Genomic DNA, 52864 nt, shown 5'->3' on the forward strand with positions numbered 1-52864 from the left:
CTCGTCGTCGGCGGGCGGCGGCGCGGGCACCCGCAGCGCGACCGTCTCCTCACCGGTGCGGGGCGCGAGGGCCGCGGCGCCGCCGTCGGCCTGCCGCCGCAGCCAGTCCTCCCAGGACTCCTGGGGGGACGGCTCCGCCGCCGGACCGGCTGCGGAACCCTGCCCGGGCGCGTCCACCCACAGCGGCCCGGAGGAGCCCCGTCCGGCGCCGTTCGGGGGCGTACCGGTGTCACCGCCCGGTCCGGGCCCGCCGACGGGCGAGGCGGGCGTGTACGGCCCTCCCCGGGCGTGTGCGCGACGGGGAGGGTGCGCCCGCGGTTCCTCGCCGGCGGCGTAGCCGTCCCCGTGGGCGCTCCCGACGGGCCCCCCGGTGGGCCCCTCCGGCGGCCGGGCGTGTGCCGGTGGGCGCGGACGGGGCTCCGGCTGCGGCAGCGGGTCGTTGAGCGGGTCGTCCATCCGTTCCACGGCCGCCGCGAACTCCCCCTCGTCGTACGGGCCCGGCGGCTTCCCGCCGCCGTACGTCCCCGAGGAGCTGTCCTGTTCGGGGCGGAGCGCGGTCACGCGCCGACCTTGCCGACCACCGGCGCGAGACCCACCGACCGTTCCACCGCGCCCGTGTCCCCGCAGTCCCGCAGCCAGTTGGCCAGCATCAGATGACCCCATTCGGTGAGCACGGACTCGGGGTGGAACTGCACGCCCTCGACCGGCAGGTCCCGGTGGCGCAGCCCCATCGCGATGCCGGCGGCCGGGTCGCCGCCGCCGGTCCGGGCGGTCACCTTCAGCTCGTCCGGCACCGTGCCCGGCTCCAGGGCGAGGGAGTGGTAGCGGGTGGCGGTGAACGGCGACGGCAGGCCCTGGAAGACGCCTTCGCCCTCGTGCGTGACCAGCGAGGTCTTGCCGTGCAGCAGCTCGGGCGCCCGGCCGACGACACCGCCGAACGCCACCGCCATCGACTGCATGCCCAGACAGACACCGAAGACCGGTACGCCGGTGTCCGCGCAGTGCCGCACCATGTCCACGCACACCCCCGCCTGCTCGGGCGTGCCGGGGCCGGGGGAGAGCAGCACGCCGTCGAAGCCGTCCTGGGCGTGGTCGAGAGCGACCTCGTCGTTGCGCACCACTTCGCACTCGGCACCGAGCTGGTAGAGGTACTGGACGAGGTTGAAGACGAAGCTGTCGTAGTTGTCCACGACCAGGATGCGTGCGCTCATCGCCCGGCGCCTCCCTCGTCGACCGTCACGTCGCCGAACGGCAGCAGCGGTTCCGCCCACGGGAAGACGTACTGGAACAGCACGAAGACGGTCGCCAGTACGAGTACGAGCGAGATTCCCGCCCGGACCCACGTGTTGCCCGGCAGATGCCGCCAGATCCAGCCGTACATGCTGACCCTTTCCGATCGGTGCACCGACCAGAGTAAGGGGAACGGCTGTTGCGGGTGGGCCGGCCGGTGAATGCGTCCGTGCCGCGGGCCCGGCCGGGCAGCCGTCGCCCGGCCGTGCGGCCGCTGGTCACTCCTCGGCGGGGCGGGCGTGCTGGAGGTCGATCGTGCCCGTGTAGCCGGGCAGTGTCGCCTTCTCGCGCTGCTCGACCTGCCAGCCGAGGCCGTAGGCGTCCACGTAGCGGAGGTAGTTCTGGATGGCCGGTGAGTCGTTCAGCGCCTGCTGGAGGGCGGCCCGGTCGCCGACGGCGGTGACCGTGTAGGGCGGGGAGTAGACCCGGCCCTGGAGGATCAGCGTGTTGCCGACGCAGCGGACGGCGCTGGTGGAGATCAGCCGCTGGTCCATGACCTCGATGCCCTTCGCCCCGCCCCGCCAGAGCGCGTTCACGACGGCCTGGAGGTCCTGCTGGTGGATGACGAGGTCGTTGGGCTGCGGGTCGGGCACGCCGGGGATGCGGGCGGTGGCGCCCGCCGGGGCGTCGGTGAGGGTGACGGTCAGGGCCGGGCCGCTGAGCCGCTGGGTGCCGGCGGTCTTCTCCAGCGAGGCCAGCTCGCGGTCCTCGGCGTCGGTGCTGCCGTCGTCCCGCTGGGCGAGACGGTCGACGTCGTCGCGGATCTCGGCGTTCGTGTCGTCCAGCCGGGCGTTCTCGCGGCTGCGCTCCTGGATCAGGTCGGACAGCTCCAGCATGGAGTCGTCGGTGCGCAGGTTCGTACCCTGGGCCGTGTTGAAACTCGTCCAGAAGATCAGGCCGGCCAGTGCGAAGATCGCGGCTGTGAGCAGCCGTACCGGGCGCCATCGGCGCCGCGGGGCGGTACCGTCTCGGGGCTCACCGGTGGGATCCGCAGGATTGCTCAACGTACCCTTATCTCCTTCGAAGCCGCGGAAGCACTACGCTAACGGACGCGCCCGGGGGAGTCAGCGGTCCCCGCCGCTCCCGACCGGCCCAGACCAGAACCCTGCGCGGCCACGCAGCGCATCGACAGGAGAGTCCCTCGTGCCGAAGTCACGTATCCGCAAGAAGGCCGACTTCACCCCGCCTCCGGCGAAGCAGACCAACATCAAACTGAAGAGCGGCCGCAGTTGGGTCGCCCCGCTGATGCTGGCCATGTTCCTGATCGGGCTGGCCTGGATCGTCGTCTTCTACGTGACGACGGCCGACCTGCCGATCGCGGCCCTGGGCAACTGGAACATCGTCGTCGGCTTCGGCTTCATCGCCGCGGGCTTCGTCGTCTCCACCCAGTGGAAATAGGGTTGTCCACATGGTTGTCCACAGCAGGGGAAAAGATACTAAGAGCTGTGGATAACTTCCCGGAGGGTGCCGCCGATAGGACAGCCATCCTGTCCTACTATCTGCCGGGACCTCGGTAACGTCGCAGGTCACAGCAGATAGAACACGCGTTCCCACAGCGGCGGGCACAGTATGCACAAGATCCTGCACCCGCTGTGGACAACTCGGTCCGGGGTCCTGCCCCGCGACCCGCCGGGGCCCTTCAGCCGGTGAGCTGAAGGGTCCGTACCCACACCACCGCCACGATCGCCAGCAGCACCGCGGCGCAGGTCAGCCGCTGCACCAGCAGGCGGCGGTCACGGGGCGCGTGCACCAGCCCGTACGCCACCACGGCCCCCACCACCAGGCCCCCGATGTGTGCCTGCCAGGCGATGTCGGCCCAGGTGAAGGTGAAGACCAGGTTCAGCACGAGCAGCAGGACCACCGGCCGCATGTCCTGGTTCATCCGCCGCAGCAGCACGGCCGTGGCGCCCAGCAGGCCGAAGATCGCACCGGAGGCGCCGAGCGACGGCTGGTTCGGGGCCGCGAGCAGATAGGACAGGGCGCTGCCGCCCAGCGCGGACAGCAGATAGAGCGCGAGGAACCGCACCCGGCCGAGGGCGGCCTCCAGGGGCGGCCCGAGCCACCACAGCCCCAGCATGTTGAAGGCGATGTGCAGCGGGTCCTGGTGCAGGAAGGCCGCCGTCAGCAGCCGGTACCACTCGCCCTCCGCGACGCCCATGATCTCGAACAGGCCGTACCGCGCGTGCCCGACCAGGACCAGCTGGTCGGTGAGGGCGTCGCCGAGCCCCAGCACCACGAGCCAGACCGCCACATTGACGCCCAGCAGGATCTTGGTGATCAGCCGGGGGTCGGCCGCGTGCACGCCGCCGGCCAGGGTACGCGGCCGGCTCGCCGCCGCGGCGTGCCCCGTACCGGAGCCGCCGCGCACACAGTCCGGGCACTGGAACCCGACCGAGGCGCTGATCATGCAGTCCGGGCAGATCGGCCGCTCGCAGCGGACGCAGCTTATGCCGGTCTCCCGGTCGGGGTGCCGGTAGCAGCCGGGCGGACCGCCCGCCGCCGCGGGCGTCTCCGGGCTTCCTGGCGCCTGGTCCATCGGTTCCCTCGTCCTTCGTACCGGCAGACGTACCTGTCGGGGCGAGCCGCGAACGGGCCCGGCGGACCCACTGGTCCGACGGGCCCGGCGGCCCTCCGAGAAGCCGCGCCCCGCTCGTCCTGCGGACGGGCGGGGCGGACCGTTCCCGCGGTTCAGCCCTCGCGGGTCTCCACGACGACCGACTCGATCACGACGTCCTGCACCGGACGGTCGGTGCGCGGGTTGGTCGGCACGGCCGCGATGTTGTCGATGACCTTCTGTCCGGCCGGGTCGACGACCTCACCGAAGATGGTGTGCTTGTTGGTCAGCCACGCGGTGGGCGACACCGTGAGGAAGAACTGCGAGCCGTTGGTGCCCGGCCCGGCGTTGGCCATCGCCAGCAGGTACGGCCGGTCGAAGGCGAGGTCCGGGTGGAACTCGTCCCCGAACTCGTACCCCGGGCCGCCGGTTCCGTTGCCCAGCGGGTCACCGCCCTGGATCATGAAGCCGCTGATCACGCGGTGGAACACCGTGCCGTCGTACAGCCGGTCCGTGGTCTTCTTGCCGGTCTCCGGGTGGGTCCATTCCCGAGCGCCCTGGGCGAGCTCGACGAAGTTCTTGACCGTCTTCGGGGCGTGATTCGGCAGCAGCCGGATGTCGATGTCCCCGTGGTTGGTCTTCAGGGTGGCGTAGAGCTGCTCGGCCACGATCTGCCTTCCGTAAGTTTCACTGTCGCCCCCGATCCTCCCACGGAGGGCCGTATCGAGACGAGTAGCCACCGAACCCGCGCGAACAGCGGCGGTTCGTGGCATTGTCGGCAGAAGCGTCGAAACGGTCCCGCCCGGCCCCGGCCGCCGCCCCGCACCACTGCCCGTGACCCGGATGCCTTCCGGCGCATGCCGGACATGGCTCAGGAGGGCATGATCTCTATTCGGGTGGAAAGGCGAACTACATCCTGCCTGGGGGAGCACCCCGGACCCCCGTGTACCACCACCGAGGAGGAGGATCCCGTGACCCGCATCGACAGCGTGCGCGCCGCGAGCGACACCGCGAGGGAAAGCGTGCTGCACGCCGCGGAGGTGGTGGCGCCGTACGTCGGCACGGCCAGGCACCAGGCCGCCCACTACACGCACGAGGCCCGTGCCCGGCTCGCGCCCAAGGTGTCGCACGCCACCGAGCAGGCACTGAGCACCGCGCGCGAACAGTACGACTCACGGCTCCAGCCCCGGCTCGAGTCGGCCCGCGGCGCCCTGCCCCCGAAGGTGGACCTCGCCGCCCAGAAGGCGGCGCTCCGGACCCGCCGGGCCGCCCGGCAGGCCGCCGGCTACACCGTCCCCCGGGTCGAGCAGGCGGTCGCCGAGGCCCGCGCCGCCGCGCAGCCCGCGCGCGAGGAGGCCGCGGTGCGCAGTGCCGCCGCGCTGGCCGCGCTGCGCGGGGAGGTCACGCCCGCGGAGATCCGGAAGCTGGCGAAGAAGCGGCAGCGGCGGGCCCGCAACGGCCGGGTCGCCAAGCGGCTGCTGGTGCTGGGCCTGCTCGCGGGCGGCGCCGTGGCCGCGTGGAAGTGGTGGGACAAGCAGGCCAACCCGGACTGGCTGGTCGAGCCCCCGGCCGCGACGGAGCTGGGCGACCGCTCGCCGCTCGCGTCCACGGACGACGTACTCGACCCCGAGGTGCGCGCCAAGCAGGACGAGGCCGAGGCCGGCTCGGGCGCCACCGAGGCCGGGGAAGCCACGGAACGCGACGAACGGCGCTGAGCGGCGGGCCGTCACCGGCCCGCCTCCCGGAGCTGACGGCACGCCCGGAGCACCGGACACCTCGGAGCACCGGACACCTCGGGGCACCGGCCCGAACCGGTCGGCGGCGTCGTCGTCACCGGCCCGGCCACCCACGCCGGGGCCCGCGACGGCAGCCCGTCCCGGCAGCACATCCCGGCAGCGCGTCCCGGAGCGGGCTGCCGGGGAGCGGTGACAGCAGCAGCGAGCGGCGGGNCCCGCCGCTCGCTGCTGTCCGGGTGGAGCTGTGCAGTCCGTGTGGAGCCTAGGGGAGTCGAACCCCTGACATCTGCCATGCAAAGACAGCGCTCTACCAACTGAGCTAAGGCCCCGGGAAGGGAACACGTGTGCCCGCGCGGGCGGACCGGCGTTCACCGCAGACCAGAGTAGCGGGTCCGCGGGTGGATCTCACAAAAGGAGAGGGGCTGCCGATCCCCGGTCACGCTCCGTAGGATGGCGCGCGAGGTTCGCAGCAGCGAAGGGGAGCGCCATGGACGCAGCACAGCAGGAAGCCACCGCCAGAGCCCGCGAGATGCAGCGGAGCTGGTACGGCGAGCCGCTGGGAGCGCTGTTCCGGCGGCTGATCGACGACCTCGGCCTCAACCAGGCGCGGCTCGCGGCCGTGCTCGGGCTTTCCGCCCCGATGCTGTCGCAGCTGATGAGCGGCCAGCGGGCCAAGATCGGCAATCCTGCGGTGGTGCAGCGCGTACAGGCGCTCCAGGAACTGGCCGCCCAGGTCGCGGACGGCAGCGTCAGCGCCGCCGAGGCCGCCGGCCGCATGGAGGAGATCAAGAAGTCCTCCGGCGGCTCGGTGCTCGCCAACACCGGCTCCCAGACCACGACGAGTTCGGGTGCCCCGACCGTGCGCCGCGTGGTGCGGGAGATCCAGTCGCTGCTGCGCTCCGTAGCCGCCGCCGGAGACATCATCGAGGCCGCCGACGCCCTCGCGCCCACCCAGCCGGAACTGGCAGAGTTCCTGCGGGTGTACGGCGCCGGACGCACCGCCGAGGCGGTCGCGCACTACGAGTCGCACCAGAACTGACGGACGGACCGGCCAGCGGGACGAGCGGGGATGACGGGGCGCGATGGGTGAGGTATTCGCCGGCAGATACGAACTGATCGACCCGATCGGCCGGGGCGGTGTCGGCGCCGTGTGGCGGTCCTGGGACCACCGGCGGCGGCGGTACGTCGCGGCGAAGGTGCTCCAGCAGAGCGACGCCCACACCCTGCTGCGGTTCGTCCGGGAACAGGCGACACGGATCGACCACCCGCATGTGCTGGCCCCCGCCAGCTGGGCGGCCGACGACGACAAGGTCCTGTTCACCATGGACCTGGTGGCCGGCGGCTCGCTCGCCCATCTCATCGGCGACTACGGTCCGTTGCCGCCCCGCTTCGTCTGCACCCTCCTCGACCAGCTGCTGTCCGGCCTCACGGCGGTGCACGCCGAGGGGGTGGTGCACCGCGACATCAAGCCCGCGAACATCCTGCTGGAGGCCACCGGCACGGCGCGGCCGCATCTGCGGGTGTCGGACTTCGGCATCTCCATGCGCAAGGGCGAGCCCCGGCTCACCGAGACCGACTACGTCGTCGGCACCCCCGGGTATTTCGCGCCCGAGCAGATGCTCGGCGCCGAACCGGACTTCCCCGCCGATCTGTTCGCCGCCGGGCTGGTGGCTCTCTATCTGCTGACCGGGACCAAGCCCGACGCCCAGGCGCTCGTCGCGCGGTACGCCGAGCACGGCGTACCGAACGCCCCGCAGGGCGTGCCGGAGTCGCTGTGGGAGGTCCTGGCGTGCCTGCTCCAGCCGGACCCGGACGCCCGGTTCCGTACGGCCACCGGGGCGCGCAAGGCGCTCACGGCGGCCGTGGAGCTGCTGCCGGACGGCGCGGAGCCGGAGGAGGCCGTCGAGGTCTTCGACCAGTTGGGCCCGCTGCCCGTCGGCTTCGGGCCGGACGGGCCGGTACGGGAGCGGGCGGCGGAGGGCGGCGGTCCGGTGACCGGAGCCGCGCACGCGCCTGCTGCGGACACCGGTGCCCACGCGGCCGACGCGGGCACCGGCGGTGCGCACACCGGTGCGGCACCGGCTGCCGCGAGCCCGCCCGCGTCCGTGTCGGAGACCGGCAGCTTCCAGCTCGCGCCGCCCGTCCGGCGGTCCGGTCCGCCGGACACCGGGACACAGCAGCCGCCCTGGACACAGCCGCCGCCCGGAGCACAGCCGGGCCCCGGGGCGCACCCGGGTGCCGGGGCACGGCCGGGTGCCGGGGCACGGCCGGGTGCCGGAGCACGGCCGGGTGCCGGGCCGGAGCAGCACGCGGGGCACGGCGCCGCGCCGCCCGGGCCTCCGCCGTTGCCCGCAGCCCCGGCCTTTCCGGATCCCGGCGGGATCGCCCAGGCGCCCACCACGGGCGTACGGCGGGACTACGCGGCCACGGCGCCCTACACCGTCCCCCAGCCGCACACACCGCCGCTCACGGCTTCTCCGGCACCGGCCGCCCCGGCGCGACGGCGACCGGGACCGCCCCCGGCGGTGGCGGTCCCGGTGCTGCTGCTCGCGCTGGTGTGCTTCGCCGTCGGCATCTGGGCGCTGACCGCGAGCTGACTCACCGGCCCGGCGGCTGCCCGTAAGCGCCCGGCTGCCCGTAACCGCCCTGCGGAGCCGCCCGGTCGCCCAGCTGACCCGGGACGTCCCCGCCGCCGTGGCCACCGCCGTCCTCCTGCTGGTGGCCGGGCCGGTGTCCGTGCTGCTCCGGCACCTCCGGCTGCCCCGGAATTCCGGCGGCGGGAGCGGCGCCGACGGGAGCGGCGCCGGCCGCGATGGTTCCGGCCGCGGCGGTGACCGGCAGCGCTGCCGCCCGCCTGCGCGCGGCCAGCGTCCAGCCGCCGAGTCCCAGCAGCAGCACCGTGCCCGCGCCGATGCCCGCGAAGCCGACGAACTCGAGCGTGCCGTTCCGGTCGGCGTCCGCCGGGGTCCGCCCGTTGGCCGCCTGCTCCCGGTCGTCCTCGTCCACGGCGAATCCGGCCGCCGCCGCGTCACCGTCGTACGCCGGGCCCTGCTGCGCCTCGCCCTTGACCGCCACCCGCAGCGTGAGGTCCACCGGGCCCTTCGTGTGCTCGGCGACCTCGGGGCTGAGGCTGACCGACACGTAGTACCAGCCCGCGAAGCGCATCTGCTCGCCCTCGCCGCCGGAGAACCGGTTGGCGTAGTCGGCGGGCGGGGTGAAGAACTGAAGCGCCGTCTGCTTGCCGGTCCACGGGGTGCCGTCGGAGCCGACCTGGGCGCGGACGGTGTTGTGCAGACGGAGCATCAGTCCCGTACCGACGTACGGGTTGCCGCTCGTCACCTCGGCGTTGGCGAGTTCCGCGGCGACCGCGAGCTGCTGCCCCCAGTCGACGGGCACGCGGTAGAACCGCGTCTCCCCGGGCCGGATCGTGTCCCGCCAGTTGCCGTCACCGGTGGCCGGCGCGTCGTTGAAGCCGGTGCCGCCCGCGACCTTCTTCGGGTCACCGGTCGGCGGGGCGGGCGGCTCGGTGTTCCAGCTTTCCTCGTCGGGCGCGGTGGTCGGGCCGTCGCTGACGCCGGGCTCCTCCACGAAGGAGAGCTCCAGCGGCCAGTCGACGGGGGTGGAGGTCTTGGCGTCGGTGCGTGTCACCTTGACGAGGTACGACCCGGCCGACTGGCAGTCCCCGTCCGGCTCGATGTTCCGGGACGCGGCGTCGGCGAACGGCCGCGGGAACTCCCCGGATCCGGCGCCGCTCTCCTGGCTGTCGCACTCGGTGCCGTCGGGGCTCTGCAGGGACACCTTGATGCCGTCCCCGTACGCGAGTTCGGCGCCGTGCGGGACGGCGGCGACCGCGGAGACATGGGCGTTGCTCCGGGCGTCCAGCGTCACCCGGTAGTACAGCCCCTCGTTGGGTCCGATGGTGTCGCTGTGGACCCGGCCCGCCCGCAGCTCGGGACCGTCCGCGCTGCTGGCCGTGCCGGAGACAGCCTGCGCGTCCTCGGCCGTCCGGTACGCGGGCGGCTCCGGCGCGTCCTCGGCCGCAGCCGTGCCCGGCAGCGCTGCCACCGCGCACAGGGCCGCGGCCGCGCACAGGGCCGCCGGCGCAGCCGTGGCGCCTCTGTTCGTGTGCCGCTTCACCAGGAGTCCCCCCTCGTCGACTGCGCTGCTCCGCGCCTCCTCCGGGACCGGAGGAGGAACACCGCGAGCCCGGCCGCCAGCAGTATGCCCGTACCTCCGGCGGCGGCCGCGAGCAGCGGCCCGGAGAGCCCACCGCCGTCCCCGTCCCGCTGCCCGTCCCCGGCGGCGGTACCGGCCGCCGCACCGGTGCCGCTGTCCGCGGCCCGCGCCGGCGGGGCGCCGTGCTCCGGTCCGGCCTTCTCCGTACCGAGGACCGCGACTCGCAGCACCACGCCGATCTGCGGGTTCTCCGCGAATCCGGCGGCCTCGGCGCCGAGCGTCACCGCGATGTAGAAGTCGCCCTTGTCGTGCACCGGTACGACGTCGGGGTCGCTCTCGTACCGGTTGGTCCAGGCCACGGGGACGGTGCCCATCTGCAGAGCCCTGGGCTTGCCGTCGTAGACGGTGGTCCGGCTGAACTCCCCGGTGCCGGTGCCCACGGGGTGCCGGGCCGGGGTGTAGACCTGGGTGGCGCCGTAGGAGATGCCGGAGGTGCTGCCGCCCTCCACCGTCGGCTCGTTGGCGAACTCGACGTCGTAGCGCAGCTGCTGGCCCCAGCCGACCGGAACCTTGTACCAGAGCGTCTGCGAGGGCAGCACCGTGTCACGCCAGACACCCGTGCCGAGCTTCCGCGCGTCGTTGAAGCCGGTGCCTCCGGCGACCTTCCGCGGGGTGCCGCCCGGCAGAGCGGCCGCGTCCTTGCCGCCGGCGCCGTACTCGGGCTCGGACTGGGCCGGGGTGGTGCCCCGCTTCAGCGGTTGTTTCACGTGGAACGTCAGCTCCACCGGCCAGCGGGAGGAGTCCGAGCCCTTCTTCGTCCCGCGCTCGACGGCGAGCCAGTACCGCCCCGCGGTGTGGCAGTCGGTGCCGCTGTCCTCGTCCGGGATGCGGCTGACGCCGGAGGTGATCGGGGTCGCACCCTCGTCCTGCCCGAACATCTCGGTGCTGGACTCGCAGACCCTGCCGCCGTCCTCCCCCGCGTGCAGCTCGGTGCGCAGGGTGTCCGCCACCTCGACGGGCGCGCCCGGCTGCGGCACGGCGGTGGCGGAGAAGTCCGCGGTGGAGACACCGTCCAACTCGACCGCGTAGTACCGCTTCTCGTTGGGGCCGAGGGTGTCCAGGTACTGCCCCGGTTCCAGCACGGGGGCGCCCTCGCGGCCCGGCGTGCCGTCGGCCTGCTTCCCCTGGAAGCGGTAGCCGTCCACCGACAGCTGCCCGGCCCGCTGGAGCTGCCGGGCCAGCGCCTCGGCGTCCGGCGCGTCGTAGTAACGGCCGTTGCCCGCGCCCGCGATGCACTCCAGCTGTTCACGGGCCTTGCCCTCGACCTGGAAACCGATGGCGTCGATCCGCAGGCCGACGCCCTCCCCGCCGAGCTGCCCTGCGACCTCACAGGGATCGGGGCTGCCGCAGTTGTCCTCACCGTCGGACACCAGCAGGATCGTCCGGCGGCCGGCGGGGCCGCCGGCGGGCTCCGGCAGGTCCTCGGCGGCCTTGCGCAGGGACAGCCCGATCGGGGTGTCGCCCCTCGGCTCCACCCCGGCCACGGCCTCTTTCAGCCCGGCCCGGTCCAGGGGCTCGACGGGGCGCGCCAGCCGGGTGTCGTCACAGCCCTGCGCGCGGTCGGCGCCGTACACCCGCAGTCCCGTGGGATAGCCGTCGGGCAGGGCGTCCACGACCGTGCCGACGGCCTCGCGGGCGGCTTCGATACGGGTGCCGCCGGAGCCGGTTTCACCGGCCATCGACCCGGAGGAGTCCAGCACCATGATCAGGCTGCTGGACCGTGCCGCGTCCTCCTCGGCCCCGGGGCTCTTCGCGGTCCCCGTGACTTCTGCGTCTCCCGCGACCCTCCCGGTCCCCGCGACCCCCTCGGCCCGCGGCACCGCGGCTGCCTGCGAGGCCGCGGCGACGACGAGCAGAGCCCCCGCGATCACCGCCCCCGCCACCCGGCGCTGACGTCGTGCCATGGTGCGTTCCCCCCTCGACCCCTGAACTCCGCTTTGCTCTTGCAAGGTATTCGTTTGCCGGAGCAACCTCAAGCGTCACGGTGTCACGGTCCCGCAACAGCACAGGGCCCCGGCCGCATCAGCGGCCGGGGCCCTCCAAGTCTGTTTGTCGGCTCAGACACCCGAACCCGAGGGTACGGAGTCGGTGGCCTCCGTCCACAGATCCTGCTCGGCGCGATCCGCCTGGATCTGGCGGTACACGAGGAGCCCGCCGATGGCGGCCAGTGCGACCAGGAGAAGCTTCTTCACCGCGCTACCTCGTCTTTCTTGACGTAAGGGGCCTCTGCCGACCGACTATACACACCGGCCGATACCAATCGGTGACCTGTGCCCGGGCCCAAGGGCCCGCCGCGCGATTCCCCCGCCGGCAAGGACGGAAGGGCGCGAAAACACGTCGGCCCGGGCGGAGAATCTCCGTCCGGGCCGATGTCGCCGGTGGGGCTAACAGGACTTGAACCTGTGGCCTCTTCCTTATCAGGGAAGCGCTCTAACCGTCTGAGCTATAGCCCCGCGCGCTGCACCGAAAGATTAGCGCACTCCAGGCCAGGGCCAAAATCGGTTCCCCCTGTCCGGGAGGGGTCCCGGGGCCGCCCTACTCGTCCTCGGCCAGCGTCAGCTCGACGCCGCCGACGAAGCCGGCCGACAGGTTGTAGATGAAGGCGCCCAGTGTCGCCAGCGCGGTGGCCAGCACCACGTCGATCACCGCGATGATCGACGTGAACATCAGCACCCGGGGCAGCGACAGGAACGACTCCAGATCGAAGCCGCCACCGCCGCCCTCCTCCGAGCCCGTCGCCTGGCCGATGGTCTCGCCGACCGTGCTGAACACACCCATCGCGTCCATCACCAGCCACAGCACCGCCACCGCGATGATCGTGCAGACGCCCAGCGCGATCGACAGCAGGAAGCCGACCTTCATGACCGACCACGGATCGGCCTTGGCCACCCGCAGCCGCGCCTTCCGGGTCCTCGGCGCCGTACGCGCCCCCGCCCCGGTCCGCGGCTTGCGCACCGCCTGCGCCGGCGGCGACGGATACGCCTGCGGCGGATGGTACGGCTGCTGCTGGGCGGGTTGCGGCTGCGGCTGCGCAGCCTGCTGCTGCGGGGGCTGCGGATAGGGCTGACGCGTGTCCGTCACGGCGGTGGTACCCCCAGGTTCCGTGCCTCCCGGGCGAGAGGCGTCCTGCGGCCCGCCGCTGTCGGCGGCCGCGCCACGGGCACCGCCCGTCACGGTGCCGGCTCCCGGGGGAACGTACCCCCCGGATCCCTGGCCGCCCGCTGCGGCGCCCGTGGCTCCAGTCACGACTTACTCCTCATGGCTTTCCGCCGGGGAATCCCCGGCCGCCTCGGGCTGCGCCGCCTCGACCGCGTCGGCGATCTCCTCGACCTCCTCGGCAGCACGGCCCGCCTCGGCGTTCCTGGCGATACCGACCACGGCATCACGCTTGCCCAGGTTGATCAGCTGGACGCCCATGGTGTCACGACCGGTCTCCCGGACCTCGCTGACCCGTGTCCGGATCACACCGCCGCCGAGCGTGATGGCGAGGATCTCGTCGCTCTCCTCGACCACCAGGGCGCCGACCAGCGACCCGCGGTCCTCCACGATCTTGGCGGCCTTGATGCCCAGCCCGCCACGGCCCTGGACGCGGTACTCGTCGACGTCGGTCCGCTTCGCGTACCCGCCGTCGGTTGCGGTGAACACGAACGTACCCGCCCTGACGACATTCATCGAGAGCAGTTCGTCGCCTTCCCGGAAGCTCATGCCCTTCACACCGGAGGTCGCCCGGCCCATCGGACGCAGCGCCTCGTCCGTGGCGGTGAAGCGGATCGACTGCGCCTTCCGGCTCACCAGCAGCAGGTCGTCCTCGGACGAGACCAGCTCGGCGCCGATCAGCTCGTCCTCGCGGCCGTCGTCCATCTCCCGCAGGTTGATGGCGATGACGCCGCCCGAACGCGGCGAGTCGTAGTCCTTCAGCGGGGTCTTCTTCACCAGGCCGGACTTGGTGGCCAGCACCAGGTACGGCACCGCCTCGTAGTCCCGGATCGCCAGGATCTGCGCGATCTGCTCGTCCGGCTGGAAGGCCAGCAGGTTCGCCACATGCTGCCCGCGCGCGTCCCTCCCGGCGTCCGGCAGTTCATACGCCTTTGCCCGGTAGACCCGGCCCTTGTTGGTGAAGAAGAGCAGCCAGTGGTGCGTCGTCGTGACGAAGAAGTGGTCGACGATGTCGTCCTGCTTCAGCTTGGTGCCGCGGACGCCCTTGCCGCCCCGCTTCTGCGACCGGTAGTCCTCGGTCTTGGTGCGCTTCACATAGCCGCCACCGGTGATGGTGACGACGATGTCCTCCTCGGCGATCAGGTCCTCGATGGACATGTCGCCCTCGAAGGGCACCAGCTTGCTGCGCCGGTCGTCGCCGTACTTCTCGACGAGCGCCGTCAGCTCCTCGCTGACGATGCCGCGCTGGCGGACCGGCGACGCGAGGATCTCGTTGTACGTGTTGATCTTCGCCTGGAGGTCGTCGTGCTCCGACGTGATCTTCTGCCGCTCCAGGGCCGCCAGCCGGCGCAGCTGCATCTCCAGGATCGCGTTCGCCTGGATGTCGTCGATGTCGAGCAGGCCCCGCAGGCCCTCGCGCGCCGTGTCGACCGTGTCGCTGCGCCGGATGAGCGCGATGACCTCGTCGATCGCGTCCAGCGCCTTGAGCAGGCCGCGCAGGATGTGCGCCCGCTCCTCGGCCTTGCGCAGCCGGTACTTGGTGCGCCGGACGATCACTTCGATCTGGTGCGTGACCCAGTGCCGGATGAAGGCGTCCAGGGACAGCGTGCGCGGCACCCCGTCGACCAGGGCGAGCATGTTGGCGCCGAAGTTCGTCTGCAGGTCGGTGTGCTTGTAGAGGTTGTTCAGCACGACCTTGGCGACCGCGTCCCGCTTCAGCACCACGACCAGTCGCTGGCCGGTGCGCGAGGAGGTCTCGTCGCGGACGTCCGCGATGCCGCCGACCTTGCCGTCCTTGACCAGGTCGGCGATCTTCTGCGCGAGGTTGTCCGGGTTCACCTGGTACGGCAGCTCGGTGACGACCAGGCACTGCCGGCCCTGGATCTCCTCGACCTCGACCACCGCGCGCATCGTGATCGAGCCGCGGCCGGTGCGGTACGCCTCCTCGATGCCGCTGCGCCCGACGACCAGCGCACCGGTCGGGAAGTCCGGGCCCTTGATCCGCTCGACGAGGGCGTCCAGCAGCTCCTCGTTCGAGGCCTCCGGGTGCTCCAGCGCCCACTGGGCACCGGCGGCCACCTCGCGGAGGTTGTGCGGCGGGATGTTGGTGGCCATGCCGACCGCGATCCCCGCCGAGCCGTTGACCAGCAGGTTCGGGAAGCGGGACGGCAGAACCGTCGGCTCCAGGTTGCGGCCGTCGTAGTTGTCCTGGAAGTCGACGGTCTCCTCGTCGATGTCCCGGAGCATCTCCATCGACAGCGGCGCCATCTTGCACTCGGTGTACCGCATGGCCGCGGCCGGGTCGTTGCCCGGGGAACCGAAGTTGCCGTTGCTGTCGACCAGCGGCATCCGCATCGACCAGTGCTGCGCGAGGCGGACCAGCGCGTCGTAGATCGAGGAGTCGCCGTGCGGGTGGTACGTACCCATGACGTCGCCGACGACGCGGGCGCACTTGTAGAAGCCCTTCTCGGGGCGGTAGCCGCCGTCGTACATCGCGTAGAGCACGCGCCGGTGCACGGGCTTCAGTCCGTCACGGACGTCCGGCAGCGCACGCGAGACGATGACGGACATCGCGTAGTCGAGATAGCTGCGCTGCATCTCCGTCTCGAGCCCCACCGGCTCGACCCGCATGCCCACGCCCTCGATGGCGACGGGCTCACCCTCGGGGGTGACGGGAACGGGGATCGCGGGGCCCTCGGGAGGGTTGGGGGTCTCGTCGGCCATTACTGGTCCAAGTCCTTTCGAAGTGCGGCGCGCTGCCGCCTTTCGGTGTCGAGGCGAAGCGGGGCGGGGGACGGGCGGCCGGGTTCACGGCCCCGGCCGGCCCCGGCCCGCGTCAGATGTCGAGGAACCTGACGTCCTTCGCGTTGCGCTGGATGAACGAGCGCCGCGCCTCGACGTCCTCACCCATCAGCACCGAGAACAGGTCGTCGGCCTGGGCCGCGTCGTCCAGCGTGACCTGGCCGAGCACCCGGTGGTCGATGTCCATCGTGGTGACCCGCAGCTCCTCGGCGTTCATCTCGCCGAGGCCCTTGAAACGCTGGACCGAGTCGTCCTTGATCCGCTTGCCCTGCTGCCGGCCGAGTTCGATCAGCGCGTCGCGCTCGCGGTCCGAGTAGGCGTACTCGAAGTCGTCCCGGCCCCACTTGATCTTGTAGAGCGGCGGGCGGGACAGATAGACGTGGCCGGCCTCGACCAGCGGCCGCATGAAGCGGAACAGGAACGTCAGCAGCAGGGTGTTGATGTGCTGGCCGTCGACGTCGGCGTCCGCCATCAGAATGATCTTGTGATAGCGGAGCTTCTCGATGTCGAAGTCCTCGTGCACCCCGGTGCCGAAGGCCGAGATCAGCGCCTGCACCTCCTGGTTCTGGAGGATCTTGTCGACGCGGGCCTTCTCGACGTTCAGGATCTTGCCGCGGATCGGGAGGATCGCCTGGTACTGCGGGTCGCGGCCGGACTTGGCCGAGCCGCCGGCGGAGTCGCCCTCGACGATGAAGATCTCGCACTTGACCGGGTCGTTCGACTGGCAGTCGCTGAGCTTGCCCGGCAGCGAGGCGCTCTCCATCAGACCCTTGCGGCGGGTCAGGTCGCGCGCCTTGCGGGCGGCGACCCGCGCCGTGGCGGCGGCGATGCCCTTGCGGATGATGTCCGCGGCCTCGTTCGGATTGCGGTCGAGCCAGTCCGTGAGGTGCTCGTGGACGATCTTCTGGACGAAGGTCTTCGCCTCGGTGTTGCCCAGCTTCGTCTTCGTCTGGCCCTCGAACTGGGGCTCGCCCAGCTTCACCGACAGGATCGCCGTCAGACCCTCGCGGATGTCCTCACCCGTGAGGTTGTCGTCCTTCTCGCGGAGCAGCCGCTTGTCGCGCGCGTAGCGGTTGATCAGACCGGTCAGCGCCGCGCGGAAGCCCTCCTCGTGGGTGCCGCCCTCGTGGGTGTGGATGGTGTTGGCGAAGCTGTAGACGCCCTCGCTGTACTGCGAGTTCCACTGCATCGCGATCTCCACCGAGAGCAGCCGCTCCTTGTCCTCGGCCTCGATGCCGATGACCGTGGGGTGGATCAGCTCTCCCTTGCGGGAGTTGAGGTACTTCACGAAGTCGACGATGCCGCCCTCGTAGTAGTACCGCACGGAGAGCGGCTTGCCCTCCTCGTCGACGTGGTCCGCGCGCTCGTCCGTCAGCGAGATGGTCAGTCCCTTGTTGAGGAACGCCATCTCCTGGAAGCGCCGCGCGAGCGTCTCGAAGGAGTAGTCGGTGGTCTCGAAGATGTCCGGGTCCGCCCAGAACGTCACGGACGTCCCGCTGGTCTCCACCGCCTCGTTCTTCGCGAGGGGAGCGGTCGGCACACCGAGCTTGTAGTCCTGCGTCCAGCGGTGGCCCTCGGTCCGGACCTCGACCGCGACCCGGGTCGACAGCGCGTTGACCACCGAGACACCCACACCGTGCAGACCACCGGAGACGGCGTACCCGCCGCCGCCGAACTTGCCGCCCGCGTGCAGCACGGTCATCACGACCTCGACGGCCGGCTTGTTCTCCGACGGCACGATGCCCACGGGGATGCCGCGGCCGTTGTCGACGACGCGCACGCCACCGTCGGGCAGGATCGTGACGTCGATGGTGTCCGCATGCCCGGCCATGGCCTCGTCGACGGAGTTGTCGACCACTTCCTGGACCAAGTGGTGCAGGCCCCGCTCACCGGTGGACCCGATGTACATGCCGGGCCGCTTGCGCACCGCGTCCAGGCCTTCGAGGACGGTGATCGCGCTCGCGTCGTACGACGTCTCCACGGGGGGACCGTCGCCGGTACCGGCGGCTGCCTCCTGGGCGGCGCTCTCGGCGGTGACAGCCTCCTCCTCGGGAGTGGCAGCGGTGTTGGTCTCGTTGGGGTTGCCGGAATCGGCCACGAAGCGCCCTTTCTGGCACAGCACAAGCCGTCTCCTAGGCACACAGGAGCGGCTGCGTCGTTCGACATGTTCCGCGAGTCGGCGGGATTGCCACCAGTCTACCGGTAGCGCGGACATGAATGGGGGTTTGCGGGTGCCTGGTTCCGTGTGTGCCGCCCTGTCCTGGCGGTCGCCGACTCCCCATATGCGGGCCAGGGCTCCAAGAGGCTCACAGCGGCACTCAGCGCTTCGGGCTGTCAACCCCCGACCACGCTGCGGGACGCCTCATCCGGCACACCCGCCACAGCGCTCGGCCGACCGGCCCGGCGGTCCGCGAAAAGTCAGCCGTACGTGTCTCCCGGGCCCCGGCTTCCGGGCGCCCGCAGCGGTCCGTACCGGGGCTGCGGGCCGCCCGGCCCCAGCACCTTGATCAGCTTTACGGTCCCCTGGCCCAGCTCCGCGTTCAGCCGCGCGACGAGCTGGGGCGCGAGCAGCCGCAGCTGGGTCGCCCACGTCGTGGAGTCACAGCGCACGGTGAGCACCCGTGCCTCCTCGTCGTACTTCTGCGGCTCGCAGTGCTGCGCCACCTCGGGTCCGACCAGCTGCGGCCAGTTGCCCATCACCCCGCCCACGGCCGCGGGCGCCTCCCAGCCGCGCTCGCTGATCAGCCTGTTGATCGCCGCCGACAGCGGCAGCGGGTCCCGGCCGTCCGCCCGCGCCCCGGAGCGCAGCCCGCCGCGGCGCGCCTGCTTCTTCTGCTGGGCCGCCGCCCCGCGCGCCCGGGCCTGCTCCTTGGCGGCGCGCAGCGCGACCCGGGCCAGGTCCACGCCCGCCGGATCCGCGTCCGGACCGGCCGCCGGGGGCCCGCCGGGGACGCCGGAACCGCCCGGACCGCCCGTGCTCCCGGGCCGCTCCCCGGGGCCCGCCGGGCCTCCCGCGGCCGTCACGGCCCGGCCCGTTCCACTTCGCCCTCGGAAACCGCGTAACGGGCCCCGCTCAGCGGCTCCGGCACATCGGCGTCGACGGCCGCCGTCACCAGCACCTGCTCCGCCGGGGCGACCAGCTCCGCCAGCCGGTCCCGGCGCCGGGTGTCCAACTCGGCAAAGACGTCGTCCAGCACCAGCACCGGCTCGGGGCCCTCGCCGCGCAGCACGTCGTACGAGGCCAGCCGCAGCGCCAGCGCGTACGACCACGACTCGCCGTGGCTCGCGTACCCCTTCGCGGGCAGCCGGCCGAGCCTGAGCACCAGGTCGTCCCGGTGCGGGCCGACCAGCGTCACCCCCCGCTCGATCTCCTGCTTCCGCGACTCCGTCAGCGCCCCCAGCAGGGCGTCCCGCAGTTCCTCGCGCGTGCCCGGGCCCTGCGCCCCCTCGCCCGCCGCCGGTCCCGCGGCCGAGCCGCGGTACTCCAGCGAGACGGGGCCGCCGCCGGGCGCCAGCTGCTCGTACGCCTTGTCGGCGAGCGGCTGGAGCGTCGCGACGAGGTCCAGGCGCTGGGCGAGCAGCTCGGCTCCGGCGCGGGCCAGATGCTGGTCCCAGACGTCGAGGGTGGACAGATCCGCGCCCCGCCCGCCGTGCCGGCGGGCCATCGCGGCGCTCTTCAGCAGGGTGTTCCGCTGCTTGAGCACCCGGTCGTAGTCGGACCGCACGCCCGCCATCCGCGGCGCCCGGGCGGTGATCAGCTCGTCGAGGAAGCGGCGCCGCTCCCCGGGGTCGCCCTTGACCAGGGCGAGGTCCTCGGGCGCGAACAGCACGGTGCGCACGATGCCGAGCACGTCCCGCGGCTTGACCTGCGAGGAACGGTTGATCCGGGCACGGTTCGCCCTGCCCGGATTGAGTTCCAGCTCCACCAGCTGACGGCGCTCGCCCTCCACGACGGCGGCCCGGACGACAGCCCGCTCCGCCCCCATCCGCACCAGCGGGGCGTCGGAGGAGACCCGGTGGCTGCCGAGGGTCGCGAGATAGCCGACGGCCTCGACCAGGTTCGTCTTGCCCTGGCCGTTGGGGCCGACGAAGGCGGTGACGCCCGGGTCGAGGGAGACCTCGACCCGGGCGTACGACCGGAAGTCGGCGAGCGACAGATGCGCTACGTGCATCGGATACCCGTCAGCCGCCCACCGGCGGGGTGACGTCCGCGCCCGGCGCGTCCGCGCCCTTCTCGCCGCCCGCGGCGGCGGTGACGGCGTGACCGCCGAACTGGTTGCGCAGCGCCGCGATCATCTTCATCGACGGCGAGTCCTCCTGGCGGGAGGAGAAGCGGGCGAACAGCGAAGCCGTGATCGCCGGGAGCGGGACGGCGTGGTCGATGGCCGCCTCGACGGTCCAGCGGCCCTCGCCGGAGTCCTGGGCGTAACCCCGCAGGGCCGCCAGGTGCTCGTCGTCGTCCAGCGCGCGGACGGCCAGGTCCAGCAGCCAGGAGCGGATGACCGTGCCCTCCTGCCAGCTGCGGAAGACCTCGCGGACGTCGGTGACGGAACCGGCCGCCTCCAGCAGCTCCCAGCCCTCGGCGAAGGCCTGCATCATGGCGTACTCGATGCCGTTGTGGACCATCTTGGCGAAGTGGCCGGCGCCGACCGTGCCGGCGTGCACCGCGCCGAACTCGCCCTCCGGCTTGAGGGCGTCGAAGACCGGCTGCACCTTGGCGACGTCCTCGGCGGAACCGCCGTACATGATGGCGTAGCCGTTCTCCAGGCCCCAGACGCCGCCGGAGACGCCGCAGTCGACGAAGCCGATGCCCTTGGCTGCGAGTTCCTCGGCGTGCTTCTCGTCGTCCGTCCAGCGGGAGTTGCCGCCGTCGACCACGACGTCGCCCGGCGACAGCAGCTCGCCGAGGGCGTCGACGGTGGACTGGGTGGCGTCGCCGGCCGGGACCATGACCCAGACGACCCGCGGCCCCTTGAGCCCGGCCACCAGCTCTTCCAGGCTGTGGACGTCGGCGAGGTCCGGGTTGCGGTCGTATCCGATGACGGTGTGGCCCGCGCGGCGGATGCGCTCGCGCATGTTGCCGCCCATCTTGCCGAGGCCGATGAGACCCAGCTCCATCAGTGACCCTCTTCGATGTAGTCGTTGCGTGTGAACCCGGGCTCGAGCCTACGCCCGGGTCCCTTCGCTCACCTGTGGGGCTGAGCTGCACGGTTGAGCCCGTGGACGGGCCCGCCCGCGCCCGCGGACGGGGCCCGCCGGGTGCTGGACGGGCAGGCTCAGCCGCTCAGCCGCACCGGCATGATCAGGTACTTGTACGCGTCGTCCGCCTCCGCGTCCACGGCGGGCCTGCCGCTGAGCAGGGCCGGCTTCGTGGAGGTCGTGAAGGAGAGCTGGGCGACCGGGGAGTCGATGGCGCTCAGGCCTTCGAGCAGGAAGCCCGGGTTGAAGGCGATCGAGATGTCGTCGCCGTCGAGCTGGGAGTCGACCCTTTCCACAGCCTGTGCGTCGTCGCTCGACCCGGCTTCCAGAATCAGCACGCCCTGCTCGAAGCTGAGCCGGACCGGGGTGTTCCGCTCGGCCACCAGCGCCACGCGCTTGACCGCGTCGACGAACGGGGCGGTCTCGATCACCGCGACGGAGTTGAACTCGGTCGGGAACAGCGTGCGGTACTTCGGCAGGTCGCCCTCGAGCAGCCGGGTCGTCGTCCGGCGCCCGGCGCCCTCGAAGCCGATCAGGCCCTCGCCCTGCCCGGAGCCGGCCAGCGCGATGCTCACCGTGTCACCGCTGGTCAGCGACTTGGCGGTGTCGAGAAGGGTCTTGGCGGGCACCAGGGCGACCGCGGACAGGTCCGGCGTCTCCGGCTTCCACAGGAACTCGCGGACGGCGAAGCGGTAGCGGTCGGTCGCGGCCAGCGTGACCGTGTCGCCCTCGATCTCGATGCGCACACCGGTGAGCACCGGGAGGGTGTCGTCACGTCCGGCGGCGATCGCGACCTGGGAGGCCGCGGCGGCGAAGACCTCGCCGGGGACGGTGCCGGTGGCGCTCGGCATCTCCGGCAGCGCCGGATACTCCTCCACAGGCAGGGTGTGGAGGGTGAACCGCGAGGAACCGCAGACCACGGTGACGCGCACACCCTCTGTGGAAATCTCCACGGGGCGGTTCGGCAGGGCCCGGCAGATGTCGGCCAGCAGCCGGCCGGAGACCAGGACGGTGCCGTCCTCCTCGACGTCGGCCTCGACCGACACCCGGGCCGAGACCTCGTAGTCGAAGCCGGAGAGGCTCAGGGAGCCGTCCTCGGCCTTCAGCAGCAGGCCCGCGAGGACGGGCACCGGCGGACGGGCCGGGAGACTGCGAGCTGCCCAGGCCACCGCCTCCGCGAGTACATCGCGCTCCACCCGGATCTTCACCGTAAGCCGCCTCCTGCTGTTGCTGGCTCGCCCTGCTGGCCTTCGTCGTCGGCTGGTTTGCCGGAGACCAGTCTGACGCACGACACCGACAGTCCGTGCGCGTCGGGGTCAAGTCGGGGAGACGGGGGCGGGACGGCCCGAGGCCGAGTTGTGCACAGGACCCACTTCGAAACGATTTCCTCGCTCTGACTGAGTGGTCGTAGTAGTAGGGCCTGTGGATTGCGTGGATAACCCCGTTTACGCAGCTCAGAGTGCGTTTTTTGTCCACCGTGCCTGTGGGCGGGAGCGGTGGACAACCGGCCTGTTCTGTGGACGGGGGAAAGTTCTGCACACGCCGTGCACAGGGGAGGCCGTGTTCTCCCCAGGGCCATCCCCAGCTTTACCCAGGTTCTGCACAGCCCAATCCGGGAACTTGATGTGACGCGGTTCACACTCCCTGGTGAACGGGGGTGTCGCGTTGCCGAACAGTGGACAAGGGTGTGGAAACCCTGTGCACAACCCGGCGCGGCCTGTGGGCGGGCGGTGGACAACATCCCGGGGCCCGGCCGGCCCGCTTCGTCCTCCACAGTCTGTGGAGTCCGGAAAGCCACAATTCCACAGGCGGCTGACCTCCCACAACGGTCCGGCGAAGGTGCTGCTTGTGGACGCTTTCGGGACAACTTCGCGGTCCCCAGGGTGTGGACGCGGGATCGGCGCCCGAACTGTGGAGAACCCGGCCTCGGGAGCCCTTAATCGAACAAGCGGCGACACGCCGGCGACGCACCGGGGGCCGCCGGGAGGCCACGGATCGCCCGCAGACGGGCCGCGGACCGTCCGCGGATGGCCCGCAGACCGCCCGGGAACCGCCCGCAGACCGCCCGGGAACCGTCCCTAGACCGCCCGTGGACCGCTCGCGGATTGCCGGTGGAGTGCTTTGGAGCCTCCGTGGAAGCGCCCGCGGAGCGGCGTGGGAGGCGCCGGAAGAGCCCGGAAGAGCCCGGAAGAGCCCGGGAGGTGCCGGTAAAGGCGCCGGGACGTGCCGGGGAAGGCCGCCGGGGAAGGCCGGAGCAGCCGGAGAAGATCGGGGGATGGCCCGGGAAAGGCCCGGGGGAAACCAGGGGGAAGACGCGGAAGAGCGCCCGCGGGGACACCGGGCGGGCCTTCGGGAGAACCGTGGCCGAGCACGCGAAGAGGCGCCCCGGGGTGTCGGTAGCCCTGGAACGCCCCTCGGGAGCGTGACCACACCCCCGCCCGGCCGCCGCGGCCGGGCGGTACGCGGGTCAGCTGTTCTTGATGCGGTTCGTCAGCTCGGTGACCTGGTTGTAGATGGACCGGCGCTCGGCCATCAGGGCGCGGATCTTGCGGTCCGCGTGCATCACCGTCGTGTGGTCGCGGCCGCCGAACTGGGCGCCGATCTTCGGCAGCGACAGATCCGTCAGCTCCCGGCACAGATACATGGCGATCTGCCGCGCCGTCACCAGCACGCGGCTGCGGGAGGACCCGCACAGGTCGTCCACCGTGAGACCGAAGTAGGCGGCCGTCTCGGCCATGATGGCGGTCGCCGTGATCTCCGGGGCCGCGTCCTCGCCGCCGGGAATCAGGTCCTTCAGCACGATCTCCGTCAGCCCGAGGTCGACCGGCTGCCGGTTGAGGCTCGCGAAGGCCGTGACCCGGATCAGCGCGCCCTCCAGCTCGCGGATGTTGCGGGAGATCCGGGACGCGATGAACTCCAGCACCTCCGGCGGGGCGTTCAGCTGCTCCTGCACGGCCTTCTTGCGGAGAATCGCGATACGGGTCTCCAGCTCCGGCGGCTGGACGTCCGTGATCAGGCCCCACTCGAACCGGTTGCGCAGCCGGTCCTCCAGCGTCACCAGCTGCTTGGGCGGCCGGTCCGAGGACAGCACGATCTGCTTGTTCGCGTTGTGCAGCGTGTTGAAGGTGTGGAAGAACTCCTCCTGCGTCGACTCCTTGCTCGCCAGGAACTGGATGTCGTCGACCAGCAGGATGTCCATGTCGCGGTAACGCTTGCGGAACGCGTCAGCCTTGCCGTCGCGGATGGAGTTGATGAACTCGTTGGTGAACTCCTCCGAGCTGACATAGCGCACCCGGGTCCCCGGGTAGAGGCTGCGGGCGTAGTGCCCGATCGCGTGCAGCAGGTGCGTCTTGCCGAGCCCGGACTCGCCGTAGATGAACAGCGGGTTGTACGCCTTGGCCGGGGCCTCCGCGACCGCGACCGCGGCGGCGTGCGCGAAGCGGTTGGAGGCACCGATGACGAAGGTGTCGAAGAGGTACTTCGGGTTCAGCCGGGCGGTCGGCTCCCCGGGGCCGGGGGCCGGGGCGGGCTGGGCGGCGAGCGGACCGGGGGCGCCGCTGGGCGCGGGGAGGTCACCCGGGCCGCCGGGCCCGCGGTGCCGGCCGGCGGGCGACTGCTCGGGGAGGTCGCGGTGCTGCGGGGCGTACGGAGACCGGTCGGGCGAGCCCGGACCGCGGTAGTCGCCCTGCGGCGACGGGCGCTGGGGTTCGTGCTGCTGCTCGTGCTGCGGAGCCTCGTACCTCTTCGGGTCCTCGTAGCGCTGCTGGTCCTCGTAGCGGGGGGCCGGCTCGTCGTAGCGGGAGCCTTCCTCGTAGCGCGGGGCGCGCTGCTGGTCGTCGTACGACTGCGGGCGGCCCTGCTGCTCGGGGTGCTGGCCGCCGTAGGGGTCGCGGTCCGGGAAGCCGCCGAGGCGCGGCTGCTGCCAGCCGTATTCGTCGCGGGGGCGCGGCCAGGCACCGGGCTCGGAGCGGTTGCGCTGGTAGCCGGGGTAGGCGGGGCGCGCCGTGGGCAGGCCGTCGGCCGGCGGGCCGTAGTTGTCGTAGCCGTTGTCGTAGCCGTCGTAGGAGTCGCGCTGCTGCTCGGGCTGCTGCGGCTCCTCATACCGGTGCGGCTGCTGCTGGGCGGGCTGCGCCGGGACCTGCGGCTGCTGGGCCGGGGACTGCTGGGGCTGCTGGGACTGCTGGGGCTGCGGGGCCGGGGGGTGCGGGGTCTCGGCGGCGCTGACGGTCACGGCGAGCCGGACCGGCTGCTGGCACTCACGGCTCAGCGCGTCGCTGATCAGGGGCGACAGCCGGCCTTCGAGCACGCCCTTGGCGTATTCGTTCGGGACCGCGAGCACGGCGGTGCCGGCGACGAGAACGAGCGGCTGGCAGTCCCGGAGCCAGCGGCGGTCCTTGGCCTCGATCTCCTGGCCGCCGTCACCGAGGAGCTGATCGAGAACGCGTGGCCACACTGCGGCAAGATCGGCAGGTACGTCAGCCACAGGGCACGCTCTCTCACTCGCTTGGGGTGCGCCGGCATGTCCCACGAATGTGTGGTTCTCGGGACGGGCGGGAAGGATTCGGAGTTCCGCCACGGTAGTCAGCCCGACGTGCGGGGTTCAAGTCGTTGTCCACAGGGTGTGTACAAATGGGCGGTGCGGCATGGCCAGGCCGTTCGGTGGACGGACGGACGGTCCCCGGACGTCCGGCGTCCGGCCGGTTTGACCGGATGGCGTAGCCGCGCGTACCGTGACCAGGTCGAGTTGTCGATGGCTGCTGCCGCCTGCCTCCGAAGGGCGAAGATCGCTTAAGTGCCGATCAGCGGTGCACTCGGGCGTATGCGAGCTACTCGTGGGCGCACGGTGACAGCCAGACGACGCCAACACCCGAGTCTTCCTGGAGCCCCCGAGTGAGCAAGCGCACCTTCCAGCCGAACAACCGCCGCCGCGCGAAGACCCACGGATTCCGGCTGCGGATGCGGACGCGCGCCGGCCGCGCGATCCTGGCCACCCGTCGTGGCAAGGGTCGCGCCCGCCTGTCGGCCTGAGCAGCCAGACCTCAAGGTCCATGACGTGCTGCCTACCGAGAATCGGCTGAGGCGGCGCGAGGACTTCGCGACCGCGGTACGCCGAGGACGCAGGGCCGGCCGGCCACTCCTCGTCGTCCACCTTCGCAGCGGTTCAACCGACCCGCACGCGCCCGGGGAATGCGTTCCTCCGGCGCGTGCGGGTTTCGTCGTGAGCAAAGCCGTCGGCAACGCCGTCACCAGGAACCTGGTCAAGCGCCGGCTGCGGCACCTCATGCGCGACCGGCTGTCCGGGCTGACCCCCGGTAGCCTGGTGGTGGTGAGGGCGTTGCCCGGAGCGGGTGAGGCGGGTCACGACGAGCTGACCGGTGACCTCGACGCCGCGCTGCGCCGCCTGCTGGGGGGAGCTGCCCATGGCCGTGCCAAGGGGAAGGCGCCGCGATGAAGTATCCGCTGCTCCTGCTGATCAAGGTGTACCAGTGGACCATCAGCCCGATGCTGGGCCCTGTGTGCCGGTACTACCCCTCCTGCTCGCACTACGGCTACGGGGCGATCGACCGGCACGGTGCGATCAAGGGGACGGCCCTCACAGCCTGGCGCATCCTGCGATGCAATCCCTGGTCTCCGGGCGGTGTCGACCACGTACCGCCACGCAAACGCCCGCGGTGGCACGAGCAGCTGCGTTCAGCGTGGCGCAGCAGCAAGGGCGGGACCACCGCCGCTGACGTGCCGTCCCCGGGGGAACACCCCGGACCCCCGAGCCCGGCCGCAGAGGCCCCGCCCCACGCTCAAGGAGCCTGATTAGTGGACACGATTGCCAGTCTCTTCAGCTTTATCACCACACCCGTCTCCTGGATCATCGTCCAGTTCCACCGGCTGTACGGCACGCTGTTCGGCGAGGACAGCGGCTGGGCCTGGGGCCTGTCGATCGTGTCCCTGGTGGTGCTGATCCGGATCTGTCTGATCCCGCTGTTCGTCAAGCAGATCAAGGCCACCCGGAACATGCAGGCGCTCCAGCCGAAGATGAAGGCGATCCAGGAGCGCTACAAGAACGACAAGCAGCGTCAGTCCGAAGAGATGATGAAGCTGTACAAGGAGACGGGTACCAACCCGCTCGCCTCGTGCCTTCCCATCCTGGCGCAGTCACCGTTCTTCTTCGCGCTCTATCACGTGCTGAGCAAGATCGCCTCGGGTGACACCATCGGCGTGCTCGACCAGGGCCTGGTGAACAGCGCCCGTGAGGCGCACGTATTCGGCGCCCCGATCGCCTCGAAGTTCATGGACAGCGCCGAAGCCGTCCAGTCCCTCGGTGCCCAGCTCGTCGATGTACGGGTCGTCACGGTCATCATGATCATCCTGATGTCCGGGTCGCAGTTCTACACCCAGCGCCAGCTGATGACGAAGAACGTCGACCTGACGGTCAAGACGCCGTTCATGCAGCAGCAGAAGATGCTGATGTACGTCTTCCCGATCATGTTCGCCGTCTTCGGCATCAACTTCCCCGTCGGTGTCCTCGTCTACTGGCTGACCACCAACCTGTGGACCATGGGCCAGCAGATGTACGTGATCCAGCGGAACCCCACCCCCGGCAGCCTCGCGTACAAGCAGCGCCAGGAGAAGCTGCGGGCCAAGGGCAAGCTCCAGGAGGACCCGGCCGAGGCCGAGGCCCGGAAGGCGGTCGAGGAGGCGCGCGCCCACCGGCAGCAGCCGAAGCGGCAGCCGAAGTCCAAGCGCCAGGCGGCCCCGCAGACCAAGCCCGCCGGCGCCAGGGCGACGGAGTCCGGTGACCGGGCCGACGGCAAGCCGTCGCTGGAGAAGAAGCCCCAGCAGGGCGGCGCCAAGTCCCAGCAGCCCGGGTCCAAGCAGTCCGGCGGCTCCACCGCCCGTGGCAAGTCCGGGCAGCGCAAGGGCCAGCAGCGACCCAAGCACCCGACCAAGAAGTGAGGAGCCATCCAGTGACGGACGGCGCAACCATCGCCACCGAGGGTTCCGACACCCTGACCCGCCTCGAGCAGGAGGGTGAGATCGCGGCCGACTACCTCGAGGGCCTGCTCGACATCGCGGATCTCGACGGCGACATCGACATGGACGTCGAGGCCGACCGGGCAGCGGTGTCGATCATCAGCGACTCCACCAGCCGCGACCTGCAGAAGCTGGTCGGCCGGGACGGGGAGGTGCTGGAGGCGCTGCAGGAGCTGACGCGCCTCGCGGTGCACCGTGAGACCGGTGACCGCAGCCGTCTGATGCTGGACATCGCCGGCTTCCGGGCGCGCAAGCGGGAGGAGCTGGCCGAGCTCGGTGCGAAGGCGGCCGAGGAGGCCAAGGGCAGCGGCGAGCCGGTGAAGCTGAAGCCCATGACGCCCTTCGAGCGCAAGGTTGTCCACGACGCGGTCGCGGCGGCGGGGCTGCGCAGCGAGTCCGAGGGCGAGGAGCCCCAGCGCTGCGTCGTGGTCATTCCGGTCTGAGGACCCGACCGGCCCAGGATGTGTCACCCGGCCCCGCCTGTTCGCAGGCGGGGCCGTACTTTGTCAGCCTGCTAGTCGGCGCCCCACCGGGGCGCCGAGTGTTCCGGGGTGCGGTCCCCGGAACCCGAGGAAGGACGGTCCCGTGACGGAGGAAGCACAGCTCCCCCCGGCCCCACAGGCAGCACAGGCGGTGTTCGGTGAGCGTTTTCCGGAGGTCGTCCGGTACGCGGAGCTGCTCGCGGACGCGGGTGTGAAGCGTGGCCTCATCGGGCCGCGCGAGGTGCCGCGGCTGTGGGAGCGCCACCTGCTGAACTGCGCCGTGCTCTCCGAGGCCGTGGCCGAGGGGGTGACTGTGTGCGACGTCGGTTCGGGTGCCGGGCTGCCCGGCATCCCGCTGGCGCTCGTTCGCCCGGACCTGCGGATCACGCTGCTCGAACCGCTGCTGCGGCGCACGACGTTTCTCCAGGAGGTCGTCGAACTGCTGGGGCTGGACCATGTGACGGTCGTCCGGGGGCGCGCGGAAGAGGTGCTGGGCAGTCTGCCTCCGGTGCATGTGGTCACTGCCCGGGCGGTCGCCCCGCTCGACCGTCTCGCGGGATGGGGGGTGCCGCTGCTGCGGCCGTACGGTGAGATGCTGGCCCTCAAGGGAGACACGGCCGAGGAGGAGCTTCGGGGAGCCCGGGCCGCGCTCAGCAAGCTGGGTGTGGTGGCGACCTCCGTGCTCCAGGTCGGCGAGGGGGTGGTCGATCCGCCGTCCACGCTGGTCAGGGTGGAGGTCGGGGAGAGTCCCGGCGGGGTGCGCTTTGCGGCCAAACGGGCGAAGGCCGCCCGGGCGGGTAGGCCGTCCAGGGGAACGCGGCGCCGGCGCTGAGCAAGGCTGTACTCCATAAAAACCGGCAAAACTACACATTCCGGAGTGTCGCGACGTGAGGAGGCGGATGTCGATGCATCGTGTTTCACGTGAAACGTCGCTCCTTGCTGCATGGAATCATCAGTCGCGGGCGTGCGGCTGCCGCGCCCCGTCACCGTGACCCGTTGTCCACAGGGGGGACTTCCGAGGCGGATTCATCCACAGGTGAGTCGCCCTCGCTGGTTCATGACCCCGGAAGCATGGCAGGCTCTGTTCATTGCGAGCCTGAAGTCGAGGAGAGTGAATCCTTGCGGTCCGACGCCAACTTCGCGGGGCCGATGACCGATCCGGTCCCCGGCCCCCGTACCGCTGAGCACGCTCAGGGGGTGACTGCCCCCGGAGTACCCGCCCACGAGGACGGTGTTTCACGTGAAACGCCGCCACCCATGCTCGACGCCGCCGACACCGGTGACACTCCGATCGGACGGGCCGCACAGGTCGCGGTCGAGGCGCTGGGGCAGGGCGGTGAACGCCTGCCCCGGCCGGAACAGACCCGTGTGATGGTGGTGGCCAACCAGAAGGGCGGGGTCGGCAAGACGACCACCACGGTCAATCTGGCCGCCTCCCTCGCGCTGCACGGCGCCCGGGTTCTCGTCGTGGATTTGGACCCCCAGGGCAACGCCTCCACGGCGCTGGGCATCGACCACCACTCCGATGTGCCGTCGATCTACGACGTGCTGGTGGAGAGCAAGCCGCTGTCCGAGGTCGTACAGCCGGTCCCGGATGTCGAGGGGCTGTTCTGCGCACCCGCGACGATCGACCTTGCCGGTGCGGAGATCGAACTGGTCTCGCTGGTGGCCCGGGAGAGCCGGCTGGAGCGCGCCATCTCGGCGTACGAGCAGCCGCTCGACTACATCCTGATCGACTGCCCGCCCTCGCTGGGGCTGTTGACGGTCAACGCGCTGGTCGCCGGAGCCGAGGTGCTGATCCCCATCCAGTGCGAGTACTACGCGCTGGAAGGACTGGGGCAGCTGTTGCGCAATGTCGACCTGGTGCGCGGCCACCTCAACCCGGATCTCCATGTCTCCACGATCCTGCTGACCATGTACGACGGTCGCACCCGGCTCGCCTCCCAGGTCGCGGACGAGGTCCGCAGCCACTTCGGGAACGAGGTCCTGCGCACCAGCATCCCCCGCTCCGTGCGCATCTCCGAGGCACCGAGCTACGGCCAGACGGTGCTGACCTACGACCCGGGATCCAGCGGTTCCCTCTCGTACCTCGAAGCGGCCCGGGAGATCGCCCTGCGCGGGGCCGGCGTGTACTACGACGGTCAGAACGCCCACGCCATGGGAGAGAATGCTCAGCAGAACGAGCTCGGCATGCCGGAGGGGACGCAGTGAGTGAACGACGTAGAGGACTGGGCCGCGGTCTGGGGGCGCTGATTCCCGCGGCTCCGCAGAGCACGGACCAGCAGGCCCCGTCCGTGGTTCCCGGAGCCGCCTCCCCGACCGCGGTGCCGGTTCTCACCCCGGACCGAGGTGTCGCCGCGGCCAAGGTCACCGCGCTGCCGCAGTCCCCTGTTTCCCGTGAAACCGAGATGGAGGATCTGGGACAGGGACACCCGGAGGAGACGCCGGCACCGGAGGCCACGGAGCCGGCGGGGGCGCATTTCGCCGAACTGCCGCTGGACACCATCACCCCGAACCCGCGTCAGCCCCGTGAGGTCTTCGACGAGGACGCGCTGGCGGAGCTGGTCACCTCCATCCAGGAAGTGGGCCTGCTCCAGCCCGTCGTGGTACGCCAGCTCGCGCCCGAGCGCTATGAGCTCATCATGGGCGAGCGCCGTTGGAGGGCGTGCCGGGAAGCCGGGCTGGACCGGATTCCCGCGATCGTCCGCGCCACCGACGACGAGAAGCTGCTGCTGGACGCGCTCCTGGAGAACCTGCACCGGGCTCAGCTGAACCCGTTGGAAGAGGCGGCGGCGTACGACCAGCTCCTCAAGGACTTCGCCTGCACGCACGACCAGCTGGCGGACCGCATCGGGCGCTCGCGCCCGCAGGTCTCCAACACCCTGCGTCTGCTCAAGTTGTCCACCCCGGTGCAGCGCCGGGTTGCCGCCGGGGTGCTGTCCGCGGGGCATGCGCGGGCCCTGCTGTCCGTCGAGGACTCAGAGGAGCAGGACCGGCTCGCCCACCGGATCGTGGCCGAGGGGCTGTCCGTGCGTGCCGTCGAGGAGATCGTGACCTTGATGGGTTCCCGGCCAGCAGGTCCGGCGAAGAGCAAGGGGCCCCGGGCGGGGAACCGGGTGTCGCCCGCCCTCACCGGCCTTGCCTCGCGGCTCTCGGATCGCTTCGAGACCCGGGTGAAGGTCGACCTGGGCCAGAAGAAGGGGAAGATCGTCGTCGAGTTCGCCTCGATAGAGGATCTGGACCGGATTCTGGAAAGCATGGCACCGGGCGAGGGGCGGGTCTTTGAATCCGACCCCGAGGGCCAGGAGGGCGCCTCCGGCGAGGAGTGAGGCCGGACGACCCGAGGGCGGGCCGCGCGACCGGACGAGATGTCACCGGCGCGCGGCCCGCCCTTTGTCCTGCAGCGGTTTCCGAGATGTGCCCGACTGGATACGATGCGATCACGACGGAAGTGAGGAACAGCTTCATGGGGCGTCGGCTCGTACCACTCACGCTGGACAATCTCCCGGACATCCCCAAGCGCTGCCGCTCCTGTGTCTTCTGGGAGCTCGACCCGGTGAGCGGTGACGCCGCGGTCAAGGCCGGCCGGCCGGAGCTGGAGAAGGAAGCCTGGATCTCGGCGGTCCTGCTGGAGTGGGGTTCCTGCGGCCGGGTGGTGTACGTCGACGAGGTGCCGGTCGGATTCGTGCTGTACGCGCCGCCCGCCTATGTCCCCCGGGCCACGGCATTTCCCACGAGCCCCGTCTCCCCCGACGCCGTGCAGCTGATGACGGCCTGGATCATTCCCGGTTACCAGGGCCAGGGGCTCGGCAGGGTGATGGTGCAGACCGTCGCCAAGGATCTGCTGCGGCGCGGGTTCAAGGCCATCGAGGCGTTCGGTGACGCGCGGTGGACCGAGCCGTCCTGTGTGCTTCCTGCGGACCATCTGCTGGCGGTCGGGTTCAAGACCGTACGGCCGCACCCGCGTTTTCCGCGGCTGCGGCTGGAGTTGAGGACGACGCTCTCCTGGAAGGAGGATGTCGAGATGGCGCTGGACCGGCTGCTCGGTGCCGTACAGAAGGAGCCCGCGCTCCGGCCGTTGTGAAACACCGCAGGGCCCACCCCCGGGGGTGGGCCCTGCGGTGTCGCGGTGTTCCACGCAAGATGTTTCACGTGGAACGGTGGCACGTCGGCCACCGGCGGCGGGTCAGCCGAGGAAGTCCTCCAGGTCGCGCACGATCGCGGCCTTGGGCTTGGCGCCGACGATGGTCTTGGCGACCTCGCCGCCCTGGTAGACGTTCAGCGTCGGGATCGACATGACGCCGTACTTGGCGGCGGTGGCCGGGTTCTCGTCGATGTTCAGCTTGACGACCTGGATCTTGTCGCCGTGCTCCGCGGCGATCGCCTCGAGGGACGGGGCGATCTGGCGGCACGGTCCGCACCAGGCGGCCCAGAAGTCGACCAGGACGGGCTTGTCGCTCTTGAGGACGTCCTCGTCGAACGTCGCGTCGGTCACGTGCTTGAGGTCGCCGGCCATGGCGTTCTCCTTGGGTTGCTCTGTCGGTGAGGGAGAGGACTGGGTGGATCAGACCGCGGCGGCTGCGGTCTTCTCCGGCTCCGGGGTGTGCTCCTCGGAGGTGTCGGTGAGGGCGGCGAGGTAGCGCTCGGCGTCCAGGGCCGCGGAGCAGCCGGTACCGGCGGCGGTGATCGCCTGGCGGTAGGTGTGGTCCACCACGTCTCCGGCGGCGAAGACGCCGGGGAGGTTGGTGCGGGTGGAGGGGGACTCCACCTTGAGGTAGCCCTCGTCGTCCAGGTCGAGCTGCTCGGTGAACAGCTCGGTGCGCGGGTCGTGGCCGACCGCGATGAACAGACCGGTCACGGGCAGCTCGCGGGTCTCGCCGGTCTTGGTGGAGCGCAGCGTGAGCCCGGAGAGCTTCTGCTCCCCGTGGATCTCGGCGACCTCGCTGTCGTACGCGAATGTGATCTTCGGGTCGGCGAAGGCGCGCTCCTGCATGGCCTTGGAGGCCCGCAGGGTGTCGCGGCGGTGCACGATCGTGACGGACTTGGCGAACCGGGAGAGGAAGGTCGCTTCCTCCATCGCGGTGTCGCCGCCACCGACGACGGCGATGTCCTGGTCCTTGAAGAAGAAGCCGTCACAGGTGGCGCACCAGGAGACACCGCGGCCGGACAGCTCGTCCTCGCGCGGCAGGCCCAGCTTGCGGTGCTGCGAGCCGGTGGACACGATCACCGTGCGGGCCTTGTGCACGGTGCCCGCCGAGTCGGTCACGGTTTTGATGTCACCGGCCAGGTCGACGGCGGTGATGTCGTCCGGGACCAGCTCCGCGCCGAAGCGCTCGGCCTGGGCGCGCATGTTGTCCATCAGGTCCGGCCCCATGATGCCGTCGCGGAAGCCGGGGAAGTTCTCCACGTCGGTGGTGTTCATCAACGCGCCACCGGCCGTGACCGAGCCCTCGAAGACAAGCGGCTTCAGGGAGGCGCGCGCGGTGTACAGCGCCGCGGTGTATCCCGCCGGCCCGGAGCCGATGATGATCACGTTACGGACGTCGCTCACGGGTGTGTTCCTCGTCTCTGCCGACTGCGTCCGGGGTCCTTGCCTGTGTCCCTGGCAGTCCGCCGTGGACACTCACCCCACCCAACGGATCCTAAGGGGCGAGCATTCCCGTCGGCGCCCCGCGGCCCCGAGCCGTAGGTCCCGGCCGGCTGCCGCGAGGTCAGCGGCGCTGATCTCAGCGGCGCGGGTAGCTGCGGCTGAGCAGGATGTCCCCGGACTGGCCCGAGGAGGTCCCGACGCATGCGGCGTCCACCACATAGGCGTCGACGCGCGTTGCGTCATCCCGGTGCGGCAGCACGACGATGTAGGCCGCCTTCCCCTCGAAGACGTCTTCCTCGGCGGCGATCGGCTCGGCCATGCTGTCGATGCCGTTACGGACACAGGGGGGAACGGCCACTCCGCGCAGCGGGTTGGGCGGGCTCGTCTGCGTCCCGACGGTGCCGGACGGCGCCTGCTCGGGCGCGCTGTCCGCCAGCAACTGCTCTACGCGTCCCTCCAGTGCGGCCGCGTTCAGACCGTCGGCGGTGCGGCTGGCCGAGTCGGTCGCGAGGGACCTGCCCGCGGCGGCGTCGTTCTCGCCGGAGGGGGCGAGGGACTGCACGAGGACCGCGCCGCCGATACCGAAGCCGAAGACCGCGGCCGCGCCGAGCACGGCGCGCCGCCAGCGACGGGCTCGCGGACGCCCGCCGGGGCCGGTGCTGTCGTGGCGGTGACTCCACGGCCGGCGCGACGAGCGGGAGTGGCGGGAGACGTCCGGGTGCCCGGCACGGTCAACGGAGTCCGGTTCCACGGGGCGTGTCCCGGGCAGCGCACCGGTTTCACGTGAAACGGGTCGCTGTTCACCGGAGGCGTCGTCGTCGGGACAGGTTCCACGTGAAACCGCCTCGGGGGCGGTCGAGTCGAGAAGCGCCTCCGCCGCGAGAGCGGCGTCAATCCGCCCGGCCACGTCGTCGGGCATCCGGGCCGGACCGGGCAGGGTCCCGAGGAGAGCCCGGATCTCCTCCAGGGAGGATCCGACCTCCGCGCACAGTTCGCAGTCCGCCATGTGGTTCCGGACCTCGACGGTGCGCTCGGGGGCCAGCAGCCCTTCCGTGAGCGCGGAAATCTCCGCCACATCCGGGTGCTCGTCCGTGCCCGTTGTGGATGTCACGCCAGCTCGCCTCCCTTCACGGCATCCGTATCCCTCGAACCTGCCGCCGGTGGGACGGATGTCCCCTGCGGGCGGTTCCTTCCCTGTTTCGGTTCCGTACTATCCAGCCGCCCGGCGCGCAGATGCGTCAGCAACGGCAGGAGTCTGGCCCGGCCGCGGGCGCAGCGGCTCTTGACGGTCCCGCTGGGGACATCGAGGACGCGGGCGGCCTCGGCCACCGGATAACCCTGCATGTCGACGAGGACCAGGGCGGCGCGCTGGTCGGCGGGCAGGGTGCGGAGGGCCGTGATGAGTTCGCGGTGGAGGTCGCTCCGCTCGGCGGGGGCGTCAGCGGCCTCGTGGGGCTCCAGGAGATGCTCCAGCTGCTCCGCCTCCGCGATGGGCGAGGTGCGGCGGGAGGCGGCCTTGCGGGCCCGGTCGAGACAGGCGTTGACGGTGATGCGGTGCAGCCAGGTCGTGACGGCCGACTGCCCGCGGAAGGTGTGGGCGGCCCGGTAGGCGGAGACGAGAGCGTCCTGTACGGCGTCGGCGGCCTCCTCGCGGTCGCCGAGCGTGCGCAGGGCGACGGCCCAGAGCCGGTCGCGGTGGCGGCGGACGATCTCGGAGAAGGCGTCCGGGTCCCCGTCGACATGCCGGGCGAGGAGTTCCTTGTCCGTCGCCGAACCGAGCGGCGCGTCGCCCACGTCGAACCCCTCCCCTCCGTCTCGGCTCCGGCTCAGCCTGTCACAGTGATCTCGGAGATGCCGCCCCGGAACTGGCCGGAGGAGCTGTCCGGGGCCAGCTCGGTGATGTGGATGAGCACATAACGGGTACGGACGGGCTCGTCGGTGTTTATCTCGAGCGAGCTGCCGATCTGCTTCGGCCGGCTCAGCCGCTCGGAGAACTCGTCGGCCGACGCGGGAGCCGAGGCCGACTCGGGCGCCGCCAGCACCTCGGCCGTCTGGCCGCTGCGGTACATGCTGACGTTCAGCCCCGTCACCTCCTGCACGCGGCCCAGGTCGACGATCAGGCCGCTGCCCTCCTTGCGGTTGGGGAGATTGCCGAAGTTGGCGTAGCCCTTGTAGTGCGGCGTGATCCAGGCGGTCGCGCGGTCGCCGTCGATGGCGTTCGGCACGTCCTCCGCGGCCACGGGCGGGCCGAGCGGCGCGTACTCGGTGGCGTCGGAGATCTTGAGCGGGGAGCCCTTCTCCTGCTGCTTGCCGGCGCCCCCGCCGTCGCCCCCGGGCTGTTCCGTGTCACCCGACGTCTGCTGGTCCCGGTCCATCAGGATGCTGGCCACCTGCCAGCTGCCGAGCCCCAGCGCGGCGATGAGCAGCGCGGACACCGTCCACTTCAGCGCCTTGCCGGTGCGGGTCTGGAGCGGCGGCGGAGGAGTCACCACGGGCGCGGCCGGGGGATGGACGGTGCCGCGCGCCGGGGACTGCGCGTACGAGTTCGCCGAGGGGTAGGTCGGCGGCTGGTAGGTCGGGGTGGCGAAGGAGGGCTCCGGGGGCCGGATGCGGGGCAGTGCTGCCACGGCCTTGGACAGCTCCTCCGGGGTGGTGCAGGGCTGCTCGGCGCGCAGCGGGGTGGAGCCGTTGTTCGCCAGCGCCCGCATGGCCAGCTCGGCGAGCCCGCGGTGGACGCCCGCCCGTACCTGGTCCGGGGCGATCAGGCCGACGCCCTTGGGCAGCCCGGACAGCCCGTAGGCGTCCTCCTCGTACGGCCAGCGCTGGGTGAGGGCGGCGTACAGCAGTGCGCCGATCGCCTCCGTGTCCGTGCGCTGCGGGTGCTCCGTGGCGACGCCGCGGAGCGCGGCCATGACGGCGAGCCCGCGGATGCGGTACTGGCCGGAGTCGGTGCGCAGCACGGATCCGGGGGTGAGCCGGAGGTGGGAGAGGCCTTCGCGGTGGGCGGCGGCCATGGCCTGGGAGACCTGGGAGACGAGCTGATAGGCGTCGTACGGCTCCATGGGGCCGGAGGCGAGGACGGCGGTCAGCTCGGTGGCGTCCGGAAGCCACTCGTGGACGACGTAGACGAGATCGTCCTCCTCGACGGCGTCCAGCACCTGTACGAAGCGGGGGTCGCCCAGCAGGGCGGCGGAGCGGGCGGCGGCGAGCACCGGGCGGGATCTGGGGTGGCCGGCGGGCAGTACGTGCACGCCCACCGCACGGCGCAGCTTCTCGTCGACCGCACGCCAGCTGCTGAAGCCGTCCAGACGGGTGAGGCACTCCTCCAGCCGGTACCGTCCGGCGAGCTTGTGCCCGCTGTGCAGCTCCGGTGGCTCCAGTCCGGCCACGTCCGTGCCGCCGGGCTCGGCCTCCCCCGCCCCGTTCGGCTCCGTGCCGGTCTTGTCCTGCTCCTCCACCCCGTCGGACGTGGCCTCGCCCGTTCGGGCGGTCAGCGGCTTGTCGCCGCCGGTGTCTGCCACTCCGACGGCAGCCGTGCTCCGTTCCGCCACCGTCGCTCCTGCCTCCCCATCCGTTGCACGCCGGTCCACCACAGCAAAGCAATTGTGCCCACAGTCCGTCCGTATGCACGACACGCGGTCCCGGACGATGGTTGTCCGCAGGTCATCTGCCGAGACGGCCGCGGACCATGCCCACCATGGCGGTCAGCTCCTCCACCCGCATCCGCTTGGCGGCCAGGAAAAAGACCCCGAAGAGGACGACGCTGCCTCCGGCGAGGGCCGCGAGCGATCCGGTGGCGCCCTGGCCGAGAGCCCGGGTGATGCCGTATCCGGCCGCCCACGCGGCGGCGGCCGCGGGCAGGGCCGCCCCGATCAGGCGCGCGTACGACCGCACCACCCGGCGCCCGTCCAGATCGCCGCCGAGCCGCTTCTTGAGGCGCTTCCAGGCCACGCCTACCCCGATGGCGTACGCCAATCCGTAGGAGGCGGCCATGCCGGTCACGACCCAGCGGGGCGGGAGCACCAGGAAGCACAGGCCGGAGGCGGCGGCGTTCATCGCGGCGACGATCACCGTGTTGTAGAAGGGCGTGCGGGTGTCCTCGTAGGCGTAGAAGCCGCGGAGGACCACGTACTGGATCGAGTACGGGATGAGGCCGAGGCCGAAGGCCATCAGGACGTAGCCGATGTTGCGGGCGCCGGACTCCCCCGAGCCCGCGTACAGCAGCGAGGTGATGGGGACGCCCAGCGCGAGGAACGTGAAGGCGCAGGGGACGATCGCGACCGCGGAGGTCCGCAGCCCGTAGGAGATGTCGTCGCGCACCGCGCCGGCGTCGCCGTCGCTGGCGGCGCGCGAGATCCGGGGGAGGACGGCGGTCATCACGGAGACCGTGATGATGGCCTGCGGCATCTGCCAGAGCAGCAGGGCGTAGTTGTAGGCGGTGATGCCCGTGCCGGTGTGGCCCTGGTCCTCGGCGGTCGAGCCGGCCCAGGTGGCCAGCTGGGTGACGACGACCATGCCGATCTGGTTGGCGAGGACGAAGAAGAAGGTCCACTTCGCCAGCCGGGCCGCCTTGCCCAGGCCGTGCCCGCGCCAGTCGAAGCGGAGCCGGAAGCGGAAGCCCGCGGCCCGCAGGTACGGGATCATGGCCAGCGCCTGGACGGCGAGGCCGAGCAGCGTCCCGATGCCGAGCAGCCGCACGCCCTCCGGCGTCATCGTCCCGGCGTCGAGCCCGGACTCGGTGAAGCTGCCGAAGGCCCAGATGAAGGAGCCGAAGGTGGCGATGATGACGATGTTGTTGAGGACCGGGGTCCACATCATGGCGCCGAAGTGGCCCCGCGCGTTCAGCACCTGCCCGAGCACCACGTGCAGGCCCATGAAGAACATCGTGGGCAGGCAGTAGCGGGCGAAGGCGACCGCGACGTCCATCTGCTCCGGATCGGAGGCGATGGACGGCGACATCATGCGGATGAAGACGGGGGCGGCCAGCACGCAGACGGTGGTCACCCCGGCGAGCAGCACGATGACCACGGTCAGCAGGCGGTTGGCGTACGCCTCGCCGCCGTCGTCGTCGTTCTTCATGGCCCGGACGAGCTGGGGGATGAAGACGGCGTTCAGGGCACCGCCGCCGACGAGGACGTAGATCATCGTCGGCAGGGTGTTGGCGACCTGGTAGGTGTCGTTCAGCGTGCCGACGCCGATGGCGGCGGCCATGACCAGGGTCCGCAGAAAGCCGGTCAGCCGGGAGACGAGCGTGCCCGCGGCCATCACGGCACTCGACTTCAGCAGGCCGGCGGCCCGGCCGGTGCCCTTTCTCGGCGGTTCGGCGGCCGGCTCGGGAGCCGGGACGGGGACCTGCTGCGGGGCGGGCTCGGCCGCCGTCGCCGTCGGGTCGGGACCGGAGAAGGGCGGAGCCGGCGGGGCGGGCGGAGTCTCCGCGGACGCGGGCTGCGGCGGGCGGTGCGGGTCGTACGGCTGCTGCTGGTCCCGGTAGAGGTGCGCGAACGCGTCCGGCGGGCCCTGCGGCTGCTGCTCCGGTCCGGGCGCCGGGGGCCACTGCCCCGCCGCCGCTTGCGGGCCCGGGGTGTGCGGGGGCGCGGGGCTGCCGGCCGCGGGGCCGTGGGCGCCGTACGGGGCGGCGTCCCGGGGCGCGGAGCCGTGGGAAGTGTCGCGGGGCGCGGAGCCGTAGGGGGCGGAGTCGTGGTGTGTCGGCGGCGTCGGCGCCGGGCCGTGCGGGCCGGGGTTCCGCGGCGCGGAGCCGTACGGGGCGGTGCTCTGCCGGTCCGTGCCGTAGGGCGTCTCGCGCGGGTCCGGACCGTAGGCGGAGGTGTCCCGGGCGGGCGTGCCGTGGGGGGCGTCCTGCGCGGGCGGGCCGTACGGGTCCGTGGGCTGGGCGTCGGGGGCGGGCGGGCCGTACGGGGCCGAGGGCCGAGCGCCGGGCGCGGGTGTGCCGGGGGCCCGCGGCGGTTCGTACGGCGGGTAGGGGGCGCTGCCGTACGGGGGCTGTGGCTCGGGGCCCTGCGTCTCCGCGGCCGGAGGGGGCGGTGGCGTCGGCTGGCCCGCCGGGTCACCGCCCGGCTGCCGGCCGTGGTCACCGTCGTACGGCGCGTTCATCGCCACCCCACCTCATCGCCCCGGGCCGACCGGCCCGGACATCCGTCAACGCTCCACCTTCTCACCCGTGCCGGCACCGCCGCCGTTCTCCCGGCCGGTGTCCGCCCGCCGGCCCTCCGGCCGGTCCGACGGCGCCGCCCCGTTTCCGGTTTCCGCGGCAGGGGCCCCGGGGGGTTCCTCGGGCGGCCGGGCCGGTTCCGTGTCCGGTTCTGTGTCCGGTCCTGTGTCCGACTGTTGTCCGGAGGGCTCGTCCGCGTGCGCTGCCTCTGCGTGCGCTGCCTCCGCGGACGGCTTCTCCGCGGCGGAGGCGCTGTCGGACGGTTCCGTGTCGGACGGTTCCCTGCCGGAAGGGGCCGCGTCCTCGGAAGGTGCCTCGGCTCCGGCGGGCTCCGCCGTGGACTCCTCCGTGGACTCCTCCGTCCCGGCGGGCTCCGCCGCCGGCTCTGCGTCCCGCTCCGCCCCGGCTGGCTCCGCGGCCCCGGAGGTGCTCGCGGGCTCACCGGAAGCCGTGGTCCCGGCGGGCTCCCCGGGTGCGCCGGCCGCCGCCTCGGCCGCCGCGGACGTCCCGCCCGCCGCCTCCGCGGACGAGACGGAAGCACGCCGCTTGCGCTGCGTGTACATGCGGATCCCCGCGAGGACCGTGAGCAGCACACCGCCCGCGATGACGAGCATGACGGTCGAGGTGATCTCGGTGACGTTCACCTGGAACGACATCGGCGCCCCGTAGGGCCTGCCGTCCTCGGTGTAGAGCTGCGCCTCGACCCAGACGAGCCCGTTGGCGTTCGCCGTGGTGTCGAACTTCACCGACTGGCTGTGTCCGCCGTCGATCTCCACGGGCTGGGCCTCGCCCGGGTCGAGCCGGTGCGGAGAGGCGGAGCGCAGGACCAGCTTGAGGCCCTCGACACCCTGGACCAGATTGTTCTGCACCGTCACGGGGATCGACGCGCTGCGTCCGGAGAGCGTCTGCTTCGACTTCTGGATCAGCTGGACGCCCTGGGTGAGGTCCGTCAGATGGTCCGCCACGGAGTCCCGGAACGCGGCGGCCTCCTCGGAATCGCCGCGCCACGACGTGGACATCTGGCGGAGCATCGCGGTGCCGAACGGCGTCACCACCCGGTCCGGCTCGGACAGGATGACCTGGAACCGGGTGAGCGCGTCCTGGGTCCGCTGGATCTCCTCGAAGGCCTCGCGCGGCAGCTCCTGCTTGCGCAGCGACGACGGATAGGAGCCGCTGCCGGGGACCTGGGTGGACGCACGGGGGTCGGACGGTTCCTCGACGGCGTCCCCGAGGTCGATCGGCTCCGTCCAGCGGCCCGCGTCCAGGGCCCGTACGGCTTGGGCCATCGCCTGGGCCTGCCCGGCGGTCGGCATGCGCTGCGGCGCGACGACGACGCTGCGCTCCTTGCCCGGCACCTGCTGCGTGATCATCAGCGTCTGGGCGAGGAACTCCTGAACGGCGAGAGTGGAGTTCTCCGCCCGGGACAGGTCGCCCTGGAAGGCGGTGGAGAGGCGGGCGTCCGCGACCAGGGCGGTGTTGCCGCCGCCGATGGGCCGGGCCGCGGTGGGGGTGTAGGAGAGGTTCCCGGTCTCGCGGATGCTGTCGCTGCGCGTGATGACGTTGTGGGCACCGGCGGAGGTGGCGACGTCGACGACGGAGGTGTCGACGGCCCCGTTGACGGGCCAGGCGAAGTCGGTCCGCGGCTGCCGGTGCAGGATCGTCTTCACCGTGGTCGCGGCCAGGTCGGTGGCGGGCTTGAGGTGGCCGATCGCACCGGACACCTCCTTGCCGCGGTGCGCGAGCGAGGCGATGTCGGGATCGGCGAAGGGCAGCGCCACCAGCTCTCGGCCCTCGACGGCGCGCTGGAGGTCCGACAGCCACTGCTTGGCGAGGGCCTGGTTCTTGCCCTCCGTGGTGGAGCCGTCGGGGTGCTCGACCTTGTAGTCCTTGGTCATCGTCTCGACACTGGCGAGCAGGTCCGGGTCGATCACCCAGGTGACGGGCAGATCCTCGCCGAGGGCCACCAGCTGCTGGAGCCGGCCGCCGGGGGCCAGCTCCTTCGCCAGCTCGTCGTTACGGAACCGGGGCGTCTGCTCCCGGCCGCTGTCGGACTCCGTCTGTGCCGTCAGATGGGGGGTCGAGATCAGCGGCCACATGAAGCCGACCTTCGTCCGCTTCGAGGTCTTCTCCGGCTGCCAGGGGAGGAAGGTCCGCTCGATGCCGAGTACCTGCTCGTACGCCTGGCCGGAGGCCTTCCCGCTGAGGGAGACACCGAGCTGGTAGACGCCGGGGTTCCCGAGGTCCAGCTCGTCCGCGGGGACCTTCACCTCGAAGGCACGGGTGATGCCGGTGGCCAGCGTGCCGAGTTTCACGTCGTACCTGCCGCCCACCGGCTGTCCGTCCGCGCCGTACGAGTAGCCGGTCCGCTTCGCCGCGGACTCCAGGGCGCTCCGGCTGCCGACCGAGGGACCGCTGCGCAGGTCGACCCGGGCGTCGGCGATCGTGCTCCGGCCCTCGTTGGTGACGCTGCCCCTGACGGTGATCGTGTCGTCCTCGTCCGGGGACACCGGGGTCAGCGAATCGATCGCCACGTCCACGGTGCGCGAGCCCCCGGGCGAGGGCGCCGCCTGGGCCGCCGCGGCGGCGGGAAGCTGTGCCGGGCCCGCGAGGAGGGGCGCCGCTGTCAGGACCGCGGCGGCTCGCCACAGCCACCGGCGGGCAGGAGCGGAACTCGTCTCCTGGAATGCTGCCGCGTCGGCCACGCGCTCGCCCGTCCTCGTTCGTCGTCGGTGGTGGTCGTCGGAAGTGCGTCCACGCATGGTAACGAGGAGCGCGGGCGCGAAGTGCTGGGGTTCGCCTCTCAAGATCGGCCGCGCGGGCGGGATACGGGAAGCGGGGGCCACCGGGGCCGCCGGGGCCACGTACCCTGGTCTGTCGTGCCGAACGCGAAGAATGACAGCCTCGACCCGCAGACCCCGCGGACCGCCCAGCCGGCGCACGCGCTCAGCCAGGCGCAGCGCCGTGCGGTGAGTGAGCTTCTGCGGGTGTCCCCCGTCGCCGACGACCTGGCGCGCCGATTCCAGGAGGCCGGGCACACGCTCGCCCTGGTCGGCGGTTCCGTCCGGGACGCGCTGCTGGGGCGGCTCGGCAACGACCTGGACTTCACCACGGACGCCCGCCCGGATGACGTACTGAAGATCGTGCGGCCGTGGGCGGACTCGGTCTGGGAGGTCGGCATCACCTTCGGGACGGTCGGCTGCCGCAAGGGCGACTTCCAGATCGAGGTGACGACCTACCGCTCCGAGGCGTACGACCGCACCTCCCGCAAGCCCGAGGTGTCCTACGGCGACTCGATCGAGCAGGACCTGGTCCGCCGGGACTTCACGGTCAACGCCATGGCGGTCGCACTGCCCGAGAAGGAGTTCGTCGACCCGCACGGCGGGCTGGACGATCTCGCCGCCCGGACCCTGCGCACCCCGGGCACGCCGCAGGAGTCGTTCTCCGACGACCCGCTGAGGATGATGCGCGCGGCGCGCTTCGCGTCCCAGTTGGACTTCGAGGTCGCGCCGGAGGTCGTCGCCGCGATGACGGAGATGGCGGACCGGATCGGGATCGTCTCGGCGGAGCGGGTGCGGGACGAACTGAACAAGCTGCTGCTGGGCGGCCACCCGCGGAAGGGGTTGCGGCTGCTGGTCGACACCGGGCTGGCCGGACATGTGCTGCCCGAGCTTCCGGCGCTGCGCCTGGAGAGCGACGAGCATCACCGTCACAAGGACGTCTACGAGCACTCCCTGACGGTGCTGGAACAGGCCGTCGCGCTGGAGGACGACGGGCCGGACCTGGTGCTGCGGCTGGCCGCCCTGCTGCACGACATCGGGAAGCCGAAGACCCGGCGGTTCGAGAAGGACGGCCGGGTCTCCTTCCACCACCACGAGGTGGTCGGCGCCAAGATGACCAAGGCGCGGATGACCAAGCTCAAGTACTCCAGCGAGATGATCAAGGACGTCTCGCGCCTCGTCGAGCTGCATCTGCGCTTCCACGGCTACGGGATGGGCGAGTGGACCGATTCGGCGGTCCGCCGCTACGTACGGGACGCCGGGCCGCTGCTGAACCGGCTGCACAAGCTGACCCGCTCCGACTGCACGACGCGGAACAAGAAGAAGGCGAACGCGCTCTCCCGGGCGTACGACGGGCTGGAGGAGCGCATCGCGAGGCTCCAGGAGCAGGAGCAGCTCGACGCGATCCGGCCGGATCTGGACGGCAACGAGATCATGGAGATCCTCGGTGTGCCGCCGGGCCCCGCAGTCGGGAAGGCGTACCGGCATCTGCTGGAGCTGCGGCTGGAGAACGGGCCGATGGAGCGCGACGCCGCGGTGGCGGCGCTCAAGGAATGGTGGGCGGAGCAGGACGGCTGACACCGCCGCCCGCCCCGCCTGCGGGCTGCTGCCCCGTCGCCGTTCCCGGCCCCTGGCTCCTGCTGCCCGGTGTCAGGGGCGGCAGGCGCCAGGGCTCGGTGCGGGCGTCGCGTCTGCTGCGCGTCCGGTCATGAGCCGCGTTTCACACGGGCCGTGTTTCACGTGAAACAGGCCCGCGCCTGTGTACGCGCACTCACGTCCCCGTCCCCACCCTCGTCTCCGGCACGCCGTACCCACGTGCGCCGTCACCCTCGTGCGCGTCACGCCCGCGCCGACGTGTCCGTGCCCGCTCACGTGTCCGCGCCCACCCATGTGCCCGTGTCCGCGCCCGCACCCCACGTACTCCGCACCCCACGTGCCCGTGCCACGCGCCCATGTGCCCGTGCCCATGCGCCCGTGCCCGCGCTTGGCGCTCAGGGTGCCGTCACTCCCGTGTCCCGTCGCCCGGGGTGCGCCGTGTTTCACGTGAAACACCGCCGCGCCGCTCCCCCTCCCCGTGGTGCGGCCTGCCCATGGCGACAGCCACCGCCGCGTACACCAGAGCCACCACACCGACGAGCGCAGCGGACCGGCCGTCGGGCGGGAGTATCAGTGCCGCGAAGCCCGCTGCCGCGACGAAGGCGATGTTGAAGAGCATGTCGTAGAGCGAGAACACCCGCCCGCGATAGGCGTCGTCGACCGTGGACTGCACCACCGTGTCCGTGGCGATCTTCGCGCCCTGGGTGGCGGCGCCCAGGACGAACGCGGCGGCCAGGACGGGCCCCGGGGCGAAGGTCAGCCCGAGGGCCGGTTCCAGTACGGCGGCGGCCGCGGCACAGGCCACGATCCAGCCGCGCGGCCCCAGCCGGCCCGCCGCCCAGGGGGTGAGCACGGCGGCAGCGAAGAAGCCCGCCCCGGAGAGCGTCACCGCGAGCCCGAGCAGAGCCATCCCGTCGGATGTCGAAGCGTCTTCCGGGCCGGCGCCGGGACCGCTCCAGGCATAGCGGCAGAGCATCAGCACCATGACGGTCAGCGCCCCGTAGCAGAACCGCATCAGGCCCATCGCGGCCAGCGCGCGGGACGCGGGGCGGCGTTCCGCCAGATGGGCCAGTCCGGCCGCCAGCCCCCGTGCCGTACCGGAGACGGCTGCCCGGAGCCCCGGCCGCTGCCGGCCCGGTTCGGGGCCCAGGAGTTCCCGTGCGAGCCGCAGAGCCGCCAGGGCGGCGCTCAGATACAGGGCGGCGCCCAGCAGGACGACGGCGGCGTCCGACGATCCGCCGGCCAGCCGCACCATGAAGGCCAGCCCGCCGCCCGCCGTCGCCGCGAGCGTTCCCGCCGTGGGGGAAAGGGAGTTGGCGGTCACCAGCCGCTCCTCGTCCACCACCCGGGGCAGCACGGCCGACAGGCAGGCGAGGACGAAGCGGTTGACGGCCGTCACCGACAGCGCCGAGGCGTAGAAGAGCCAGTCGGGCAGCCCCGCGACGATCAGCAGGGCGGTGAGTCCGGCGAGCACGGCGCGCAGCAGGTTGCCGTACAGCAGGATCTGCCGGCGGCTCCAGCGGTCCAGGAACACGCCCGCGAACGGGCCGATCAGCGAGTACGGCAGCAGCAGCACGGCCATGGCCGAGGCGATGGCCGCCGGTGACGCCTGGCGTTCGGGGGAGAAGACGACGTAGGCGGCGAGCGCCACCTGGTAGACGCCGTCGGCGGACTGGGACAGCAGCCGCACGGCCAGCAGCCGGCGGAAGTCGCGCAGCCGCAGCAGTACGAGCAGATCACGCGCAACGGCCATGGGGCACAGCCTCACACAGCGGCGGCCCCGCACAACCAGGGGCCGCCCACGGAGGGACGAACGCACGGACCCCGGGCGGTGTCGCCCGGGGTCCGTGCTGGGAAGCGGTTCAGCGCGGGGTCAGCGCTCGACCTCGCCCCGGATGAACTTCTCGACGTTCTCGTGTGCCTCGTCGTCGAAGTACTGCACCGGCGGGGACTTCATGAAGTACGAGGACGCGGAGAGGACGGGGCCGCCGATGCCCCGGTCCTTGGCGATCTTCGCGGCGCGGAGCGCGTCGATGATGACACCGGCGGAGTTCGGGGAGTCCCACACCTCGAGCTTGTACTCCAGGTTCAGCGGGACGTCACCGAACGCGCGGCCCTCCAGGCGCACATAGGCCCACTTGCGGTCGTCCAGCCAGGCGACGTAGTCCGACGGGCCGATGTGGACGTTGTTCTCGCCCATGTCGCGGTCGCGGATCTGGGAGGTGACGGCCTGCGTCTTGGAGATCTTCTTGGACTCCAGGCGCTCGCGCTCGAGCATGTTCTTGAAGTCCATGTTGCCGCCGACGTTCAGCTGCATCGTGCGGTCCAGGATGACGCCCCGGTCCTCGAACAGCTTGGCCATCACCCGGTGCGTGATGGTCGCGCCGACCTGCGACTTGATGTCGTCACCGACGATCGGGACACCGGCCTCGGTGAACTTGTCCGCCCACTCCTTGGTGCCCGCGATGAACACCGGGAGGGCGTTGACGAAGGCGACCTTCGCGTCGATGGCGCACTGGGCGTAGAACTTCGCGGCGTCCTCGGAGCCCACCGGCAGGTAGCAGACGAGCACGTCGGCGCGGGTGTCCTTGAGCACCTGCACGACGTCGACCGGGGCCTCGTCGGACTCCTCGATGGTCTGCTGGTAGTACTTCCCCAGCCCGTCCATGGTGTGCCCGCGCTGCACCGGCACCCCGGTGGACGGGACGTCGCAGATCTTGATGGTGTTGTTCTCACTGGCGCCGATGGCGTCGGAGAGATCGAGGCCGACCTTCTTGGCGTCGACGTCGAAAGCGGCCACGAACTCGACGTCACGCACGTGGTAGTCGCCGAACTGCACATGCATCAGACCCGGGACACGGCTGTCCGGGTCGGCGTCCTTGTAGTACTCGACGCCCTGCACCAGCGAGGCGGCGCAGTTGCCCACGCCGACGATGGCTACGCGAACCGAACCCATTCCGGTTGCTCCCCTTGTGTTCTCGACGAAGCCCAGCTGACTGCGGGGCCTCACTTGGTGGTGTCGTCGGACGGATCCGGCCGGGAGCTACCCCGGTCCCGGGGCAGGCCGCCCGTGCTTTCCGATGGATCGTGGGACCGCCGTGAGGCGCCCCGCCCCCCGGCCCGCTCGCTCTCGATGAGCTCGTTCAGCCAGCGGACCTCGCGCTCAACGGACTCCATCCCGTGCCGCTGGAGCTCGAGTGTGTAGTCGTCCAGCCGCTCCCGGGTGCGGGCCAGCGAGGCACGCATCTTGGCGAGACGCTCCTCCAGCCTGCTGCGGCGCCCTTCGAGCACCCGCATCCGAACCTCGCGCGAGGTCTGTCCGAAGAAGGCGAAGCGGACTCCGAAGTGCTCGTCCTCCCAGGCGTCCGGCCCGGTCTGCGCGAGCAGCTCCTCGAAGTGCTCCTTTCCCTCGGCGGTCAGCCGGTAGACGATCTTCGCCCGGCGGCCGGCGAGGGTGGCGGCGAGCGCGTCCTCCGGTGCGCTGCCCGGCTCCTCGATCAACCATCCCTGCCCGACCAGCGTCTTGAGGCAGGGGTAGAGGCTGCCGTAGCTGAAGGCGCGGAACACGCCCAGCGAGGTGTTGAGCCGCTTCCGCAGCTCATAGCCGTGCATGGGGGATTCGCGGAGAAGCCCGAGGACGGCGAACTCGAGGACGCCGGAGCGTCTGCTCATCCTTCGCCTCCCCTGTTTCCTGTGCGTCTCGCCGGTCCCGTATCCGCTCGATGTATCGAAGCGATACATCCAGACGATAGAACGGCCACCGGTCCGCGACAAGGGCCCCACCCGTGAACGGCGTCACATCACTGTTTCGGCACAGGCGAGTTGGGATGTTTATGGGTAATGTCCGCACGCGGCGGGTTTTGTTCGTGCGTAGTCTGTGCGCCATGCAGACCACCGGGAACCATGAGGCGCGTCCGAGCGTCCTTGTCCCCGGTGCAGTGCGGGCCGACGCCGACAAGGACGGCCGTTGGGCCGCACGTCGGGGGGACCGGAAGACATCTGTCGCATTCAGGGCGGCAGCGCCTGCCCGAGGAGTAGCTGTTCCATGAGCGAGCACCGTCGCAAGCCACCGCAGTCCGCCGCCGGTGGTGGACGCGCCGCGGCCCGACGCGCGGCCCAGTCGTCAGGACGCCGTGCCGCCCCGAAGCGCGAGGCCACCGGGTCCGCCATGGGGGCGGAGAACGAGGAGCGTCCCTACGGAGGCCGCGCCGAGGCCCGCCGTGCCGCGCAGCGCGGCAGCCGCAGGAAGAGCGCGGGCGCGGGAGCCGCCGCCGGGGCCACCGCGGTCGGCGGACGCGCCGCGGCCCGCCGGGGCGCGGGCCCCGAGAAGAAGCGCCTGATCGACTACCCGCGCGCGGGACGCACCGGGGCGCGGCGCTGGGTCCCGTCCTGGAAGCAGGTCACCGCCGCCTTCATCGGCTTCTTCGGGCTGATGGTGGGCGCGGCGGGCGTCGCACTGGCCCTCGTCGAGGTCCCGGACGTCAACAAGACCGCCGAGGTCGAGAAGAACGTCTACTACTGGGCCGACGGCAGCCAGATGGTGGTCGCGGGCGCCGGTGAGGTCAACCGGCAGATCGTGAAGTACGAGAGCATCCCCAAGGAGATGCGGAACGCGGTCATCGCCGCGGAGAACGCCTCCTTCGAGGACGACCCCGGGGTCGACCCGATGGGCATCGCCCGCGCCGTGTTCAACATGGCGACGGGCGGCTCCACGCAGAGCGGTTCGACGATCACCCAGCAGTACGTGAAGAACGCGATGCTCACCCAGGAGCAGACGCTGAGCCGGAAGGTGAAGGAGCTGTTCATCTCCATCCGGGTGGGCGCCACCGTGGAGAAGGAAGAGATCCTCGCCGGCTATCTGAACACCGCCTACTACGGCCGCGGCGCGTACGGCATCCAGGCGGCCTCCCGGGCGTACTACAACAAGGACTGCGAGGACCTCACCGCCAGCGAGAGCGCCTTCCTCTCCTCCGTGCTGAACGGCCCGAACCTCTACGACCCGGCCGGCGGCGAGGGCGCGGCGGCCACCCGCCAGGCGAACCTCGAACGGGCCAAGGCGCGCTGGGCCTGGACGCTCAAGCGCGAGGTCGAGACCAAGCGGATGACGGCCGCCGAGCGCGCCAAGTGGCTCGACGACGGCTTCCCGATGCCGCAGAAGCCGAAGCCGGCCACCAGCAAGGCGGGGCAGATCGGCTACCTCACCTCCCTCGCCGACAACTTCATCGTCGCGAACGGCGAGATCTCCCGGACCGAGCTGGACCGCGGCGGCTACGAGATCCACACCACCTTCGACAAGAAGAAGATGGGCCAGCTCGAGAAGGCCGTGAAGAAGGTCAGCAAGGAGAACATCAAGCCGGGCGAGCGGGAGGAGGACAAGTACGTCCAGTTCGGCGGCGCCTCCGTCGAACCCGACACCGGCAAGATCGTCGCCATCTACGGCGGCAAGGACGCGACCGAGCACTACACCAACAACGCCGACTACACCGGCGTCCAGGTCGGCTCGACCTTCAAGCCGTTCGTGCTCACCGCCGCCATGACACACGGCGTCCGTGACCCGGAGGGCCCGCCGGAACAGGGCCCCGACCAGCGGACCATCGTCTCCCCCAAGAGCAAGTACAACGGTGACAACAAGGTGAAGCTGCTCGACTACGACGGCTCCACCTGGCTCGACAAGGAGAACAAGGAATGGCACCAGACCAACGACGGTGACGAGAGCTACGGCGACGTCACCCTGCGCACGGCGATGCAGCACTCCATCAACACTCCCTTCATCCAGCTCGGCGTGGACGTCGGCACGGACAAGGTGAAGGAAGAGGCGATCAACGCCGGGCTGACCGAGGAGCAGCTCGCCTCGACCGTGCCGTCGTTCTCCCTCGGCACCTCGGCGCCCAGCGCCATCCGCCTCGCCGGGGCGTACGGCACCTTCGCGGCCGAGGGCGAGCAGACCGACCCGTGGTCGGTGAAGTCCGTCGAGCGGAAGGGCGAAGAAGTCTTCCGCTACGAGCCGGAGACCGGCCAGGGCATCGAGGAGAAGGTCGCCAACAACGTCACCGACGTGCTCCAGAACGTCGTGGACAAGGGCACCGGCACCCGGGCACAGCTCGCGGGTGACCGTCCCGCGGCGGGCAAGACCGGTACCACGGACGGCAACAAGTCCGCCTGGTTCGCCGGCTACACCCCGCAGCTCTCCACCGCGATCGGGATGTTCCGGGTCAACGACAAGGCCGAGAACCAGAAGTTCCTGGAGATGTACGGCACGGGTGGCCAGCAGAGCATCCACGGCGCGTCGTTCCCGGCGGAGATCTGGAAGGACTACATGGACCAGGCCCTCAAGGGCAAGGAGGTCATGCAGTTCCCGAAGCCCGAGCCGATCGGCAAGGAGGTCTACGGCGACGGCGCCAGCCCGACCCCGACCCCGAGCGAGACCCCGTCGCCCACGGAGACGGAGAGCGACGGCCCGTCGGAGACCCCGAGCAACACCCCGTCGACACCCGGCCCCACGCAGTCCGAGACGTGCAACATCTGGGACCCGCGCTGCCGGGACGAGGACGACGCGGGCGGCGGCGACGGCGGACCGGGCGGTGACGGAAGCAGCACACCGTCGCAGACAACCCCCGGTCCCGGCGGTGACGGAGGCGGCTGGCTCGGCGGCCAGGACGGCCAGGAGTAGCCGCACACCGAGCACGACACGAGCGCCCCCCGCCCGGACGAACGGGCGGGGGGCGCTCGTCGTCGGTCCCGTACGGCAGGATGTGCCCATGAGGAGCGTGCGCGAGGACCGAACCGTACGGCCCACCGAGCAGGACCCGGTGGCCGCCGCCGGCAGCGAGCTCATCGGCGGACCGGCGGGGCGCCGGGCGCGGCCGGGCGGCGGCTGGTGGACCCCGGTGCGCGTCGTCGTGCTCGTCGCCCTCGGCATGTTCGCGCTGGGCATGGTGCAGAAGCTGCCCTGCTATGACGGCGCCTGGTTCCAGGGGGCCAGCAGCCAGTACACGCACGCCTGCTATTCCGACATCCCGCACCTGTACAACGCGCGCGGTTTCGCCGCCGATCTCGTCCCGTACTTCGACCGGCTGCCGGGCGACATGGAGTACCTCGAATACCCGGTCCTGACCGGGCTGTTCATGGAGGTCGCCTCCTGGATCACCCCGTACGGCGGCGGCAGCGCCGCCCAGCAGTACTACTGGCTGGCCAACGCCGGGATGCTGATGGTCTGCGCCGCCGTCATCGCCGTCTGTGTCGCGCGCACGCACCGGCACCGGCCCTGGGACGCCCTGCTGCTCGCCCTCGCGCCGGCCTTCGCGCTCACCGCGACGATCAACTGGGACCTGTTGGCGGTGGCCCTCACGGCCGCCGCCGTGCTGATGTGGTCGCGGAGCCGCCCGCTCGCCGCCGGGGTGCTCATCGGCCTGGCCACGGCGGCCAAGCTCTATCCGGTGCTGCTGCTCGGGCCGCTCTTCCTGCTCTGCCTGCGCGCCGGACGGCTGCGCGCGTTCGGCACGGCCCTGGGCGGCGCCGCGGCCGCCTGGTTCCTGGTGAACATGCCGGTGATGGCGCTGGCGCCGGAGGGGTGGAAGAAGTTCTACACCTTCAGCCAGGAGCGCCCCGTCGACTTCGGCTCCATCTGGCTGGTCATCTCCCAGCGCACCGGCGACCCCCTGGAGGGCGCCAACGCCTGGGCCACGGCGCTCACGCTGCTCTGCTTCGCCGGGATCGCCCTGCTGACGCTCTACGCGCCGCGCCGCCCGCGCCTCGCCCAGCTGGCGTTCCTGGTGGTCGCGGTGTTCATCCTGCTCAACAAGGTCTATTCACCGCAGTACGTGCTCTGGCTGGTGCCGCTCGCCGCGCTCGCCCGGCCGCGCTGGCGGGACTTCCTCGTCTGGCAGGCCTGCGAGGTGCTGTACTTCCTCGGCATCTGGATGTATCTCGCCTACACCTCCAGCGGCGACGACCAGAAGGGCCTGCCGGCGGAGGGCTACCAGTTGGTGATCCTCGTCCATCTGCTCGGCACGCTGTATCTCTGTGCCGTCGTCGTCCGCGACATCCTCTTCCCGGAGCGCGACCCGGTGCGCCGTGACGGCTCCGACGACCCCTCGGGCGGTGTCCTGGACGGCGCCCCGGACTCCCTGGCGCTGGGGCGGCACGCCCGCGCCCGCGCGCCGCTCTACAGCGAGGTGGCGGCCTCCTCCGGGGCGGCCCGGGTCCGCTGGGGCAGCGGCCTGCCGCAGGGCTAGCCGGAGCCCGGAGG

Annotated in this window: 42 protein-coding genes, 2 tRNA genes and 1 pseudogene; 16 read left to right on the top strand and 29 right to left on the bottom strand. The window is 71.5% G+C overall.

Translation table 11 applies throughout. The annotated features are described in order from the left end of the window. From GCU69_RS28580 to GCU69_RS28595, 4 genes and pseudogenes are all read right to left on the bottom strand, one after another. Positions 1 to 561, bottom strand: a pseudogene (locus GCU69_RS28580) (hypothetical protein); the annotation flags it as partial. Next, complete coding sequence (locus GCU69_RS28585; protein WP_098752857.1) at positions 558 to 1211, bottom strand: aminodeoxychorismate/anthranilate synthase component II; 654 nt, start codon at positions 1209 to 1211, stop codon at positions 558 to 560. The pseudogene GCU69_RS28580 and the gene GCU69_RS28585, both read right to left, overlap by 4 nt. Next, on the bottom strand, positions 1208 to 1405 hold the full coding sequence (locus tag GCU69_RS28590; protein WP_143671168.1) for a hypothetical protein: 198 nt from the start codon (positions 1403 to 1405) through the stop codon (positions 1208 to 1210). Before GCU69_RS28590 ends, GCU69_RS28585 begins: the two co-directional genes overlap by 4 nt. A gap of 103 nt (positions 1406 to 1508) precedes the next feature. Continuing rightward, positions 1509 to 2294, bottom strand: coding sequence for a DUF881 domain-containing protein (locus tag GCU69_RS28595; protein WP_098752859.1), 786 nt, complete (start codon positions 2292 to 2294; stop codon positions 1509 to 1511). Positions 2295 to 2433: 139 nt separating this feature from the next. Between GCU69_RS28595 and crgA the strand changes: the two genes are divergently transcribed. Further along, positions 2434 to 2688, top strand: coding sequence for a cell division protein CrgA (gene crgA / locus GCU69_RS28600; protein ID WP_098752860.1), 255 nt, complete (start codon positions 2434 to 2436; stop codon positions 2686 to 2688). Between the two features lie 241 nt (positions 2689 to 2929). Here the strand turns inward: crgA and GCU69_RS28605 are convergent, their stop codons facing one another. Together GCU69_RS28605 and GCU69_RS28610 are read right to left on the bottom strand one after the other, a co-directional pair. Then, positions 2930 to 3826 (bottom strand): rhomboid family intramembrane serine protease, encoded by an 897-nt coding sequence (locus GCU69_RS28605; protein ID WP_098752861.1) that lies wholly within the window; start codon positions 3824 to 3826, stop codon positions 2930 to 2932. A 152-nt stretch (positions 3827 to 3978) separates the two neighbouring features. Further along, on the bottom strand, positions 3979 to 4512 hold the full coding sequence (locus GCU69_RS28610) for a peptidylprolyl isomerase (protein ID WP_098752862.1): 534 nt from the start codon (positions 4510 to 4512) through the stop codon (positions 3979 to 3981). Positions 4513 to 4815: 303 nt separating this feature from the next. Between GCU69_RS28610 and GCU69_RS28615 the strand changes: the two genes are divergently transcribed. Next, complete coding sequence (locus GCU69_RS28615; protein WP_098752863.1) at positions 4816 to 5559, top strand: DUF5324 family protein; 744 nt, start codon at positions 4816 to 4818, stop codon at positions 5557 to 5559. A 277-nt stretch (positions 5560 to 5836) separates the two neighbouring features. Here GCU69_RS28615 and GCU69_RS28620 read toward each other — a convergent pair. Beyond that, positions 5837 to 5909: transfer RNA gene (locus tag GCU69_RS28620), tRNA-Ala, on the bottom strand. A 158-nt stretch (positions 5910 to 6067) separates the two neighbouring features. Between GCU69_RS28620 and GCU69_RS28625 the strand changes: the two genes are divergently transcribed. Further along, a complete protein-coding gene (locus GCU69_RS28625; RefSeq protein WP_098752864.1) occupies positions 6068 to 6619 on the top strand; it encodes a helix-turn-helix domain-containing protein in 552 nt (183 codons plus the stop codon). Between the two features lie 43 nt (positions 6620 to 6662). Continuing rightward, positions 6663 to 8177, top strand: a complete 1515-nt coding sequence (locus tag GCU69_RS28630) for a serine/threonine-protein kinase (RefSeq protein WP_156207629.1) — start codon at positions 6663 to 6665, stop codon at positions 8175 to 8177. A 1-nt stretch (position 8178) separates the two neighbouring features. On the opposite strand, the gene GCU69_RS28635 is transcribed toward GCU69_RS28630, so the two are convergent. The 12 genes from GCU69_RS28635 to dnaA all read right to left on the bottom strand — a co-directional run bounded on the left by GCU69_RS28635 (position 8179) and on the right by dnaA (position 25456). Beyond that, entirely contained in the window at positions 8179 to 9717 is a 1539-nt protein-coding gene (locus tag GCU69_RS28635; RefSeq protein WP_176604668.1) for a hypothetical protein, read from the bottom strand. Further along, positions 9714 to 11720: a vWA domain-containing protein gene (locus GCU69_RS28640; protein WP_156207630.1), complete on the bottom strand. Its 2007-nt coding sequence runs from the start codon at positions 11718 to 11720 to the stop codon at positions 9714 to 9716. Before GCU69_RS28640 ends, GCU69_RS28635 begins: the two co-directional genes overlap by 4 nt. Before the next feature lie 153 nt (positions 11721 to 11873). Continuing rightward, positions 11874 to 12008, bottom strand: coding sequence for a DLW-39 family protein (locus tag GCU69_RS33310; protein WP_208809277.1), 135 nt, complete (start codon positions 12006 to 12008; stop codon positions 11874 to 11876). Between the two features lie 187 nt (positions 12009 to 12195). Continuing rightward, positions 12196 to 12269: transfer RNA gene (locus GCU69_RS28650), tRNA-Ile, on the bottom strand. An 82-nt stretch (positions 12270 to 12351) separates the two neighbouring features. After that, positions 12352 to 13062 carry a DUF3566 domain-containing protein gene (locus GCU69_RS28655; protein ID WP_098752867.1) on the bottom strand — a complete coding sequence of 237 codons (711 nt, stop codon included), beginning with the start codon at positions 13060 to 13062 and terminating at the stop codon, positions 12352 to 12354. A gap of 3 nt (positions 13063 to 13065) precedes the next feature. Then, positions 13066 to 15696 (bottom strand): DNA gyrase subunit A, encoded by a 2631-nt coding sequence (gene gyrA, locus GCU69_RS28660; protein WP_098752868.1) that lies wholly within the window; start codon positions 15694 to 15696, stop codon positions 13066 to 13068. A 112-nt stretch (positions 15697 to 15808) separates the two neighbouring features. Continuing rightward, on the bottom strand, positions 15809 to 17896 hold the full coding sequence (gene gyrB / locus GCU69_RS28665) for a DNA topoisomerase (ATP-hydrolyzing) subunit B (RefSeq protein ID WP_098752869.1): 2088 nt from the start codon (positions 17894 to 17896) through the stop codon (positions 15809 to 15811). Positions 17897 to 18192: 296 nt separating this feature from the next. After that, a complete protein-coding gene (locus GCU69_RS28670; RefSeq protein ID WP_098752870.1) occupies positions 18193 to 18678 on the bottom strand; it encodes a DUF721 domain-containing protein in 486 nt (161 codons plus the stop codon). 116 nt (positions 18679 to 18794) lie between these two features. Beyond that, complete coding sequence (gene recF / locus GCU69_RS28675) at positions 18795 to 19946, bottom strand: DNA replication/repair protein RecF (protein WP_098752871.1); 1152 nt, start codon at positions 19944 to 19946, stop codon at positions 18795 to 18797. Between the two features lie 10 nt (positions 19947 to 19956). Beyond that, a complete protein-coding gene (gene gnd / locus GCU69_RS28680) occupies positions 19957 to 20892 on the bottom strand; it encodes a phosphogluconate dehydrogenase (NAD(+)-dependent, decarboxylating) (RefSeq protein WP_098752872.1) in 936 nt (311 codons plus the stop codon). A 158-nt stretch (positions 20893 to 21050) separates the two neighbouring features. Beyond that, the gene (dnaN, locus tag GCU69_RS28685) at positions 21051 to 22181 is read right to left on the bottom strand and encodes a DNA polymerase III subunit beta (protein ID WP_098752873.1); all 1131 of its coding nucleotides are present in this window, start codon (positions 22179 to 22181) and stop codon (positions 21051 to 21053) included. Between the two features lie 1259 nt (positions 22182 to 23440). Continuing rightward, positions 23441 to 25456: a chromosomal replication initiator protein DnaA gene (dnaA, locus tag GCU69_RS28690; RefSeq protein ID WP_156207631.1), complete on the bottom strand. Its 2016-nt coding sequence runs from the start codon at positions 25454 to 25456 to the stop codon at positions 23441 to 23443. Positions 25457 to 25863: 407 nt separating this feature from the next. On the opposite strand from dnaA, the gene rpmH reads away from it, so the two are divergent. The 9 genes from rpmH to GCU69_RS28735 all read left to right on the top strand — a co-directional run bounded on the left by rpmH (position 25864) and on the right by GCU69_RS28735 (position 32568). After that, positions 25864 to 26001, top strand: coding sequence for a 50S ribosomal protein L34 (gene rpmH, locus GCU69_RS28695; RefSeq protein ID WP_030354375.1), 138 nt, complete (start codon positions 25864 to 25866; stop codon positions 25999 to 26001). Positions 26002 to 26026: 25 nt separating this feature from the next. Continuing rightward, positions 26027 to 26425, top strand: a complete 399-nt coding sequence (gene rnpA, locus GCU69_RS28700; protein WP_098752877.1) for a ribonuclease P protein component — start codon at positions 26027 to 26029, stop codon at positions 26423 to 26425. Further along, positions 26422 to 26781, top strand: a complete 360-nt coding sequence (gene yidD, locus GCU69_RS28705; RefSeq protein ID WP_098752878.1) for a membrane protein insertion efficiency factor YidD — start codon at positions 26422 to 26424, stop codon at positions 26779 to 26781. Before rnpA ends, yidD begins: the two co-directional genes overlap by 4 nt. Positions 26782 to 26784: 3 nt before the next feature. Beyond that, complete coding sequence (gene yidC, locus GCU69_RS28710; protein ID WP_098752879.1) at positions 26785 to 27924, top strand: membrane protein insertase YidC; 1140 nt, start codon at positions 26785 to 26787, stop codon at positions 27922 to 27924. 11 nt (positions 27925 to 27935) lie between these two features. Beyond that, complete coding sequence (locus tag GCU69_RS28715; RefSeq protein ID WP_098752880.1) at positions 27936 to 28445, top strand: Jag family protein; 510 nt, start codon at positions 27936 to 27938, stop codon at positions 28443 to 28445. Positions 28446 to 28587: 142 nt separating this feature from the next. Then, positions 28588 to 29316: a 16S rRNA (guanine(527)-N(7))-methyltransferase RsmG gene (gene rsmG / locus GCU69_RS28720; RefSeq protein WP_098752881.1), complete on the top strand. Its 729-nt coding sequence runs from the start codon at positions 28588 to 28590 to the stop codon at positions 29314 to 29316. Positions 29317 to 29555: 239 nt separating this feature from the next. Beyond that, complete coding sequence (locus GCU69_RS28725) at positions 29556 to 30695, top strand: ParA family protein (protein WP_098752882.1); 1140 nt, start codon at positions 29556 to 29558, stop codon at positions 30693 to 30695. Beyond that, positions 30692 to 31813 (top strand): ParB/RepB/Spo0J family partition protein, encoded by a 1122-nt coding sequence (locus tag GCU69_RS28730; protein ID WP_156207632.1) that lies wholly within the window; start codon positions 30692 to 30694, stop codon positions 31811 to 31813. Before GCU69_RS28725 ends, GCU69_RS28730 begins: the two co-directional genes overlap by 4 nt. A gap of 137 nt (positions 31814 to 31950) precedes the next feature. Then, on the top strand, positions 31951 to 32568 hold the full coding sequence (locus GCU69_RS28735) for a GNAT family N-acetyltransferase (protein WP_098752884.1): 618 nt from the start codon (positions 31951 to 31953) through the stop codon (positions 32566 to 32568). Positions 32569 to 32670: 102 nt separating this feature from the next. Here GCU69_RS28735 and trxA read toward each other — a convergent pair whose 3' ends face one another. The 7 genes from trxA to GCU69_RS28770 all read right to left on the bottom strand — a co-directional run bounded on the left by trxA (position 32671) and on the right by GCU69_RS28770 (position 43002). Beyond that, entirely contained in the window at positions 32671 to 33000 is a 330-nt protein-coding gene (trxA, locus tag GCU69_RS28740; protein WP_098752885.1) for a thioredoxin, read from the bottom strand. A 48-nt stretch (positions 33001 to 33048) separates the two neighbouring features. After that, positions 33049 to 34035, bottom strand: coding sequence for a thioredoxin-disulfide reductase (gene trxB / locus GCU69_RS28745; protein ID WP_098752886.1), 987 nt, complete (start codon positions 34033 to 34035; stop codon positions 33049 to 33051). A 175-nt stretch (positions 34036 to 34210) separates the two neighbouring features. Beyond that, a complete protein-coding gene (locus tag GCU69_RS28750) occupies positions 34211 to 35185 on the bottom strand; it encodes an anti-sigma factor (protein WP_156207633.1) in 975 nt (324 codons plus the stop codon). Next, positions 35182 to 35868: an RNA polymerase sigma factor SigM gene (gene sigM / locus GCU69_RS28755; protein WP_156207634.1), complete on the bottom strand. Its 687-nt coding sequence runs from the start codon at positions 35866 to 35868 to the stop codon at positions 35182 to 35184. Before sigM ends, GCU69_RS28750 begins: the two co-directional genes overlap by 4 nt. Before the next feature lie 32 nt (positions 35869 to 35900). Further along, positions 35901 to 37625: a protein kinase family protein gene (locus GCU69_RS28760; RefSeq protein WP_098752889.1), complete on the bottom strand. Its 1725-nt coding sequence runs from the start codon at positions 37623 to 37625 to the stop codon at positions 35901 to 35903. A gap of 112 nt (positions 37626 to 37737) precedes the next feature. Beyond that, a complete protein-coding gene (gene murJ, locus GCU69_RS28765; protein ID WP_156207635.1) occupies positions 37738 to 40185 on the bottom strand; it encodes a murein biosynthesis integral membrane protein MurJ in 2448 nt (815 codons plus the stop codon). Between the two features lie 45 nt (positions 40186 to 40230). Continuing rightward, positions 40231 to 43002 (bottom strand): DUF6049 family protein, encoded by a 2772-nt coding sequence (locus GCU69_RS28770; RefSeq protein ID WP_176604669.1) that lies wholly within the window; start codon positions 43000 to 43002, stop codon positions 40231 to 40233. 117 nt (positions 43003 to 43119) lie between these two features. Between GCU69_RS28770 and GCU69_RS28775 the strand changes: the two genes are divergently transcribed. Then, complete coding sequence (locus GCU69_RS28775; protein ID WP_156207636.1) at positions 43120 to 44598, top strand: CCA tRNA nucleotidyltransferase; 1479 nt, start codon at positions 43120 to 43122, stop codon at positions 44596 to 44598. Between the two features lie 424 nt (positions 44599 to 45022). On the opposite strand, the gene GCU69_RS28780 is transcribed toward GCU69_RS28775, so the two are convergent. The 3 genes from GCU69_RS28780 to GCU69_RS28790 all read right to left on the bottom strand — a co-directional run bounded on the left by GCU69_RS28780 (position 45023) and on the right by GCU69_RS28790 (position 48288). After that, positions 45023 to 46369, bottom strand: a complete 1347-nt coding sequence (locus GCU69_RS28780) for an MFS transporter (protein ID WP_235978760.1) — start codon at positions 46367 to 46369, stop codon at positions 45023 to 45025. A gap of 120 nt (positions 46370 to 46489) precedes the next feature. After that, complete coding sequence (locus tag GCU69_RS28785) at positions 46490 to 47572, bottom strand: inositol-3-phosphate synthase (protein ID WP_098752892.1); 1083 nt, start codon at positions 47570 to 47572, stop codon at positions 46490 to 46492. A gap of 50 nt (positions 47573 to 47622) precedes the next feature. Beyond that, positions 47623 to 48288, bottom strand: a complete 666-nt coding sequence (locus tag GCU69_RS28790; RefSeq protein WP_098752893.1) for a PadR family transcriptional regulator — start codon at positions 48286 to 48288, stop codon at positions 47623 to 47625. A gap of 373 nt (positions 48289 to 48661) precedes the next feature. Here GCU69_RS28790 and GCU69_RS28795 point away from each other — a divergent pair, with 373 nt between their 5' ends. Beyond that, complete coding sequence (locus GCU69_RS28795; protein WP_156207637.1) at positions 48662 to 51286, top strand: transglycosylase domain-containing protein; 2625 nt, start codon at positions 48662 to 48664, stop codon at positions 51284 to 51286. Between the two features lie 88 nt (positions 51287 to 51374). Beyond that, positions 51375 to 52850 (top strand): glycosyltransferase family 87 protein, encoded by a 1476-nt coding sequence (locus GCU69_RS28800; RefSeq protein WP_156207638.1) that lies wholly within the window; start codon positions 51375 to 51377, stop codon positions 52848 to 52850. Positions 52851 to 52864: the final 14 nt, after the last annotated feature.

The sequence above is a fragment of the Streptomyces lycii genome (assembly GCF_009735685.1).
Classification (GTDB): domain Bacteria; phylum Actinomycetota; class Actinomycetes; order Streptomycetales; family Streptomycetaceae; genus Streptomyces; species Streptomyces lycii.

Coding starts and splice junctions, on each gene's coding strand:
- GCU69_RS28605 (WP_098752861.1), bottom strand. CDS start 3,826: ATGGACCAGGCGCCAGGAAGCCCGGAGACGCCCGCGGCGGCGGGCGGT.
- GCU69_RS28640 (WP_156207630.1), bottom strand. CDS start 11,720: ATGGCACGACGTCAGCGCCGGGTGGCGGGGGCGGTGATCGCGGGGGCT.
- GCU69_RS28585 (WP_098752857.1), bottom strand. CDS start 1,211: ATGAGCGCACGCATCCTGGTCGTGGACAACTACGACAGCTTCGTCTTC.
- GCU69_RS28770 (WP_176604669.1), bottom strand. CDS start 43,002: ATGCGTGGACGCACTTCCGACGACCACCACCGACGACGAACGAGGACG.
- yidD (WP_098752878.1), top strand. CDS start 26,422: ATGAAGTATCCGCTGCTCCTGCTGATCAAGGTGTACCAGTGGACCATC.
- trxA (WP_098752885.1), bottom strand. CDS start 33,000: ATGGCCGGCGACCTCAAGCACGTGACCGACGCGACGTTCGACGAGGAC.
- GCU69_RS28785 (WP_098752892.1), bottom strand. CDS start 47,572: ATGGGTTCGGTTCGCGTAGCCATCGTCGGCGTGGGCAACTGCGCCGCC.
- gyrA (WP_098752868.1), bottom strand. CDS start 15,696: ATGGCCGACGAGACCCCCAACCCTCCCGAGGGCCCCGCGATCCCCGTT.
- GCU69_RS28795 (WP_156207637.1), top strand. CDS start 48,662: ATGAGCGAGCACCGTCGCAAGCCACCGCAGTCCGCCGCCGGTGGTGGA.
- GCU69_RS28725 (WP_098752882.1), top strand. CDS start 29,556: ATGGCAGGCTCTGTTCATTGCGAGCCTGAAGTCGAGGAGAGTGAATCC.
- GCU69_RS28735 (WP_098752884.1), top strand. CDS start 31,951: ATGGGGCGTCGGCTCGTACCACTCACGCTGGACAATCTCCCGGACATC.
- GCU69_RS28790 (WP_098752893.1), bottom strand. CDS start 48,288: ATGAGCAGACGCTCCGGCGTCCTCGAGTTCGCCGTCCTCGGGCTTCTC.
- GCU69_RS28630 (WP_156207629.1), top strand. CDS start 6,663: ATGGGTGAGGTATTCGCCGGCAGATACGAACTGATCGACCCGATCGGC.
- murJ (WP_156207635.1), bottom strand. CDS start 40,185: ATGAACGCGCCGTACGACGGTGACCACGGCCGGCAGCCGGGCGGTGAC.
- gnd (WP_098752872.1), bottom strand. CDS start 20,892: ATGGAGCTGGGTCTCATCGGCCTCGGCAAGATGGGCGGCAACATGCGC.
- GCU69_RS28800 (WP_156207638.1), top strand. CDS start 51,375: ATGAGGAGCGTGCGCGAGGACCGAACCGTACGGCCCACCGAGCAGGAC.
- recF (WP_098752871.1), bottom strand. CDS start 19,946: ATGCACGTAGCGCATCTGTCGCTCGCCGACTTCCGGTCGTACGCCCGG.
- GCU69_RS28780 (WP_235978760.1), bottom strand. CDS start 46,369: ATGGCCGTTGCGCGTGATCTGCTCGTACTGCTGCGGCTGCGCGACTTC.
- GCU69_RS28625 (WP_098752864.1), top strand. CDS start 6,068: ATGGACGCAGCACAGCAGGAAGCCACCGCCAGAGCCCGCGAGATGCAG.